This window comes from Wolbachia endosymbiont (group B) of Apotomis betuletana (assembly GCF_947250475.1).
Classification (GTDB): domain Bacteria; phylum Pseudomonadota; class Alphaproteobacteria; order Rickettsiales; family Anaplasmataceae; genus Wolbachia.
The window spans coordinates 1,556,683-1,614,353 of sequence record NZ_OX366320.1 but is presented as its reverse complement, the minus strand read 5'-3'; the positions used below and the strand labels follow the sequence as shown (position 1 = coordinate 1,614,353).

Genomic DNA, 57,671 nt, shown 5'->3' with positions numbered 1-57,671 from the left:
TCTTTCTTCCCTAATAATTTATAATGTCCATTTCTTTGTGAACAATAAATATCCATACCTACCTGAAGAATTTTTATGTTCTAGCTATAACGTTAGCAGATTTCCAACATCCATTAATCTTGTTGATGAATTTTGTTGGTATAGATCTACCGTTTCTAAGTTCATATACTACTTGCAAGATATTTGTACGTTTATTGGGTTGAAATATTACTATTCCAGATGTATAAAAACTTCTTAAAGCGTTAGCACCAACGAGAGCTTGAAATGGATTCTTTTCCAATATAGAGGTAGGTACTTTTTTGGTGTGATTTGTGATGATTATTCCAGCCATAGGATTAATCTTGGAACGTAGTTTTTCTATTGCATGCTGCAGACCATAGTTAACGGAATTATAAGGAGAATCAATCACAACTAAATCAAACTTTTCCTCTACCATATTTTTTATTTTTTCTATACCTTCTTCATTTAAGGTCAAATTCATCTTGTTCGTCACAATTAAGTTTTCTGTTGCTAAATGAGGAAGTTTGTTGAGTTGTTGTATACGTTCTCTAATGTAATCATATTCCATTTCGTTTTGTAGATAGAATATTTTTAGCGGTCTTGTAGGCTTCATGCCAAGAAATGATCTTCCTGCTGCCAGATGTACTAATAGAGAAAGAAGAAAATGACTTTTGCCAATCTTTGGAGTACCACCTATGACCAAAAGACCACCTGGTGTCAAAATTCTTGGGCCTATTATATCTTGTGGCATTGGTGATTTGTCATTTAAGTAATGGTTTACAGAAAATGCTTTTCCTTCGTTTTGTTTTTCTTGTAATATGGAACTTCTTCCATCTTTACTGTTCAACCATGTTTCAGCAGAATCTATATTACCTTTAACTAAAGTCCAAAGGTCTATTATATTTCCTTTCTTTTCTTCGATCAGGTTGTACCAATTTCCTGCATTTTCTCCTTCCATTTCAACTATTATCTTATTTCCATTTCTACTGCCAATATAGAATTTATTTTGGTAAGATTTGCCTTCAGGTAACAAATAAGATAAACAATCTTTGATATTATTAATTAATAATGATTTTATTTTTAAAGCATTTTTAGATGAAAAATCCATAAAATTCTCCTTGTTTATTCCAAATTTGTTCAACATATTTTTTAGACGTTTAAAGTCAAGATTAGCCAGCTCACAAACAGTTTCAAAAGATCGTGAGCGAATCCATTGACAAGCCTCTTTTTTAAGTTTAGGGTTTTTTCCTGCTGCATCCTGAATAGCTCTAGTAATAACAGCAGCCCACAACTTTCCTTCGTCATACTTCAAAATGGCAACCAATCATCTTGAAAACTTTTTTGTAATTCTGGAGTAATAACTGTAGTAATCCTATTTCTATCTCCGTACGTATTATTAGTTTCAACGCCTACTTTCGCTGTAAACTCTAAATCGTTGAAATCAGCTATAGAGTTGATTTTTCTAGCAGTAACTGCTTTCTCTGAAGTGTCATTTGCATGAATATTTCTGGATGATTCCAAAATACTACGCAGCATCGAACGTCCAGATTCTCCCCAGATGTCTTCTTCACCTTCTGCTTTGCCATTTTTGATACCTATAATCTGAAAAATCTTGCGTTTTGCATATGGACCTTCAGTGACAGTAAATTCAGTGTTTAAATAGATGCTGCCAGTAGTGTAGTTTTTAGTGAACCAATTTTCATAACCTCCAGGCTTTATTGCCATTTTTACCTTGACTATTGTACCTTTCGGTATTAAACTGCTCTGCAGTTTTGCATTATTAAAATCAGTTAAAAAATCTTGTAGCATACGCTCTCCTATAAGTTGATTTTAAAGTGAAAATTAGCTATTCCATTAGCTGCCAATGACCATTTATCTTATCGACAAGTTTATTTTGCACGCGTTCACCATTGCGAAGCTCAAATACTATCTGGCGTGCACTACTTTCTTCATCATGAGCAAACATCACCATACCAGTACTGTAAAATCCACGTAAAGATCCAGCACCACTTAGGCCTTGAAATGGATCTTCTTCGAGCATCTTTTTTGATAATTTTTTTGTATGATGAGTAAGTACAATACAAGCATCTGGATTGATAGCACTGCGTAGCTTTTCAAGAGTCTTTTGCAGAAAAAACAGCATAGCACTATTGTCATTTTCATTTCCATATTCACTGCTAAAGATGTTACGTAATGGATCTATGGCCAAAACATCAGGTTTAAAGCGTTCATTCACAATTTCCTTGATTTCACTTATTTCATCATGATTAAATGATAAGTGCACTTTTGGCGTAATGATTAAGTTGTTAGCAGCTACATTCAAAAGTTCATTATCAAGTTGTTGCAAACGTTCTTTCATATATTCATATTCAATTTCAGTTTGCATGTAGAAAATTTTCAAAGGTCTACTTGGTGTCATACCGAGAAATGATCTACCAGCGGCCATGTGGACAAGCCAAGAGATCAAAAAGTCACTCTTGCCGATTTTAGGTGGGCCACCCAGTACCAATAAGCCTCTTTTTGTTAAAATTCTTGGTGAGATTATATCTTCTGGTATTGGCGATTGATCATCCAAGTATTCTTTCACACTGAAAAAAGGAATTTTTTGACCAATAGTTAAAAAGTTTTGTAGCATATAATAACCTCCTATATGTTGTGCGTGATAGGTTGAATTGCAAAAGCTTTGGTTTTAATCTTTGTAAGAAGTTTTCCTAGATGCGGTTCTTCAACCATATTCAGGCATCCACTTCGATCTTTAGCAGGATATCCCCAAGAATTAATTGTCTGACAGACAAATGAACGAACCTCTGTACCATCATCTTTCTTGATTCCAACCATACTGATTACTTCGTCAACTATCCCAGGAATTTCACTTGCAGTTTTAGCTCCTTCACATTGAGGTAGCCAAGTTGAGCGATTGAAATCATCAAGGTATTGCCCAAGAGTTCCAACTGTAATGATGTCTTTATTTGGAATATGTTGAAACTGATTGAGCCAAGCCATCATCTCTTGAGCAAGTAACCCGTAAGCAGCTCTCATATCTTGTTTTCCTGATCTTTCAGAAAAAGCTTCAGGTTGCATTTTTGACCATAAAAGACATAAACGCGAGGCTACTGTAATACTATCGATAAAAACACATCGATACTTGAGAAACTCCGAAGCAAGCTCTTTGTATTTACTGGATACATGCTCATAGTGTCTTTGGCTATATGCTGAGTCAGATTTTAACGCAGGATTAGGACCACCTATGAGACATGCAATATCTCTTGCCTCATTCCAAGTACGAATACTTACAGAATCCCCTTGCCAATCTTGAACAGCAAGTAAACCTGCCTCAAAATCAAGACAAAGTGTTGGTTCATTTATGGTCTTTAAGAGACTAGTTTTACCTATACCATAAGGACCAAAGATGACCATTTTTATACCTGTTTGAACTTTTAGCCGTTCATTGCTGTTCATTATTTTCATTTTTCTCCCAATACCTAAATATATATGTACGATGACCTAGGCAATTCGTCCGCAATTTGCAAAAAAAAAATTTTGAGCAAATATAATCGAGAGCTTATAACTTCTCTAAAACTGAGAATTTATCGCGTATTCGTTCTAGTGTGCGATAGATAGTTGTCTTTGGTATTTTGGTTATTACAGAAACTTCAGTAATAGTAAATACCTTAAGTAATTGACATAAATTACTATCTTTTTCAGACAAAGTTGAAATTATATTATTTATATCAGTGCGAATTATCGCTTCGATTTCCGAGTTCCTATGATCTGGAATATCGTCGTTTATATCATCAAAAGTTATATTACGTTTTAGACATAACTGATTGCGTAACATATTGCGAGCACAATAATTAGCTAATCTAGCAACGAAAGTACTAAAACTACTTCTTTTCTCATCGTGCTGGTTAAGATATTGCCAAACCTGACAAAAAAGCTCTTGTTCTATATCTTCGAGACTTTCGTTAATAAAACAGCTTTTGGATTTAAGGCGCGAAGCTTGAAATCTCACATGTTTAACAATTGTAGAATCGATTCCTTGATAAGAATTCTTCATAAAAACTCCAAAAGTTTCATGAATAGAGATTTTTACCAAGACTTTGTATGACTAATTTGTTATAAAAAAGTAGTAATAATTTTTTTATCTAAAAGAATAAAATCTTTAAAAATTAAAATAAGATTTAAACGTTTTGATACACTACTGAAGCTACTTTTTCATAGGTAAAAAACTACCAATTTCATACCTAATTTCTGAGTTACTAATTAGTATTTCAGAAAGCAGTGATCGTTAAGTTATTGATAATATTGTCTTTTTTATGTTCTATTCCTAAAAGCCGTTTCTAAAGTTAAGTGGCTAAAATCGGCCAGTAAAGAGGGTTTGCGGATTACTGAAGTCTTATATATATTATATATATATTTAAATACAGGTAAAATATAATATATGATAATATAATAATATAAATATTGGCGTAATATAAGTTATGTAAAATAGTTATTAAGATAAGTAAAGATGAAAAAAACTCAAATGGCAGGATATGAAATTTTTTTTAATTTTTTTTCAAAATTGCGGACGAATTTGCGAGTCATCGTACATATATATTATACAGGGCATTGAACTTTAATTACACAAAGGAGTTTTTGTACGTCAATCTTAACGCTAGATCTCGGCAAGCAAACAGGCTGGGCAATTCTAACAGATGGAATAATTGAAAGTGGGAGCAAAAGCTTTCATGGTAGTCGTTTCAGCGGAGGTGGAATGTGTTTCTTAAACTTTTGCAATTGGCTCAATTCTTTGAAAGACATTTCTGCAGTGTACTTTGAGGAGGTGAGAAGACATTTAGGAACTGATGCAGCCCATTGCTACGGTGGGTTTCTTGCAGTGCTGTCTGCTTGGTGTGAAGAGAACAATATTCCCTACCAAGGTGTTAATGTTAAAACTATAAAACGCTTTATAGCTGGTAATGGCAATGCAAGTAAGAGTGAAGTTATTGAAGCTGTAAAGGAAAAAGGGGGTTTGCCTAAAGATGATAATGAATCTGATGCTTTAGCATTAATGTTCTATGTTATGGATTTCAGTAAAGATATTAATAAGATGAAAAATCCATAAAAAGTGGGTCCTTTCGGCCATAATGGCGGGTTTGGTGGTGCTGACCCCAGGCCTTTTCTAGTGTCAGAGATATTTTGAATATTAACTTTTTAATTATTAAGATATGAATTTAGCAATCCACTACTATCCTGTTGAAAACCTCGTCGAATATAAGCGTAATCCTCGTAAAAATGATGACGTAGTAAACAGAATGTGTGCTTCAATCAGGGAATTCGGCTTTCGTATACCAATAGTTGCAAAAAGCGATGGCACTGTGGTTGATGGTCATTTAAGACTTAAAGCAGCAAGAAAACTTGGTATGGAGAGTATTCCAGTGGTTTTAAGTGATAATCTAAATGAACCACAAACCAAAGCTTTTCGATTACTGGCAAATCAATCAGCTAATTGGGCAAAGTGGGATGATGAGCTTTTAAAAGTGGAAATTCAAGAATTAGAAAATCTGCAGTTTGATCTTAAAATGACAGGATTTGAATTGGAAAAAGTTCAAAACTTTCTTGATGATTTAGATAGAGAAGAAGAAGATTTTTCTGACTTGGTTGGTGATGAAAAAAGGGTAGAAATAACAAAACCAGGTGATTTATGGATTTTAGGTGATCATCGAATCTATTGTGGTGATAGCTCTGTAGTTGAATCATATAAAGCGCTTTTAGATGATAAAATGGCAGACATTACGGTTTGTGATCCTCCGTATAACGTTGATTATGGTAATAGTCAAGATAAAAAGATATTAAATGATAATCAAGGTGAAAAGTACGAACTTTTTCTCTACGATATCTGTTCCCATATTTTAGCATATACGAAAGGTGCAATTTACATTTGCATATCATCATCAGAGTTTTCAACGTTGCAAAAAGCATTTGAAGAGGCAGGAGGAAAATGGTCAACATTTATCATTTGGGCAAAGAATCACTTTACGCTAGGCAGATCAGATTATCAAAGACAATACGAAGCAATGCTCTATGGATGGAAAAGCGGCAATAAACGTGAGTGGCATGGAGGAAGAAATCAAAGTGATCTGTGGTTTTATGATAAGCCAACGCACAATACACTACATCCAACGATGAAGCCAGTAGAATTAATGGAAAGAGCAATAGTTAATAGCAGTAGACCAGGAGATATAGTACTTGATCCATTTAGTGGTTCTGGTAGCACATTGATTGCATGTGAGAGAACAGGAAGAATTTGCAGAACAATAGAGCTAGATTCAAAGTTTGTAGATGTAACGATAAAACGTTGGCAAGTATACACGGGAAGAGATGCCATTTTAGCCGGTACTGGTAAAACCTTTTCAGAGACTCAAGAAGAAAATTCGTAAAAAATAGGCAAAAAAGAGAGAAGAAAAAAAAAAGTGAAAAAAATAACACAAACAGAATGGGCAAGAGAGATAGGAGTATCAAAGCAATATGTCTGTTATTTAGTAAAGAAAGGGATAGTTGAGTTGGAGGATGGTTTGATCAATAGAGAACAAGCAAATGAAGCAGTAGCGGCAATAAGAGATCCAAGTCAGCCACTTAGGAGGAAAAATCCAGAAAACGAAAATACAAGTAACCTTTCCACGATGTTGCTAAAAACTCGAATAAAAAATGAAATGGAACGAGGTAAACTTCTTGAGGCGAAAGCTAAGGCTGAGATAGGAGAACTTGTAGCAGTAGAGGAAGTAAAGCGCGATGCATTTAATGTAGCAAGAGTTGTACGTAATAATTTGCTTAATATTCCAAATAGAGTTTCAGCACTGCTTGCATCACTGAGTGACACTGAAAAGATTCATATGGCGCTAACCGAAGAGATTACAAACTCATTACAAGAATTATCTAATATTAAGTTTTAAATAATGTCTGCTAACTTAAGTTTAGAATTAATAAAGTGTCTTATTAATCAACCAGGAGTGGATGTAAATGTTAGAGGATTAAATGGGAAAACCCCACTACATTATGCAGTAGAAATTAACGAGCTTAGTATGGTTGCTCTCTTACTAAATAGGAAAAATATTAATCCACTGATCACTGATGATAATGGTAAAAGTGCGCTGGATTGTGCAAGAGAAGAGATATTACAAGCACTAATCAATCACAAATATGGATTGGAGAAAGATAGCTTACTTCACTTAGCTGCGATGTTGAATGAAGCAAATGCTGTAAGGTTTTTACTCGACAAAGGGACTAATGTTAATGAGCAGAATGCTTTACTACATACACCGTTACACTTAGCGGCAGGAGCTGGGCATGAACAAATAGTAGAAATTTTAATTAGAGAAGGAAATGCTGAAATAGATGTCTTTGATGCACGAAATCAGACACCAATGCACTATGCAGTTAATAATAAAAAGTTGGAGATAGTAAAGTTACTGCTGAAGCTTGGAGCAGATGTAAATAGCACGCGCATGGGACAAAACTCAATGAAATTGTCGCCTGTGCATATAGCTGTAAGTAATACTAATTATGATGAAAGAGACTTATGTCTTGATATCCTCAAATCCTTAATAAAGGAGCCTAATGCTCAAGTCAATTTGCAAGACTATGAAAATAAAACACCACTACATTATGCTGAAAGACTTAAAACAATAGAAGTTTTACTAACGCGAGAAGATATAGATCCATTGGTAAAAGACGATAGCGGCAAGACACCATTTGATTACGCTAAACCTGAGATAAAGAAGGCTTTGATAAGTAATAAATACGGTTCTGAAAAGAATAGTCTACTCCATTTAGCTGCACAAAGAGGAGAAATTGAGATTGTAGAGTCTATTTTAAAAGAAGAAATTGATATTGACGTTTCAAATAATAAAAGTCTATCACCGATTTACCTTGCTGCAGAAAAAGGGCATTTACATGTAGTAAAGTTACTGCTGAAAAAAGGAGCAAATTACACACCTGTTTTGCATTTAGCAATCAAGTCAAATAATTTAGAGTTACTTAAAGCTTTGTTTAAAGAAAAGAACGTCAAATTACCAGACGAAAGGAGAGTATCTGTAATAAATTCACCAGTTTATTGTGCTCTGAATAGGTGTATAGAACATAGAGAAGTAAAAGTAAGAAAATACAATAATGTGATCTGCATTTTTACTTCAGTAAGTGCAGTAGCAATGGCAGCATATATAGGCTTAACAGCAACAACAATATATCAAATGCTTACTCTGATAATAGTAACAGCAATAGTTGCATTCACTGTAGCAATAGTTATGAGTGGTCTTACACAAAAGTACATAGAAAATGAATCTCAGAAGAAGATGTTTATGGAATTAGAAGGGCAGAAAGGCACAGAAAATGTCAGATCAGAAATTGATAGTGTTGAAGTAGAAAGCTTACACAGGAATTGTTTGAGTGGAGCATAGTGATCTACAGTGCCAGCTTTTATTCAGGATTAAAGCCAGATCCCCAGCTTAAAGTATCAGAGTGGGCGAATGAGTATCGAGTTCTAGCAGCAACTGCAGCATCAGAGCCAGGGAAGTGGAGAACGGAAAGAACTCCTTATTTAAAAGAAATCATGGATTCACTATCTCCGTCTTCAACTGCAGAAAAAGTAGTATTCATGAAAGGAGCGCAGATTGGAGGAACAGAAGCTGGTAACAATTGGATAGGCTATATTATAGATCAGACTCCTGGTCCAATGTTAGTTGTGCAGCCAACAGTTGAAATGGGAAAGCGTTGGTCAAAAGGAAGATTTGCGCCGTTAATAGAGAGTACGCCATGTTTAAAGAGTAAAGTAAAAGACCCAAGGTCAAGAGACTCAGGCAATACTGTACAAAGTAAGGAATTTCCAGGTGGAATAGTAGTAATAACTGGAGCAAACAGCAGTGTAGGACTGAGGTCTATGCCAGTAAAATATCTCTTTCTTGATGAAATAGACGCCTATCCAGGAGATTCAGGTGGTGAAGGAGATCCAGTGCTGCTCAGTATTGCTCGAACTAATACATTTGCACGGCGAAAGATTTTTTTAGTATCAACACCAACGATTCATGGAATAAGCAGAATTGAGAAAGAATTTGAAGCAACAGATAAGCAGTACTTTTTTGTACCATGTCCGTATTGTAATTACTATCAAGTTCTAAAATGGTCACAAATTAAATGGGAAAACAACGACTCAAGAACAGCACATTATGTCTGCACTGAATGTAGCGGCAAAATAGAAAATCATCAAAAGACAGAGATGCTTGAGCGTGGAGAATGGAGACCTACTAATAGAGTAAAAGGTGAGAAAAAAGGATTTCATCTTTCAAGTCTTTATAGTCCAGTAGGCTGGTATAGCTGGACTCAAGCAGTAGAAGATTTTCTTCATGCAAAAGAAAGTGAACAATTACTAAAAGTATGGATAAATACTACGCTTGGAGAAACCTGGGTAGACAAAGGAGAAGTACCAGATTGGAAGCAATTATTTAACAGGAGAGAATTTTTTCCCGTAGGCACAGTACCTAGGAGAGAAGTGGTGCTTACTGCAGGAGTAGATGTCCAAAAAGATCGTTTAGAAGTAGAAGTTGTAGCATGGGGAAAAAGCCGCGAAAGTTGGTCAATAGAATACCGAGTATTTGAAGGTGATACTGGAAGAGGAGAAGTATGGGGAAAACTCTCTGAGCTCTTAAATCATCATTTTATCGGTGAAAATGGTCTTGAATACATGATAAGTATGATGGCGGTTGATGCTGGGTATGCGACACAAGAAGTATACAATTGGGTAAGAGGTCATCAAGGCTCTGGAAGAGTAATGGCAGTGAAAGGTGTAAATAAAGCTCTAGTACCACTTAGCAGCCCAAGTAGAGTAGATATAACAGTTGGTGGTCAAAAGCTAAAAAGAGGAATAAAGCTCTGGCCAGTGGGAGTATCGATTTTAAAGTCAGAACTTTTTCAATTACTTAATGTTTTAAAGGACGGTGAAGAAGCTCCAGCAGGATACTGTCATTTTCCCGAGTATGCACCTGAATATTTTAAGCAGCTAACGGCAGAGCAATTAGTCAGCAAAGTAGTAAAAGGTTATACCAAACAAGAGTGGCAAAAGGTAAGAGAAAGAAATGAAGTATTAGACTGTAGGATTTATGCAAGAGCAGCATCGATAGCACTGGGAATAGATAGATGGCCAGAGAGTAAATGGAATAGTTTAAGTGAAAAACCAGAAAGTAAAAAATCAAAGAAAATAGTGAAAAGCAAATGGATCAGCAAGCAATAAATGTATAACGAAGATTATTTAATTCAAGTTGAACAAGCAATAAAGAAGCTTCAGAGTGGCGAAAGAGTGGTATCAATTGCATATGGTGACCATGTGGTGAGATATGCTGAAGTTCAGATAAATGATTTGCTCAGCCTCAGACAACGCATCAAAGGTGAACTAAAGATTGCTGGAATGAAGCCTAAACGAAAGATTATTTTTGCAACAAATAAAGGAGTTATATGAGGGAAAATTTTCTGAGAAAAGTTGTAAAAGAGGAATATTCTGAATTTTTAGAGCAATTAAAAACTTTCATAAAACTATGGGAGAATAGAGAGAGTTCAGTAAATGGAATAATAGATTTGTCACATTGGCAAGAAAATGTGGATTTTGAGTTAGCTAAAGAGAGTGGTATAGTTGGAGTAATTCATAAGGCAACACAAGGAACAGAGTACATAGATTCAAAATACAAAGAAAGAAGAAAAGAAGCTGAAGACTTGGGTCTATTATGGGGTTCATATCATTTCGGTGTAGGGGAAGATGGAAAGGATCAAGCAAATCACTTTTTGAATACAGTGGGTGAAACTAAAAATACAATTGTTGTGCTTGATATTGAAGAGAACGAAAGTGGAAAAAATATAGAGCCAAAACAAGCAGAAGATTTTGTTAAAAAAATTCAAGAAGAAACAGGGCGTTTACCTTTAGTGTATGGAGGTGCTAATTTTTTGAAAGATTTTGCCACACCAATTTTGACAAAATGTCCATTATGGATAGCAAGCTGGAGAAAAGAACTCACATTACCAAAAGGCTGGAATGATTGGATTTTATGGCAATATACTGACGGTAAAATAGGTCCAGAGCCAGATGAAGTAAGTGGAATTGGAAAATGTGACAGAAATAAATTTAACGGAACTTTGAAAGAATTAAGAGAATTTTGGTTAGTATGATGCTGAAAAAATTCAAACAACTATTTAGCAAGCCAAAAATCAAAAGTTCAGCCTGGGATGCAGCAGGGTCAGGAAGAAGGGTAATGTATTGGCAAGGAGAAGCAGGAAGCATAAATAATTTACTCTCTCAAAGCCTTGAGCACCTGCGTAGTCGCTCTCGAGATATGGTAAGGAAAAATCCATATGCGGCAAATATCATTGATACAATAGTAAGTAACTCTATTGGAACAGGAATAAAACCGCAATCAAAAGCAAGAGATGGAGAATTTCGAAAGAAGGTGCAAGAATTATGGCTAAGATGGACAGATGAAGCAGACAGTAGCGGGGTAAGTGATTTTTATGGATTACAAGCTCTAGTATGCAGAAGTATGATAGAGGGAGGAGAATGTTTTGTACGTTTAAGAACGAGAAAGCTGGAAGATAGATTTTCTGTGCCATTACAACTGCAAGTACTTGAGTCTGAACATCTAGATAATAAAACAAATCAAACTTTAGGAAATGGTAATGTAATAAGAAACGGGATTGAGTTTAACAAGCTTGGGCAAAGAGAAGCATATTACCTATTTAAAGAACACCCTGGTGAAGGCTCGTTTGGTGAATCAGTGAGAGTGCCAGCAAATGATGTTTTACATATTTATAGACCATTAAGACCTGGGCAAATCAGAGGGGAGCCATGGCTTTCTAATATACTGCTGAAGCTTTATGAGCTTGATCAATATGATGATGCAGAGCTGGTGAGAAAGAAAACTGCAGCAATGTTTGCAGGGTTTATTACAAGACTTGATCCTGAAGCAAATATTTTAGGAGAAAGTGAAAGTAATGAGCAAGGAGTAGCATTATCAGGTTTAGAGCCAGGAACAATGCAGCTTTTAGACCCAGGAGAAGATATAAAATTTTCAGAGCCGTCAGATGTAGGAGGAAGTTATGAAGCGTTTATGAGACAGCAACTCAGGGCAATAGCAATAGGTACAGGGATAACATATGAACAGCTAACAGGAGATTTAACAGGCGTTAATTATTCATCCATTCGAGCAGGGCTGATAGAGTTTCGCAGAAGGTGTGCAATGTTGCAGCATAACGTGATAGTGTTCCAGTTTTGTAGACCTATTTGGAATAGATGGCTAGAGTTAGCAGTACTTTGTGGAGAACTGAGTATAGATGAAAAAGTAGTAAAAGCAGCGAAAGAAGAAGTAAAATGGATACCACAGGGATTTGATTGGGTAGATCCACTGAAAGATCAGCAAGCACAGCAAATGGCAGTAAGAAATGGATTTAAGAGTCGAGCAGAAGTAGTATCAGAAATGGGTTACGATGTAGAAGAAATTGACCAAGAAATAGCAGAAGATCAAAAGCGTGCTAATTCTTTTGGACTTTGTTTCGATTCTGACGTTAATCATAAAAGGGAAGGAAGGTGATGTGGATAAATAAGCCAATAGTGGTAGAGAGAAGAAGCTTTGAACTACTATCATTATATAACAGCAAACAACCTATCTTTAAGAACTTAAAGCATTTTCATATAAACCCAAAAGGAATAGCAATAATACGTATTTATGGAGTTTTGACAAAAAAAACAGAAGCTTTTGATCATATTTTAGATATGACTTCGTATGAAAATATTCATGAAGAGATAGAGAGTGCTTTAGGAGATAAAAGCATAGAGACGATTCTACTTGACATAGACAGTCCAGGAGGGGAAGTAAACGGTGTATTTGACCTGGCTGATTTTATTTACGAATCAAGAGCAAAAAAAAGGATTATTGCGATGGCCAATGATGATGCATACTCTGCTGCATATGCTATAGCCTCTAGCGCTGAGAAGGTATTTGTGAGCAGAACTTCTGGTGTTGGCAGTATTGGAGTAATAGCAAGCCACATAGATCAAAGTGGGTTTGATGAAAGGCAAGGTATTAAGTACACCACAATCTTTGCTGGTAGTCGAAAGAATGATTTAAACCCGCATGAGCCAATGACGTCTGAAAGTCTGGGAAGCTTACAAAAAGAAGTAGACCGACTATATGAAATGTTTGTGCAGCTGATAGCAAGGAACAGAGGTCTTTCAATTGAAAAGATTCGATCAACAGAAGCAGGGCTGTATTTTGGCGAGAAAGCAGTAGAAATAGGTCTTGCAGATGGAGTTACAACATTTTTTGAATTTATCAACAATCATAAAAGTAGGAGTGTTAGTATGACAACTATTGAGGAGAACTGTCGTAGAGAAATTTTAGAGATAATAAGATTATGTAATGTATCAAAGATGCCAGAAAAGATAGGAGAATTTATTGAGCAAAGCGTAAGTGTTGAGCAAGCAAGGGAGGTTTTGATGGAATTACTTGCAGAAAGAACGAAGAAGACAGAGATACTGAGTGCAGTACCACAGAATTCGCAGGAAGATTTGATGACACAGGTAGCAAGAAGTCGTAGGAGTTAAAGTATTTTTATAACCGCCGTATATAGCATTGATAAAAGCGGCGGTAAGCAGTTAAGGAGAGAAATTTATGAGTTGTATAAGCGAACAAAATAATCTGGGTGACTTATTAAAGTATGAGGCATCAAGTCTATATTCAAGAGATCAGATAACAGTAGCAAAAGGGCAGAACCTAAAGCTTGGTACAGTAGTGGCTCTCGATAAAGATAGCATGGTTAAGATAATAAATCCAACTGCCACAGATGGTACACAAACAGCGATAGGTGCAGTAGTAAGTGATGTAAATGCGACAGAAAATGCTAAAGCAGTAATTATTACTCGTTGTGCAATACTAGCAGATCATGCGGTTGTGTGGCCAGCAAATATCACTGAAGAGCAGAAAGCTGCAGCAATAAAGCAACTTGAAGCACGAGGGATCATTGTCCGCAAGGGAATTTAACTAAAATTAATAGGAAAAAAAGGAGAGAAAAAATGCAAAATCCATTTACAAATACAGCATTTAGCATGACGGCACTAACAAATGCGATAAATATATTGCCGATAAATTATGGACGAGTTGAAAATCTAAATTTGTTTCCAAGTAGGTCAGTAAGATTTAGACATATTACCATAGAAGAACACAACGGAGTATTAAGTTTATTACCAACGCAAGTACCAGGGGCGCCAGCAACAGTAGGAAAAAGAGGAAAAAGAAAGGTAAGAACATTTACGATTCCGCACATTCCGCATGATGATGTAGTGCTGCCAGAAGAAGTACAAGGAATAAGGGCATTTGGATCAGAGAGTGAACTTAAAGCGCTTGCAGATGTAATAACTGATCATTTGCAGCTAATGAGAAACAAACATGCAATAACATTAGAGCATTTGCGAATGGGAGCGCTGAAGGGAATTATTCTTGATGCTGATGGGTCAGAATTATTAAATCTGTACAACGAATTTGAAATAACACCAAAAGTAGTAAATTTTGCCCTTGGAACAGCAACAACTGACGTAAAACGTAAGTGTCTGGAAGTATTGCGGCATATAGAAGATAACCTAAGTGGTGAATATATGACTGGAATTCATGCCTTGGTAAGCCCTGAGTTTTTTGATGCATTAACTTCTCATGCTAAAGTAAAAGAAGCATATGAAAGATGGCAAGAAGGAGCAGCACTTCGAAATGATATGAGGTCAGGATTTACGTTCTGTGGCATAACATTTGAGGAATATAGAGGGCAAGCAACTGACCCTGAAGGAACGGTTAGAAGATTTATTGACAAAGATACAGGGCACTGTTTTCCACTAGGAACAGCAAGCACATTTACAACATACTTTGCACCAGCAGACTTTAATGAGACAGTAAACACTCTTGGACAGCCACTATATGCAAAACAAGAGCCAAGGAGGTTTGATAGAGGAACAGATTTACATACGCAGTCAAATCCTCTGCCAATGTGCCATAGACCAGGGGTATTAGTCAAGGTTGTTGCAACATAACAACACAGGTAGAGCAATTATAAAGCAGTGTGAGGCAGAAGAATGCTTTACCTGTGTGCCCCTTCTTAGCATGTAAATGTTAGTATATAGCGGAGAAATGTGCAAGAAAATATTAAGCGATTATTGAAAGATTGTTTTGCCCATTTAGGAGAAGTAGCTTTATATAAATCAAAGGATAAGTCATATATGGTACAAGTATTAAAGCAACAGCCAGATAAATTATACGAGATTGGTGAAGGACAATTTGTGGGGGAGATGTTGATTTTGGAGGTGAGTGTCTTTGATATATTAAAGCCAATGGTAGGAGATATCTTCGTTATTGGTAACTGTAAGTATAAGGTGCACTCACCGCCACTTAGAGACAAGTCTGGAATAACGTGGAAAATCAAAGCATCTGGAGTGTAAAATGTCTATTCATATAGAAGTTAATAGTATAGAAAGTGTAAACGCTAAAAGAAAAAAAATAGAATTAGCAATAGTGAGAGCATTAAACAGAACGGCACTATGGTTAAAAGCGCAAGCAGCTAAGGAAATCAGTGAGGAAAAGAAGGTAAAATTAAGTTTAATAAGAAAGAGATTAAGAATTTTTAAGGCGAAAACTAGCAGATTAGACGTGTTAATTAGAGCAAATCTCTATGACATTAGAGCATCGACAATTGGCAAAATACAAAAAACAAGAAGAGGATCGAAAGTAGGAAAGCATGAGTTTATAGGAGGATTTGCAGCAGTTATGCCAAAAGGAAATAGCGGTATTTTTAAACGTGAAGGAAGAGCAGCATTGCCAATAAAGGAAGTAAAACTACCACTGGAACCAGAGGCTTCAAGGATAATAGGGAATCTTGTTAATTATGAAGTTGAAAAGGTATTTGAAAAATATTTTATACATTACATGAGTTAAATTATATGCATGACAAAGTTCTGGAAAGATTTACATAAAGCAATTTGCAGCACACTGAAGGAAGAAATACTGGCTATACAGACATGTGAAATTTATCCAGCAATAAGGAAAGAATTAGTAGCGCCAGCGGTGTTTGTAGAACTAACAAGTTTAGAACCAGGTAAAGATGAATTAGCATTGAAAGCCAGGTTTGAGGCGAGGATTGTAGTTGATGGCACAGTAGAGGATTCCTCGGTAGTTGTTAGAACATTAGCTAGCGAAGTTGCAAAAGTAGTAAATAAAAATACTTGGAACGTAAAAAATGTTTCACCAGGAGAATTTATCTCTGCAGAAGTTGACGAATTTAGACCTGAATTAGATGCATATCTTGTGTGGATGGTAGAATGGGTGCATACAATACACGTAGGGCGATCTATTTGGAAAGAAGGAAAATTTATGCCACACAAAATAGAAATCGGTGAAATAAATGTTAGAGAATAATTTTGCGATTGCAGAATTACAGAGGAAATTAGCCAATATTGTCCGTATAGGAGTTGTAAAAGAAATAGATTGTGAAAAAGCAAAAGTAAGAGTGAAAATAGGAGAATTTTTAACAGATTATTTACCATGGATAACAAGCAAAGCAGGAAAAGATAGAAATTGGTCTCCACCAGATATCGATGAACAAGTAATGGTATTTTCTCCTCTTGGTGAACTATCATTAGGAGTGGTATTAGGAGGAATATATCAGGAAAAATACTCTGCACCAGAGGATAAAAAAGAAATAAATAGTGTGAAGTTTCAGGATGGAACAAGATTGTTATATGATAAAGAGAAGCATCATTTAGAGATTGAAGTAGTAGACAAAATAACACTGAAAGCTGGGGAATCGAGCATAGAGATGACGAAGAGCGAAATAAAACTGAAAGCAGATAGAATAAACCTTAATTAAATGAATAAATCGGTTGTACGAGTAGGAGATTATTGTGTAGAAGTAACACCGCATTTTTGCATTAGTGGGAGTAACAATGTTTCTGTAAATGGTAAGCCAATGTGCAGACAAGGAGACAAATTTAGTGAAGGAAGAGCATTAACTGAAGGATCAAAAACAGTGTTTGCAAATGGGTTTGGAGCGGGAAGAGTAGGAGATATAGTTTCATGTGGGTTTAAAGTAATAAAAGGCAGTGAAAACGTGTTTGCAGGCTAAAAATGGAAGGGATGGACTCCAAAACAGGAAAAGAATTAGAAGGAATAGAACATCTGAAACAATCAATAATTGATATACTGACCACTCCTATTAACAGTAGGATAATGAGAAGGGATTATGGGTCTAGACTATTTGAATTAGTGGATAAACCAATCAGTAGAGATTTAACACTTGAGATATATGCAGCAACAGCAGAAGCTTTAGGGAAATGGGAAAAAAGATTTAAATTAGAAAAAGTAAAAATAACAGAGGTGAAAGAAGGAAAAGTAACGCTTGACCTAGAAGGATTATACGTACCAAGTGGGAAAAACATTCGCTTTATAGTATAAAGATGCAGCAGACTAACATTATTGAGCGACTGAACTTCGAAGAAATTCTGTCTCGGATGAAGGAAGAGTTAGTGAAGTGTGATGCAAGTTTTACAGCATTAGTAGAAAGTGACCCAGCGATGAAGGTATTAGAAGTAGCAGCATGGAGGGAATTGTTACTAAGACAAAGAATAAATGAATCAGTAAAGAGCAATTTACTAAAATTTGCAATGGGAGAAGATCTTGATAATTTAGCTGAGTTTTATGGAGTGGAGAGGCAAAAAGAAGAAGATGATGAACGATTTAGAAAAAGAATTAAAGCAAAGATAGTAGGCTCAAGCACGTGTGGAAGCAAGGAGTATTATAGGTATCATGCACTGTCAGCAGATAGTAGAGTAAAAGATGCATTAGTAGAATCACCTATACCAGGAAAAGTACAAATTTCAATCTTATCAACACAATTATCCACAACTGGCATAGTATCAGAAGAACTACTTAAAATTGTAAAAAAGCAGGTTACTAGAGATGATATAAGGGTTTTAACCGATACATTAACAGTGATAGGTTGCAATATTACGGAAATAGATATTCACAGCAGAATGAGCATAAGTCCTGTGATATCGAAGGAGGAAATCAAGAAGCAGTTTATTAAGAAGTTTGAATTAGCAAAAAGATTAGGATGGAATGTTACAAGATCTTGGATAATAGCAAACCTATTTGTAGAGGGTGTAGAAAACGTAGAATTAATCGAGCCAAGAGAGGATGTTGTGGTTCTGGGGAATGAGTGTGCAGTGCTTGGCTACGTCAAGTTAGATAGGATTTAAAACGTATTTTTTTTGTTTTGTGCCAGTGAGGGGATTGCGTGCAATAAGTGGTTTACTGGATCCAATGTTAGGGAGACGAAAGTATTGATTTTCTTCCAGAAGTTGTAACTTGTTTTTTAAAGTATGGATAGTATGGTCAAATATTATGGAAAGTGTTTTCGATATTAAGAACATCTTTATTTTTGATCAGTTCTGAAATGATCTCTTGCTTACTCATAAGCTACCTAAATAAAGGAAATTAAAGCAACTTGAAAGAAAAGACAAATGAAAAGTTTATTACCGCCAAACGCAACAAAGCAAGAAAAAGCGCTGGTTAATGCAATAGATTATAAGGTTGATCCGAGCTGTATCAGAGGATTTAAGTTTAGTCTTAAAGAAGAAACATTGCCGTGGTTAGTTGAAGAATATGGATTGGGGGAAATTCTACGTTGGATAAGGGATAAAAGAAAAGCCGTAGTAGAAGGAGTAAAATTTCAAAGACTGAGAGGAACTCCAGCATCACTAAAAATAGCACTAAAATGGGCAAATATAGAAGATATTAAAATTATCGAAGAACCACCTGGTAAACATTTTTTTGAGTTGCAAGTAGGGATAAAAGAGGTACCAAATGACTTCTTCGTAGATGCAGTAGTAGAGCTGGCAAAACTATTACTGCCTGTAAGATCCAGATTGATGAGGATTTTTAACGATTATTATAATGCGCAGAGATTTATATTGGATGAGAGTTTATTTGGAGATCTTCTTTCTGATTATTCAGGGGTAAAAATAGAAAAAGATGGACCAGTGTTATCATTTGGAAGAGTAAATTTTTTCAGGTCTAGTGGTCCAGTTATTAGGATTATAGAAAACTATCTACGCGATCATTATGAACGAGCTTTAAGCAATGATATATATCGCCTAGATGTAGCAATCCTTGGAGAAACCGAGCCTCACACAAAGAATTATAACGGTATTTATGAAAGAAATCATTTGTGGTACAACTTAAAAGCACTATATCCATTACCACAGAGTTTATTACCATCGATTAAATTTGCAAAAGCGCAGATAGTATTATCAGATCAACTATGTTTTTTAAAATTTTTTGAATTTAGTTTCATTACAACTTTTGTTTGTAATTTTGTTTTTTATTCGAGTAAAAAGTGCATTTTTGACAATAAAAACCCTAACTTAATCATAGAAAAATTTTGTATCAAACAACAGTTACTGCTTAGATCTTATGGTTAACGAATATGTGGATAAATACTTTAAATGTGTGTAGACGTATTTATCCACATATTCGTTAACCTATTTTCTATGCAGATTTTTTTAATTCACATTGACTGCTTCTTTAAGCCTCGCATTGGCAATTACTATGATTTTACGCATTAGAGCTGTCATAGCCACCATCTTCTTTTTACCTTTACCAACAAGCCTTGAATAGAAGGCACCAAGCGCAGACTTAGACCTTGAAGCAGACATCGCAGCTGTAAAAAGCTTTTCACGAACGTTGCTTCTGCCACCACTTATTCTGCGATAACCAATAGTTTTACCACTTTCTTTCGGATGAGGTGCAACTCCAGCAAGACTTGCAATTTCTCCCCTACTTACATAACCAAGTTCTGGCATTAGACACAGAAAATCTTGAGATAATTTTGCACCTATTCCTGGAACTGTTTTAAGGATTTTTTGGCGCTTTTGTAACTCTGGATTCTCATCAATAATTTTTTGTATGGTATTGTTGAGCTCATCTATCTGGCTATTAAAGAATTCAATAGTTTTCTGACAGCTTTCTTTTATATGGTCGTTTTCAGGTGCTGCAAGCCTAGATTTCTCTTGAGCTCTCATTTTTGTAATGTCATCACGACGTTGACAAAGTGCAACTAAGGTTGTTTGTTCTTTTGACATAGGTGCAAATAGAGATAGAGTACTATAGCGTTCAAACCCATACTGAGCAAGGGCTCTTGCATCTGATTGATCAGACTTTGCTAAAGTTCCATGAGATAGAACAAAGCTTTTTACTTTGCGAGTATTAGCTCGATGTACAGCAATATCTTTATCAACAAGAAAATGTGCTAAGCCAAGCTCATATTTTCCAGTGTTTTCCAGAGTTACTAAAGAATTAGGTAAGATATTTGAAAAATCTTGAAACAATTGTTGCCAGCCAGCAGTATCATTGTCGAATTCGACAGCGTTCTTCTGTTTGTGAACTGCAACAACATTTTTAAATTTTCCGATATCAATGCCAATAAAATTTTGATAAGATGTAATCATAATAACCTCGATTAGTTTTAATTAATTTAAGATTGTAAACGGGTGCATACATATGTCCCATGCAACTATTCAAACGTATCGAGAGATGGGCTAGTGTACCTTGATCCGAACGGTTATAATACCAACAGTTGGTCGGTCGCACACGCCCGTGATAACTCTATTCCTATAGTGAGTAGGGTTATCTTCCCTCTTATCTCCTTTATATCATATTTTTAACTTACAACAGTTGGGATTTAGGAGACATAAATACGTGCTTTCCAGTTAGTAGCGTAGAAGAAAGAGGAAATAAATTTGTATTGGGAAGCGATAAACTTTCAGGGCAATATTGGAATTTAAAACACAAGCCAATTTTAGAAAGATTTAGCGTTACTCACAACTATAAAGCAAAAAATTATACAGATCAGAAGGTCAGAAAATATGTTTTAGCAGAACACAACGTTTACTATAAAAATGACTCAGATTCAGAGCAAAAAGACTCAATACACGAATTAGAAAATTACATTTTAGTGTTTTACCCAGGAGTACTGAAGTGGCACGAACATCGACATTTGCACAGAAGTTGGAAAAATAGTCAAGCAATATGTGTAATAAGTTAAATACTTATATTTAGATCCTCATGTATTATGTTAATAATAGGTTAAAACGTATGAAATAAAAAGAAAAGGACTTGCTTTCTTATGCTAAAAAGGACATGAATTAAATAGCAGCAGGTAAACATAAGAAATTTATCTGGCGCTAGAAAAGCTAATTTTGTGAGGTAAGTATGAAGTTTAGCGAAGAAAAGAGAGAATCTTTTAGTAAGTTTTTTAAAGAAGTATCAAGTAACGGGTTTAAAAACATTAATAAAAGAAATGAAGAAGGAGAGACGATATTGCACCAAGCAGTAGAAATCTCTGATTACAAAACAGCGAGGTTATTAATAAAAAAAGGGGCAGAGGTAAATGCAAGAGATAAAAATGGTTATACACCACTACACTGTGCAGTATTTGCGAAAAGCTTAGAAAATGTAAAAGTGCTGCTAAGGGAAGGAGCAGAAGTAAATGCCACTCAATATGTCACTGGATGTACGCCACTACACTCTGCATGCAAAATAGGAGGAGCAGGAGTTGAAATAATAAAAGAGCTAGTAAAAGCAGGAGCTGAGGTTAATCAACTGAATAAATATGGTGCAACACCAATGTATTACATTTGGGAAAGTGAAAAGTATCGTCTATGTGATAGCAAAGAGAGTGAAAGGGCGAGTAAATTTCTGAGAGAAAAAGGAGGAATAACAAAAAGTAGAGAACTGACGTGCTATGGAATAGAGAGGATAGTGGAAGAAATAGCAGATATGTTGGATAGGAGCTATTTACCTGAGTTCAAAATAATAGAGATAGAAGAAATAAGGAAGAAAGATAAGTCACTAATAAAGGAAGAGTGTAAAAATTTAGCAAGCAAGATAATGAGCCAAGTGAATGAAATGATAGATGAGGTGGTGAGAAGGAAGGCTTAGGGGTTTAAATTTAAAGAAAAGGTGAGGTAAATTATGAGTAAAAAAGAGAAAGAGAAGTCAGCAAAAGAATTATTAGAGAACTCATGTAAAAATATTTATGAAAGAGACGAAAAAGGAAGAACAGCTCTACATTATGCAGTAGACGCAAAAACAGTGAGGTTATTAGTTGAAAAAGGAGTGAATGTGAATGCAACAGATATAGGAGGATATACAGCACTGCATCTAGCGGTAACGGAGAAACGTCTAGAAATCGTGAGGGAATTGATAAAATCAGGAGCAGACGTAAATGCTGAGGAATATGGAAGTAAATGCACTCCATTGCACCTTGCATGTATGGTGGGGAAAGTGGAAATAGTAGAAGAGTTAGTGGAAGCAGGAGCAGAAATAGAGCAAGCGGATAAATTTGGAATGACAGCAATGGATTATAGTAAAGAAGTAACCGAGGTATTAAAGAAAGAAACAGACAGAATTGAAAAGTTATTTATGAAAGGCTAAAAATATGGAGGAAGAAATAGAAAAGAAAGTAATGAATTTAGAGAGAAAACCTTTGGGTGAGCTGAGAAAAACGTGGAAGAAGGTATTTGGGGAAGAGGCGCCTAGATACTCAAAGAAATATCTGATACCAAGATTAGCTTATAGAATGCAGGAAAAAGCGTATGGAGAAATGTCAAGAAAGGGGACAAAAAGACTAGAGTATCTGGCAGATCGGCTAGAGAAGGGAAAAAGAATAAGTAGCGATAAACTGCCAGTAGAGGGAACAGAGCTAATATTAGAGAGAGGGGAAGAGACTCACGCAGTAATGGTAACAGATAAGGGTTTAATCTACAGAGAAGAATTTTTCACATCATTATCAGCAGTAGCCGGAAAAATAATGGGAATGAGTTACAATGGGCCGCTCCTATTTGGTTTGCGTGATCAAAAGGGAAGGGAAAATGTGTAAAGGGATAAGATGTGGAATATATACGAGAAAGTCAAATGAAGACGGTCTAGAGCAGAAGTTTAACAGTTTAGATGCGCAACGAGTAGCATGTGAGAAGTACATAAAGAGCAAAGAAGGCTGGGTAGCATTGGCCAAAAGGTACGACGATGGAGGTTTCTCAGGAAAGAATTTAGAAAGACCAGCAATAAAGGAATTATTTGAAGATGTAAAAAAAGGAGAAGTAGATTGTGTAGTAGTATATACGCTGGATAGGCTCTCAAGAGAAACAAAAGACAGCATCGAAGTAACGTCATTTTTTAGAAGGCATAGAGTAAATTTTGTAGCAGTAACGCAGATATTTGACAATAATACGGCCAATGGGAAAGTTTGTACAAACAGTGTTATCAGGAGCAGCACAACTAGAAAGAGAAATGATAGTGGAGAGAGTAAAAAATAAAATAGCAACATCAAAGGAGCAGGGATTATGGATGGGTGGAACTTTGCCATTTGGGTATGATGTGAAAGATAAAGAATTAATAATAAATGAGAAAGAAGCAAAGACAGTGAAGCATATGTTTGAAAGATATTTGGAGCCGAAGTCAATGGCAGAGTTGGCAAGGGAGTTAAATAGCCAAGGTTACAGAACAAAATCAGATATCTTTAAAAAGGCCACGGTGAGAAGAATAATAACAAATCCAATATATATGGGAAAAATTAGGCATTATGAGAAAGAGTATGAGGGAAAGCATGAAGCAATAATAGAAGAGGAAAAGTGGCAAAAAGCGCAGGAATTGATAAGGAATCAACCATATAGGAAAGCAAAATATGAGGAAGCACTGCTTAGGGGAATAATTAAGTGCAAGAGCTGTGATGTAAATATGACACTGACGTATGCAAAAAAAGAGAATAAAAGATATCGATATTACGTATGCAACAATCACTTAAGAGGAAAAGGTTGTGAATCAGTGAATCGAACAATAGTAGCTGGAGAAGTGGAAAAAGAAGTAATGAGGAAGACAGAGCAGCTATATGAAAATTGGAAAGAAAAGACCGAAGAAGAGTGGAAAAATTTAAGTTTTGGAAAGCAGAAAGAAGTAGTGAAAAAGTTAATAAAAGGAGTAATGGTAAAAGGAGATGGAATAGAGGTGGGTTCGGAGGATAAGGTCGAATTTATAGCAATAAAGAAGAAAGGAAAGAAATGCGTGGTAATAGAGCCAGAAGGGAAAACAAATAATGCGTTACTAAAAGCAGTGGTAAGAGCCCACCTATGGAAACGGCAACTGGAGGAAGGAAAATACGAAAGTGTGAAAGAGCTGAGTGCCAAAATTAATATAGGTACAAGACGTATACAGCAAATTTTGAGGTTGAACTATTTAGCACCAAAGATTAAAGAAGACATAGTAAATGGGAGACAGCCAAGAGATTTGAAATTAGTTGATTTGAGAGAAATACCGATGCTGTGGAGTGAGCAAAGGGAGAAATTTTACGGCTCAGCGTCGTAACGTTTATAAAAACAACAATATGAAAAAACATCGAAAAAAGTATGTGCCAGAAAATTAAAAAAGGTTATTGCAAAAGGAGCTACTACAAAGGGCCACACAAAAAGATGTTGAAATTGATATAGAAGAGCAAATAAATGTTACAAGATCAATTATGTAAAAATATCAATACAGGTGATGAAGATTTTAGCATATTAGGTGCAACAATGGTAGAAAATGATCCAATTTTAGCTGCATATTTTAATAGTAGACCTGGAGTGTAAAAGGCAGCTCAGAGCCAATTGTATGTTCCATATCCTCATTTTGTAACCAGCTTCAAAACAATATAAAAGAGTATTCTTAGAAGACATTGGTACAACTTCCTTAATCTATAAATTATAGTAGTTTATATTTAAATAATAATCTTTAACTTTTATGGAAAATTAATCTACCTAGCCCTAGAATCAGAAGTTCTTCTTAACTCTTCACGTCCTACCCATGAATCTTTGTTCTTGTTAGACTCGCTTATTACTTCAGGACGCATTAATCCACCAGATCTTTCAAAATATCCCTGTTCAATAGCATCGTAGACCCAGTAGTTACCAAGCTCGCAATCATTACCTAACTCTTCTTCGCGACCTTTGAATTTTTCTAATATTTCTTCTCTATTACTCACTTCTACTATAATTTTGCTTTTATTCTGTATGTCAGGATACAGCCTAACGTCTACATTTCCCAAACTAGTATAGAAAGTTAATACTATACTGCTACCTTCTGTAAGATCTGTGTAATTCCTTATGCCATCTTCAGTTTTTATTTCTACTTCACTTTTACCGATCTTTACTATATTTCTTCCACACTTTACATCTCCATCTGTTAGACCTAAATCCCTTGTTCCATCTGTAATCTGCGCAACATCTATTATACTGTCTTCTGAATATTCTAAGTAAAAAGTAGCGTTATCCATTTTTGCACAATTTAACTTGCCGTTGGTCGCATTTTTTGCGATTTTCAGAAATTTATGAGTACGATCAACACACTGTTCATGAGCTTTTATCATATTAGCTTTGTGCTCTTTAAACTCCAGTTCTATTTCATCAATAACGTTTAAACTATTCCAGTTACTTAACCTTGCTCCTTTTGATATTAATGTACATACTATATTGCTAGCAACTTCATGGTTTTTTTCTAGTTGGTCAATTCTTTCTAGTATGTAATCTGTGAAACACTGACCTCCATCTTTAGTAAGATTCAATCCCACTCCAGACATGATAGCCTTATCGACAACTTTCTGTAATTCAGCTATGTTTGCAGCTTTTGGTATTTCACTTACAAACTGATTTAGTTGCCGTAGTTGATCTGTTAAACAAATGTCCAATAAACATTGATGTGGTACATAAGTTTCCTCTGTCTCTTGCTCAGTTACCATTAATTGTGATTGAGTTGCCGAGAGTAAATTTATCACTTCAGTATACATATAATCTTTAAGTATTTCTAAATTATTTTCTTCATCCCTAATACTCAAAATCATCTTTAAATCTTCATTGTTTTTATTTTTATCTAAGAACTTTTTCAGGTCCTCAACACCTTGAACGTTATATTTGGAAGAACCATTCTCAAGTTTAGATGTACCTTCAATTAGCTTGTTTAATTCTTCATACAATTTCTTTTGCTCTAAATTAAAGAAGCACTCTGCAACATCCAAAGTACCTTTATCAATTGCAATTTGTAGAGGAGTTTTTCCATTATTGTCCTTTATATTCAAATCAGCTCCATAGCTTACAAGAGAATCCACATATTTCTTTTCAACAGGATAAGTAGCAGCATAGTAATGTAGAGGTGTTTTTCCCTTATAATCTTGTATATTTGGTTCAGCTCCTGCTTTTAAGAGACAATCCACTAAAGTACAACTATCAAATGAATTTAGGATTGTTGGAAGTATATGTAACAATGTTAACTCTGACGCCCCTACTTTAAGATCGAGAACAGTTTTTAGATCTGGATTACTCTTAGTTTTCTGTAAAAATTGTTGGAGTGTTGAAGTATCACGACTATTGATAATATGAAATAACTTTTGAATTAACTTCTCCTGATTCTTTGTTAATTCTGATCTATGCGCTTTAATAACCCATTCTTTTTCTAATAAGCTCCAATTACTTGTATTATCCATTAAGTTCATATTAATCCAAAATAAACTTTGTTTAATGAGTTCGTAGTAGTCATCTTTACTACTTGTTGGTAATTGAGTTATTTCTAATTCCTGGTCATCTGTGCTTGGCCATCTTTGCCCAGTGCTTGGTTTCCATTTCGGTTCCTGCTCATTTGTTTGATCACTTTGCCGATTGGTAAGTTTTATAATATGTTCTACAAATTCTTTAGTCTCAACCATAGCTACCCCCTAATTTCTAAATATAGGATGTATTATGTATAATATATAATATTGGTCAAGCTAATTTCAACGTAATATTTTTACTGCTCATATTTTTGTTAAGTTTTTATGGTGAGTACTACTACTAGGTTAAAAGTTGTTTATGACTCCAAGTTTTAGCCAGTTTTACTATAGATCAACAAATTTGAGAAGCACTAGCGATATTTAATATATAGGAATATGATGCTTTAAAGGAGTGCAAAAACTGCTGAAGCTTATACAGTAACCTGCGGAGCCACTTCAGCAGAATAAACAAACACATGCCAGTATTAGTAGAGAATTATTTATAAGTCAACTAACTTTTTAAAAAATATTTTAGTGAAGATACCATGCTAGCTAGTGTTATAAAGAATTGAATTATTGACTCTTCCTAAGATTGCAAAAAAGGTCGTATATTTGTGAGAACAAGCCGCGTAAAAATAAGGTTATAAAAATAGAAGATTTAAATTATTTCAATAAGCTTAGGCAAAACAGTTCGTATGTAGATATGGATGAAATGGGCTAATGTAGCTAGTTTTAGCGTATAGTTAAATTGTTATATTAAAAAGTTCGTATGGTACATATGGAAGACCAACGCATTCCAAGAAAACTTGTTCTCACGGATGTTGTTTTTTGGTGCTAAAAGTGTCTAAATCACCTAAGTTTTCAATATAATATACTGCTAAATTAATATTTATTCATTTAAGATAACTTAAGAGAAGTGGGTAGGAAATTTCAATAATCCTATAGCAAATCAGCAAATTGTAATACTTTCAATTTCTATAGTTTCAAAATAATTTAGATCAATAGTGCAGATCATACAAAAAATCGATGGGTATTGCGTTTTGAGACATTTACGTCTATAATTGGTAGCATTGTCTTAAATTGAATGTTAATAGATGTTTGTAAATAAAAAGTTAAATCTAAATGAGTGGAAGAATTGGGCTATCGGTCTTGTAGGTGGTACTATGCCTTCAGTTGATCAAACTATCTCAAGTTGGTTTTGGAATTTAATTAGTGATCTACCACGTGATTACTTTGTCCAAACATTTGATCAAGTTAATTATCTTGATAAACGAGTTTGGGAAGGAATGTTCAGGTTGAGGATAGATGATATAAAGAAACAGCTAGAGTTAGAAGTGTCAGAGAGTGTGCTTAAAACTAATCTTGTAAAGTTGCAGGGGTTAATCGGTAAATATAGTTTGTCTCCTGTAGTTTATGAAGATGGACTCGAAGAATTAGAGAGTTTTGCATCTAACTTAGCTGATTCGGATAATTATCTAAGAACATTAGTACAGGTAAAGAGTGAATTTAGAGAGGAATTAAAATCACAATCTGCGCTATTAAGGGAGTGTACAAGAGATAATCCTAATTTAGGAAGAAAAGAAATTGCATATTATAAATCTCTATTAGGTGATAGAGGCTTAAAAAACGTAAGATCTAAAGAGGTTGTTAGTGAATTGCCTATTCTAGATAAAGCTGCTGCAAGCGAGAAGCGAGATAGCAATTCTAAGTTAAGGAATATTAGCAAATTACTTATTGGTAGCCCTGGACAAGCATTAGTTATGTTTTTAGCTGCTCAATCAGCTTTTGTTAATGCTGCTAATGTGCGACTTAGTAATTCTTCTGAATTTGATAGAGGAAATGATACTTTGTCTTTTGAGAATAATCTTTTTACTCTATCTCAGCGTACAGGAGATATAAATGCAAGTCTTTTTATGCAAAGTAACCCCAGCGTTAGGATGAAAGAGCTAAAGAGCGCTGATAAGCTAGCAGTCGTTTTAGCTCACGCAGAGAAGAGTAAAAATCAAGATGATGAACGTTATAAGCGTTCTCCTGAGTCCGACAGTGCAGATGGATTTATTTCGTCTGATTCTGATGAGCTTGAAAAACAAGTGGCAGAGTTAAGAAATCGGATTGAGAGTCTAGAGGAATATAATAATCTTTCCGGTGCTAATCTCACAAGTCAAATATCCTCTCTCCAAGCAGAGAATATAAGATTGCAAACTCTTGTCGATAATCTCAAAAAAGATAATGAACAGGCAGAGGATGCGAAGAAAAAGGCTGAGCAGTGTTATCTGAGTCAGATTAATAAATTATCTAATGATGTGAAAGATTTGAATAAACAACTTACACAGAATTATCTAACCTTCCTGCCTGATAGCTGTGTCAAGGATATAGAAGGTAGAAGATTTGGCATTGCAGAAAAGAAACTAAGACAAATTAACGATGACACTAAAATTGCGTACATAGTAGATAGGGTCTATAAGAATAATGCAAAAGGAAGATTCTCTCTGTTGTTTGAGTTTGGTAAGAGTCTCAAATCTATCCCTTTGACCTTCTCAGTTTACAAATTTTTAGATCATGAGATGAGAGTAAGTAATAGTTCTGATGTTTTTGAATCAATTAAGTTGGCTGAAGCTCTGATATCGGAGATTATTTATCAATTGAACACTCCTTTAGATATTAGGGATAAAGCGCACGATCTTGTGACCATCTTGAAAGGTCAAGTGAAGGACATGGCGGTAGAAGTGTTAAGCAATGCTATAAAGAATAAAACTTATAATAGAGAGAATGCAAATGTTGTTGCAATTTCTGATCAAGTTTATCAACTAGACCGATGGTTGTTTTTAAATACAATGAAAGGTGTTATTGATAAGGTGTATAATAAAGCAGATGCAAAAAAAATCTTGGAATGTATAAAAAAGACTAACACAATGATTCCACATGTCATTTTATGTTATACGGCTCTCTTTGATAAAATGCAAAGTGAAGGTCCTCCCAAGGATAACTCCATGTTGATATTAGCTTATCATGTTAAGGAAATAATGGAAATGGATGATTACCCTGATTTCGATTTTGAAGTAAAATATTACTCTAGGTCCTTAAAATACAGATTACCAAAGTCGATAAAAAATGCAGCATTTTCACCAACAATATGTATTAAAAATCTTGCTCGTAACGAATATCTATATGCTGCTGGTATTGATGCTCCTAACTCACATTATTTTAAGTATGATAAAGATAGACGTTATGTATTTACGTGGGTGCCAGGTGGATTAGTTACACAAGGTATATGGAAAATTGGACGCTATGGAGATAGTTTTTATATCAAAAATGTCCGACATTCAGAATACCTATACACTGCTAATGATTATTTTCAGTACGATGAGGAGAGATATCGTGTATTTACGTGGATTCCTCAAGATCCTATGTTTAGCGAAGGTGGGTGGGAAATCGAACCTGATGGGCCTGACGTTCGTATCAAAAGTGTTACATATTCAGGATATTTGTTTGCTGACTATGATAGAAAATATGATCAAGATAGACGTTATGTATTTACGTGGATGTCACGTGGAACAGTGGGAAATAGTTTATGGTCAATTGAAGATTGCAGTGATTTATTACGTAAAAGGCGTAGCGTAGAAGCAATAGAAGAACAGAATAATATGGATAATATCACAACTTATGAAAAGGAAGATATGGAAAAAAATGCACAGCCATATTCTTATCTCAGCTATATTTCTTTAGGGGAAACAAAAGAAAGTAATTCTTCTTTTATTTCGAGGTAATTTTAGCCTACTTATTTCCCTAGATTTTTTGAGAGATTTTATATGCCAAATTTTTATAAGTTAAACTTTACCAAGCAAGCCCTTCCTTCTTATGAAGGGGTACAGCTCTATCAAGATAATTCTCGAAGTGGTGGCCCTTTACAATTGTATGCTCTTCACAAGGAAGGATTAGATAGCTATCGTTATGACAACGGTACTTGGATACAAGGATTTCCCATGAAAGATCTTCATGCTCAACAAATCTATTTTGCTGACGTGTTAGGGAATAGAGAGTTGATGTTGATCGCAAAAACTCAAGAAGGAATTAGCTTCTATCAGCATAAGAACAATAAATTTAGTCTCTTTGATAAAACTGAGAATTTTAAAAGCAATATTTTTAGTAGCATTTATGGCTGGAATGAACCTGGCAGTGTTATAAAATTTGGCCACTTTTATCACGATCCAAATTTGCTGGGAATATTTACTTATCGCAGAGGCCATGGAACAAAGCTTTACGTAGTTATGAAGAATTTACTTAAGAAGCATAAGTATCCTATTTACAAACTTGACAGAGATCTTAGCATTCTTGGTAACTCCTCTCAAGTTAAGTTTGCATTGTCTGACTTAAAACACAATGACCAAGAAAACATTATTGTTCATGGTAATAATGGTCTGAATATATACTCTTTTAATCAAACTAACCGGTTAGAACATGTGATGCAAGTACCAAGTAGTGCTAAATCTGATAATTCTAAAGAGGAGTTATTCTTTCCTAACTTAACTGGCCAGGATTATCGTGATATTGTTGTATTAAACTCCAGCGGATTGTTCGTTTATCAACATAATAATACCATCAATAATTATGGGCTGATTGATTATCAGCCTTCGTTCTCAAAGTTAAAGGGCTGGGGGCAAGAATATGTAAATTCCATTCAATTTAAAGACATAGATTTAGATGGTAGAGAGGATATGCTTTTTACTGGCCCAGGTGGAATAAACTTACTTTCATTTAATAATCGTACTAATCAATTGCAGTCCTTGTTAGATAATTCTGAGCTTACTATTTCTCAGCGTCATAGCAGTATAGTGAAAGTTTTACCTTCTAATCCTCCGATTACAAAACACCCGATAGTGCTTACAAAGTATAAGAATCAATTGCATTCAGCAGATATTGTCGAAGTTGAAGATTCACTATCATTAGAAGAGGAATTTGAGATACATAATGCTTCATCTCAGGTAGCAACATCAAAGGTAGTACCACAAGTATCCAAGGTTAATCTTGAAGAAGAAAATCCTCCTCTTTTACTTAGGGATCAATTAGATTACTCTTCGATTATCGATGCGGTTAATAAAAATACAGGAAAGCTAAATTTTAAACTGCCATTAATTGATTTATCAAATCTTTCATCTGATCTCAAGTTAGATGTGTTTTATGATGGCAATAGTCAAATATCTGGTAATTTGGGGCTTGGTTGGTCCTTACCACAAAATTTTATAATGGTGGATCACCAAGCGAGTATTTTTCCTGAAGATGAAAAGTATTATATTATTCTGCAAGATTTGCCTCAGCAGTTAATATTTGATTGTAAAAATTCAACTGAAAAAGTCTATTCTTTTAAATTATTAAATGGGCAACCTGATGTGCAGGTGCATTATCATAAAGATGGAGAGAGATGGGAAATAGATAGCAAGGGTGTTAAGCAGATTTATGGTGGTGCTCAAAATGGTGCTGTTGGTTGGGGGTTGCAGTGGAAAAATTGGCGAGGTGTGGGGAGTAGCTCAAAAGGACAAGAGCAACTTGCCAATGTTTGGTACTTATCTGAAATAAAGGATAAAGATAATAATGTTCTGCGTTATACGTATGACGCAATTAATGTTGAAGTAGCGAGTGGTAAGAACTTTACCAGAGGAATTTACTTAAAAACCATTAGTGATGATCATGGCAATAATATCACCTTCAATTACTCTGATAAGGACAAAAGTGAGTATGATTTACATCCTTTAGTCGATCAACAAGGCAATATCAATACACAAACGGTGCAAACTCGTTATCTTAGTGGCTATAAGGTTAGTGCTCCAAGCTATCAACAAGACATCAGTTTTGTTTATAAAGTAGAAGATAGAGAGCGTTTATTATCTGAAATTAAGCAAGAAGGTGATTCCACTAATCAGCCGATTCTACAATTTTCTTACAGTAAATCACATATGTTGGAGAAAGTTGTTTTACCAACTGGTGCAAGTGTTCAATTTGACTACCAATTGCTGGAAAAAGACTTCTCAATTTCAGTTAATGAGAGGATTGGGCAAAGGTATGATGTAGGGAAAGACTACAGAGTAGATTATGTCTATGATTGCGTACTTGTGAGTTATCTCGATAGACAAGAGCGAGTAGTACTTAGAATGTTTAATCAAGAGGTGACAGAGGAGTTGTACTCTTCTCTAGCATGGAAAGATTCATCAAAATTGCCTCTGTTAGGAAGGGGTGGAGCAAAATCTTATGGGGTTGTCCTTGTAAATGGTTTTCTTGCTGTTGTTTTATACTATAACAATGCTCAAGAGCTACACTTACTACGTCAAGAAGAAGGTAAATGGGCATCCAAATGTTACACCTTTAATGAAAAAGCAATAATCAATCCTGGCAAAGATTTCATGGTTGTGAAAGATAATGACTCTGCTATAGAAGTAATTAGCTGGAATAAAAATTCAAAAGAGTGGAGAAAGGATAAACCTTTTGCTGAGTCAGGAAAAAACAAAGAGCACTTATTGCTTAAAGTGTTTGGTGGAGGGTTTATCTTTTATGACGATGATCTTTTGTCAATAGGATATAAAGATCGTGAAGATAGGTGGCAGTATAATGTAATTACATCAATACCTGGAGTGATCAATGATATAAGCGAAACACTAGATAAATTTGATTTAGATAGCAAGCGACGCGATGATTTTTTCGCATTCTTCAAAAACAACGCACTGCAAGTTAGCAATAACTTGTTGTTTCTAAATAGATGGAAAGTGGAAGGAATGAAGATTTATTCTGTAATAGATTTGTTAGTTCTAGATAGTAGTTACAAATCAGCTAAACACGAGCGAAAAAAGGTTCTTCAAGATGATTTAAATCATATTTTAGATTGGCGGGAAAATGGTAAGGGAAGTTCCTTCAAACTTGCTTACGAGATTGTTGGCAGCAAATTCAAAGTCATCGCTAAGGACGTTCATGGTGCTATTCTTAATGAAATATATAGGCAAACTGATAATGACAATCGGAGAAATGATAAAAAAGACGAAGTCTTAAAGAGTATCAGTCAATCTCTAGAAAATCCAGCAAACAAGCCTTTTCTGTTAGAACCTTACAAGTATCTCGTAGCCCTAAATTCACAAGTGGTAATATGTAACAACAAGAAGTTTACTTTTACTGGTGATAACTGGAAGGAAGATACGATATCTGAAGCAGAGTTGAAACAGGAGAAGTTTTCTGTTCAGCTTGGTGAGAAGTTTGTTTTACGAAAGGAAGGTTTAAATTCTTCCATCAAGCTGTATAGTCAGTCAAATGATAAAGAGAAGCTGGTTCTGGATCTAGAAGTAAAGCAATTAAGTCAAACTTTGGTAAGATATCCAATTTACTTAGCTTATCAGCAAAGTGGTGCACAGGTGACTGTGGTTAAGTTTGCAAATAGTGGTAGTATTGATGGGAATTATAAATTATCTTGGGAAGAAAAACTAAGTCCATTCAGTAGTTATCAAACATTAGTAACCAGCATTGATCATATTAATAGGCCTGGTAAGACTCTGGTTTTTCGCCAGCAGCTTGGACGTTTATTTCCTAATCCTGTTATTACAAAGGTTACAGTGAGTTTTGACGAAGGTAATAAGCGTATTACTGGATATGAATATAGTGGAGCAAAAGCCTTGGGTAGTATTGTATACTATGAGAATATTTCTATAGTCCCAGGCAATGATAATAGATCTTTTGGTTGGATCGAAGAAACTAAACATTTGGGCAATCAATCAGAAAGAATTTTTAATTCACAGGGAAGGTTGATAAAAACCCTAGAATTTGAAGATAGGCAAGCTAATGATACCATGGTAGATAAAGAAAATTTATACTTAAACACTACCTTATTGGATAAGACGGAAAGGTTAGAGGTAGCACAATTTTTTCCTTATGAAGTAGAAGATGAAGAAGTTGGTTACTATGGCTTTGAAGGTTATGAGATAAATAGAATTGGTAAAAAGAATTCCACACTTGAAAAGAAATGGATATTTGATGAAAAGGATGTAGTAAGAGAGGGATTTTCATTTACTGGAAGGAACTATTTGAGCTTATCAGGGAAATCCTTGGTAGGGAAGTTTCAGCCAAACAATCAAAATCAGGAATACATAGCATCATGCTGGGTAAGGCCACACAGCGAAATGTTTAAACTTGGTGATATTGTTCCTTATCTAAAAGCAGTTGTTTCTGTTGAAAACAAAAATGAGACGGTTTTACCACTTGGTGAGGTTAAGTTGCAACTTGGTAATTGGTTTTATTTAGAGGTGATTGTAGACTTATTCTATGCAAAAGAGATTTTAAAAAATTTAAATGAACTGCAGACAAATAAAACTCTAGTAGAAAAAGAGGATGTTAAATTAACAACATCTATCGTTGTAGCTCCTGGTACAAACACTACCATTGATGTAGATCACGTTCGTTTCTCTCCGCTCAAGAGTAACTTTAAAGCTAATGTATATGATCCTAAGACCAAACAGGTGAAAGAAGTGGTGAGTGCTAGTGGATTGGTTGAGAGACGGATTTATGATAAATATCAAAAACAAGTAGGAAGTATCAGTGGATATGGTGAGCTTGAGGAGCTTAGTACTTATACTAAATCCTCAAGTATCGGTAAAATAACAGAGCTAAAGAGTAGCGTTATAATTCAGCCTAGAAGTGGTTTTTATGAAGATTTTGCTCCCGAATCGTTCAACAAGCTTTGGAAAATAGATGGTGTTGATGCTTGGCAAATTTCTCCTGGTCAGTTAGACCATTTGACTAATAGTTTACATACCTTGCAGTTAAGTTCAAATGATATAAATCATAATTCATGTGGAATGAGGTTTTATTTCTCATTACAGTCAGAGGGTAGTGTGATCAATTTTAATAATCTGAAAGTAACCCGTACAGGAAATAAGGCGGAGATTACATTCTCAAGGAAAGGTCAATCTATACCACTTAATGGTGAACTACTAATAGTTGCTGAAGGTAAGCGGATATTTGTATGGGTAGATGGAGGTCTATACTTTGATGGGTTTTTAGATGTTTCTCTGTTCAATTTAGAAATTAGTGGTAGAGCAAAAATAAGTGACTTGATTGTCTTTAGTCAGCCGAGTATTGAGGTAACTTATTTTAATGAGTTAGATGAAAAATTACAGAAGATTGTATTAGAGAATGAAAATGTCTCAATAGTAACACAGTATCTGTATGATGAACTTGGTAGACAATCCGTTACTACGCAACCAGCGCGTATAGAGAGATCTAATGCTTTAACTTACTATCCTAATTTTGTTACAAACAGGAACCCTTATTCATTAGATTCAGTATGGAAAACTGGCAAATTGGAAGGTGATGCTGCAAGGATTGTAGGAGAATATGGTTATAGTCAGGTTAAATATTGCGATAATCCACTAAATGAGGAGTGTGCAGTAGGTTTACCCGGGAGAGAGTTCTCTGTGTCAGGTCCTTATGCGAAACGTTTTTCTTCTTCATTAGACAATTTGTTTATCAGCAATCTCTTTCCTGCCAGCAAAAATTATAGTTACCGTGTAGAGCATAAACCTGGAAATGTGGAAGATATTTCTGTTTTTGACAGCAAGGATAACAGAGTAGCTTGGTATATCTCCACTCCAAAAAGTAAAAGTTTATTAAGCACTTATGAGTATGATGAAAATGGCAAGCTAGTGAAGAGTTTACCACCTATTTATCACGAAAAAGCGGGTACTTTTTACAAACTGAATTCACAACTTAACTCTACGTCTAGGGAGGAAAAGACTTTGCAAGATTCTTTAGGCGTGAATATAAGTTATGACCAAAGGGGAAACATCATTACTAAAATAACGCCAGATTCGGGGAAAGTAGAGAATATATACGATAAGGATGGATTGCTAAGATTTGTTTTACATTATTCTAATGAGAAGATTAATAATACTGTATATTTTGATTATGACGAACTAGGAAGACTGCGAAGTACGGGTGAAGTAATTTCTTCAACGCCTAAGGAAGAGCTGCTGAGTTTAGAGCTTTCTGGTAATAATACAAGAGCATATCAGGAATTTTACTATAGCGATGCTGAACGTCAGCCCGTTCTTCGTGGAAAGGTAGCTAGAGCTATTACTTTTAACACTGGTGAACCTCTGATTGAAGAATCGATAGTAAATATAGATGAAGAAACCATAAGTAAGCGAATTGTTATTCCAACTAAAGATGGAGAAAAGCCTGTATTGATTGGAGTAAATAAAAGATATGGAGCAGGGAAATTAAGGGAGATAGAATATCCAATTGATATTCAGGATAGACCTTTTAGGATTAACTATCAGTATGATAAGCTTGGTAGAGTTGAAGGTATTGGTGTGAGGGGAAAAGAAGACCTGTTTGCAAGTTTTACCTATAATTCTTATGGGCAGATCAGTAGTGAGGTGCACTTACCAGATTTAGAAAAGAACTTTACGCGTCAATATAGATACAATTCTGCAGGATTTTTAACTAACTTGGAAGACAAGTTTTTAGCTGAGAGAGTTTATTATACTGGAGGGAGTTATGGTGGTTATGGATATGGTGATGGAACTGTTACACGCACTGAATTTGAAGCAACCTGGCATGGGAATTGTGATGATAGTAGACTTGGGTTAAATGAAAAGTCATTTGTCAGCAAATACATTACTCCTGAACAATCTGCAGCTTGTTTTCATGAGTTAAAGAAAGCAGGGTATTTAAATGATCATGGGCATCAGGCAAAAGTTTATTATTCTGACTTGGAGCCTAAACTACCGATTATCTGCAATTATGGGATAGCGGGTCGATATATTCAAAACACCTTGGGAAAAAAGGGTTTTCCAGCACAGTATGGGCACAGCTATGATTATGGCAATCATCAGGAATTGACTAAGGCCAAGTATTTTGTAGGTAGAGAGGCGCCCATGCCACTGCAGCCTGATAGTTTTGCTAAAGAAATTTCTGGAGTGAACAGTACGGCTTCACTTGATATTTGGGAGAGATTGAAGAACTTTGGGTACCTGATTCAGGATAGTGAAAAAGTTGAGATATCTTTGAGTCATGGTAAGAGAGGAAAATCTTTTATTCAGGAAAAATTACCTGATGATCTTAGAAAGATTAATGCTAGTTATGGATGGTATGGATTACCTTTAGAAAGTTTGTTGATTGAATCTTTTTCTCAAAAGCGGGATTTATCGTCATTGAAAGTAAGTTTGCGAGATGCATTTGTAAGATGGGGTAGTATTGAGGAAGCAAATGCAAATAAGGTCGTAAAAATGTTAGAAGAGAAAGGATACTTAAAGAATCCTTTTGCAAAAGAGTTTAATGAAGTACTAGAGAGATATCATCCATCTATGCACGAAATAGTTCGTGTATTGTCAGAACATTTTGCTAAACAGCTAGGTGAAGCAGAATTTGATGTTGAGTCGTATAGTATAGATGCAAATGGTAACCACAGGCATTTTTATACTGGATTTGATCGTTATAAGATTAGCTACCGTAATAATACCAACCAAGTTAGCAATGTGAGCTTTAACTCTTTTGCTTTATCTACAGAAGAACAAAAATTCTTAATGAAACATGATAGTCGAGGAAATGTTATTCAGGCTTTGCACAAAGGCATTGAGCAAATTGATTATCATCCGGTATCAAATCGTGCTACTAAAATTAAATTAACTGACGGTAGAACATTAGAATTTTACTATGATGCACATGGTGAACGTGTACTAAAGAGAGTTTACGATAAAGCAGGGGAAGCAACAAAAGAAGTATATTATGTAAGAGATGAGTTTGGTCGAGCATTAGTAGACAGGGAAGTTACATATATTGCCGGAGGTTTGCAACCAGATGTGTTAGTGACAGCATATATTTATGGTCCAAGGGGACTACTTGGGTTTATCAGACATAATGAATTTTACAGTGTAATAACCGACCACGAAGGATCAATAAGGTTAGTGGTAAAAGGTGATGAGGTGGTGGTAGCGTATGATTACTTACCATATGGTAATTTAATGCGTGAATATGGAAACAACCCTGAAGGTAAAATTTCATATCGGTATACCGGTCAAGAATGGGATGAAGAAATAGGTTTGTACAATTACCACGCACGTTTTTATGACCCAAGCATTGGGCGTTTTTATCAGATTGATCCAAAGGGGCAGTACTTTAGTCCATATAAATATTCTGGTAACTCACCAGTATCGATGATAGATCCAGATGGGGAGTTTGCCTTTTTGGCTCTTCTACCATTTATTATAGCTGGAGCTATAGCAGGAGCGTATTTAGGTGGAGCTGCAGCAAATAACCGATGGAATCCTGGAGACTGGGACTTTAAAAGTAAAGAGACTTGGTTGGGGGGAGTGGGTGGAGCAGTTGCTGGAGGATTCTTGCCGGTAGGTTTTAGTGCATCTGTGGGTGCGCTTACCTCTGGTTTTGCTGCTGTGGGATTATCTGCAACTTCTCTTACTACGATAGGAGGTTTCTCTGTAAGTGCATCGAGCTTAGCAGCCATCGGCGCAACTACTGGCTTAGGTATTGGTGGTACTTATTTAAGCATGGGCAGTGCTAATCATGAATGGAATCCTGGTAAGTGGGATTTTGAATCGCCTGAAACGTGGAATGCAGGGTTTCATGGATTTGCCTTAGGGTCTAGTATTGTTGCTGGAGGCGATGGCGCTAGAATAGCTTACCAAAAACTAGGTTCTAGTTTGAGTAGAGGTGCTTTCATTGGAGGTGGTGTGGGTATGGGCGCAGGATCACTTGTGGTAGGTGGTATTCAAAATGAATGGGATTTTTCAAAGCCTGGAATGTATTATGCTGGGTTTCAAGTAGTTGATGATGCTTTTAATTTGCCGGTGTTTGCACGCAGTGCTTTTAAATCTGCGGGCAGGAGTTTTAAGGATATAGGAAAAGGAATGGGCCGTAATCGTGGTTCTTATAATCTGCTTGATGAAACACATAAGATGTCTGGTTATGGGGGTGCATCTTATACTGCCGGAAAAATGGCTTTAAAGGCATTGGGAGTATCTGTGCCAGCTTTTGTACTCACTGAACTGAGTGAGGGACTGGATATGAGTAATCCCAGCACTTATTTTTCCATAGTTCGTCAAATGGCTATGGTCAATCAACATTGGCTGATTGGTAAAAATTTTTATCGGAAAAGGAATATTGGAAAAGAGTTGAAGATGAATCAACAGTTAGAATTCTTTTCTCGTAAAGTTGCAGAGGATGCTATTGAGCAGTATCTTAATGAATTAAAATATGCACGAGAAACCGGTGATAATAGGGCGAATGTTGAGTGGTATATAAGTAAACTGAAAGAAATACCAGGACCCAGTAAAGCTAAGGATTTGGATATTACCATTGCACAAGATGCTACTGAGTTGTATCTTGCTCGATTGAACAAACGACTGGAATACAGTAATATTGTTGATGTTGATGTGTCCCTTCTTGATGATTTTGTTGATTTATGTATCAAAAACAAAAAATTGAGTACAGTATTAAAAAGTAGTAGTACCAGTGATTCTGATAATTCCATCAAACTGGATGTCGTTAAGGTATATCTCAAGAGTTTTCGGAATATACTAGGAATCATTGATCCTAGCTATATTGATAGTTTGAGCAAAGTGGTTGCTGAATCAATTAGTGTTGAACTTGTAAATGAATTGTATAACAATAGATTGCTAGGGTCAAAAAGAACTCGTGACAATATTAATCATTTCAACAAAGTAGTTCTTGACTCAATAAATGTTGAAGTTTTAGCTTTGTTATACTGTGCTAGACTCATGATGCTACATCCAACTGGTAGTGCTAATGATATTATTAGGTTGCGTTTCGATGGATTGGCCAAAGCACAAGATATTCATATCCTTCTCGATGCTGATAATATCAACATAGCAGTTGATGAAATGATTTCTGTGGAAGGGATACAAAGAACCGAGGGTACTGGCCAGATTGGAATTAGTAACAGAGCAATGGCAATATTAATGAATGATAAGTATGCATCGGTTGCTTTTTCAGGAAAGGGGACTGGGTTTATTGCATTTTATGATCATGATAATTTCAAAGTTTTGACACAGGGGAGGTACTACTTACAAAGAGATAATCAGTTTATTGCTGAAGAAAGGGTGGTTTTATCTTCTATACCTGAGAATAATGAGTTTTTAATTAATAAAATTGGTGAATTCCAAGCAATACTAAAAAAGCATAATGTGAAAGAATTGAACAAGATGATTCGAGATGATACAGATAAAATGTTAGGGGATTTAAATGATGTTGAAGAGAGAGCTGTAATGCTTGAATTGAGGAAAGATCTGGCTAACAATGTGTGGCTCGGTGAAAAAGTTGTGATGGAAAGAATAGTAGAAATTTATAAAAGATTTCTAAGTCCCAATGTAAGTAAGTTTTCTGACTCTATATTAGAAAAGAAAAGTGAGATATCAGAGCATAAAAAGAGGCTTGAATCCATCACTAAAACCGAAAAAGCAGCTGATCTTGAATGGAAAGAAAAATATTTCAGTTTAAAAGAAAAAATCGCTAAGTTGGAGAAATCGAATACAAAAAAGAAGAAAGGGAAGGAGGATCCTTCTTTATATAAATATATTGAAAAGTTAGAAGAGTTAGAAGCAAGTGCTCCTGAAAGTTACAAAATATTGATTGAGGTCGAAAAATTAACGAAAGAACTCAATGAATTGAGGAGGAAAGTGAGTAAAGAGAAAAATGAAGATAAAAAGAAAGCTTTGCAAAAGGAACTTGGAGATCTGGATCAAAAAAGAAAAGATCTGGAGGCTCTTATACCTGAAGAGGAGCTTTGGAAAAGGAAAATTCAAGCTTTGGAAAAGGAAGTTACTAAATTTGAGACAAATCTGTCAGTAGAGAAAAAGAATGTAGAACAAAAAGTTAAAAAGTCACTCGAAAAAAGTAAGCTTTTGAAAAAAATCCGAGAGCTTGATAAAGAGCTGACTCATTGGAGTCACGATAATTGTGCTGAGCCTCACGCTACTACATTATTTGCTAGGTCTAGAGAAGCTTTTTTGGATAAGCCATTCGGAGGGACAATGAAATTTCTGGCTACCTACAAAAATCTAGATTTAGAAGGAGGCTTAGAAAGTTTTCCTAGGTGTGATAATTGTATCATATCAACTGAATCGATCCCGTCAGTTATAACAGATCATAGCTGGTTAGTGGTGATGGAGAATCTTCGGGCTCAGCTGGATATTTACACTACAAAGCTGAATCATCCGAAAAATATACCGCATCTTTTTGTACCTATGACAAATAGTTCATTGAAAGCAAAAAATTCTAGTTCAATCAGAGGAAAAAGATCGGTATTTGTTGGACAGGGTGAAGTAGAGACTATACCAAATCCTCGAACTAGGTCTAGTAAACTAACTTCTATTTCAAATCAACTAAGTAAGGAAAGTATTATTGATATAAACAAAAAAGTTACAAATAGTGCTACTCGAACGTCTTCATGGATAAATGATTTATTTGGTTGGATAAGAAGCTCTGTGAGTGGGTTATTAAGTTCTGAGCCTGCATTACCTAGGAAAACATCAAGCACTCCAACTCCAATCTCACAAGTTGATGCACCAGTGGATGTAAATGGTACAATAATGTTGCTTGACGTGCTTGTAAGAAAGTTTACGGGTAAAAAATATATATCTGAAGTAGATCAATCTATACCTTTATTAGAAGCAAGAGGTTATGCACTCAACATTACAAAGGGATTTGAGAAAGTAGTAGAGCAAGCTGGATTAAAAAGTGGTGTATCAATGCATCGGTTAAATATTGATTATATGGGAATGCAAAAAGAGATTACTAGAAAAGTCATGAGTGGTAAATTTAATGAGATTTCAGGGATTTTAAGTTCGTATTTAGAGAAAGCATGTCCTAGTAGAGAAGCAGGATGTCTTGGTAAGTTAAGTTCGAAGAAGTTTGACAAGTTTATGGTAGAGTTTAATAGCAGGCTAAATGTTGTACTAAATCGATCAATACAACGGATATTACACAACGGAGATGGTAGATTAGAAGTTGATGGTGCAAAGCAAATGAATTTAGAGCCTCAAAGTTATTTAAGTAATGCTTCCGTTCAAGACCATTCAAAGGACAAAGTATCAACTTGTCTTTCTGAGATAGGAGTAACCAAGCTTGGAGGTAATCTCAATAGGTAGGTTATAATATAAGAGGTAATATGCCAAGTAGTGGGAAATTTAAAGTGAAGGTAGCCAAAATAATTAGGGAAACAACCAGTAGCAAGTTTGATAGTCTTAATGCTAAAATGGATGAAGTAGACATTAAATGCTAAGTGATTAATGTATTTTCCATATTGAACTTACAGCACGTAGCTTTGATATAGAAGTTTGGGTAACGTTATGATAGTAATTTATATAATTCTATGTGCAATCTTCATAGCTATTTTAGACAGTTCACTAGATTCTTAATTAGGGGATATGTCTAACTTAGGAAAGATTTTCATCAATGTTGAAGTGAATAAGTAGGGATATTATGTTTTTTCTTTGAGTTGTGAAATTTCAGAATGAGAGAGACCAGTAATTTGAGCTATAACATCTATAGAAACACCGGCCTTGAGCGAGTTTTTTGCTACTTCAATTTTACCTTCAATTTTACCTTTTTGATGGCCGATTTGGATGCCTTCATGTTTAGCATCATCAAGTTTTTGTTCCAAGATAGCAGCTTCTTTCTGTAAATCCATTACCCTTTCTTCATAAGCTAATAGGTCCTTCTCATTCCAATGGAACTTATCTAATTCATCATATGCTAGCTTTATTATTGGTGATTTTTCTGCTATTTTTCTTAAATCTTCATCAGTTGTTTCTTCTGCATATTTAAAGAAAAATAGCCAACGATCTACTACATTTTCTAGCTGCTCTTCTCTACTTTTGGGAAACTTTGGTAACTCAATGAAGATAAATTGAAAATCTTTTAAGTCATGCTCATTAGTTTTTTCATCTCTTATGGTATGGCTAGATATATAATCAAGCTTATCAGGAAATAAATTACAATTAGAAATAGCAATAAAGAAAACCTTCTTTAAATCAATGTACTTACCACCTTTATCAGCCTGCCTTGAGTAAGCCTTAGCAGCATATAATTGAGCCCGTTTTTCGAAGCCTTTATCACGAGCGAGTTGCATCTCAATCACGTATCTGGCCCCAGTGGAATCTCTGCACAGAACATCAACAATACTCTGCTTATCAGAGGCAATTTCAGGGTCCATAATGGTGCTAAGGAATTCAACTTCTTGTATAGTATTTATTTCAGTAAACCCCAAAATATCATTCAAAAAGTGAATAAGGATATTCTTATTTTTTTCAGTACCGAATATTTTCTTAAATGTTAAATCAAGCTTAGGATCTAAAAATTTTGAAAGAGCCATAGGGAATCGACTTAAAAAGCATTAATAATTATACACAATTGTGAAGAAATATTCAACGTTTTTGTGCTAAAGTCTATTAAAGTTAGCTAAATTTCAAGAGTTGGCAAAAAACTACCTTCATAGATGACCATAGAATGCTACTGCGCACCTTAGCTGTTTATTTTATCATCTTTTACAACTCCCTCCATAAACCCCAGCAAATGAATTCATGAGCTATAAAGAGCTTTAAAAACACTTATTTTGGGTGTGAGAGATTAACCTCCTAATAAAAATACAAGCCCAAAAGCTCAATTACGATTTACCTAATATCGTGAGGACAGGTTCATTAATCTCCCACACCTTTACATGATAAAGATCTTGAAACTTAGTGTCAACATTTCAGTAGCAAATTTATGTTAAATCTATATCCTGTCAATATGGACAAAAAGAAGGTTATAATATATACAGATGGATGGAAATCCGGGGCCTGGTGGATGGGCAGCCGTGGTGATGTATGAAAATAAAAGTATCTTTATCAAAAAACGCATCTCTGGAGGTGAAGAAAACACAACGAATAACAAAATGGAGTTAAAGGCTGTGATTAACGGGCTAAAGATGTTGAAAGTTTCTTGCAAAGTTGTTTTACACACTGATAGTCAGTATATTAAACAAGGTATAACAGAGTGGATCAACAAGTGGAAAACAAATGGTTGGAAGACAGCTGATAAAAAGCCAGTAAAGAACAAGGAATTATGGAAGGAATTGAATGAAATTGTCTTGCAGCATGATATTAACTGGAAGTGGGTTAAGGCTCACAGTGGTAATACCTATAATAAAGAAGCAGATAGACTTGCTAGAAAGAAATCTAAAAAGCTAAAATATAGAGATTGTGAGATCAAGAAATCACAAAAAAATAGAGGGAGCTCTAAGTTTTATAGATTGGAGGGAGTGTTATGGCAATAATTCTTTTAGACACAAAAACTATAAATCGTATAGCAGCGGGAGAGGTAATAGAAAGGCCAGCGAGTGTAGTAAAGGAATTAGTAGAAAATGCAATAGATGCTGGAAGTTCAGAGATAGAGATCAAAATAGAAAGTGGTGGGCGTAATCTTATAACTGTAACAGACGATGGAAATGGAATAGAAAAGGAAGATTTGGAACTTGCGTTTATGCGCCACGCTACTTCAAAATTAAGCGATAGTGAGTTAATAGAAATCAAACATCTTGGCTTTAGAGGAGAAGCTTTGCCTTCAATTGCAGCAGTAAGTAGAATGAAATTATCGTCTAAGGCAAGTGGAGCAAAGGAAGCATGGTCTATAAGATATGAGGGAGGAGAAAAAATAAGAGAGATTACCCCTTGTTCTTTGTTGCAAGGTACATATATTGAAGTTCGTGACTTATTTTTTGCTACACCAAATAGACTAAAGTTTCTAAAAACCGAAAGGGCAGAAACACAAAGTATTGTTGATATTGTGAATAACTTAGCGATGATTAATTATAGTATTGGGTTTACTCTCACTTCTGGTAATAAAAAGCTCTTAAAATATGTTAAGCAAACTTCGCTGTTCAACAGATTATGTGAAATAGAAGAAGAATTTCAAAGCAATTCACTGGAAGTTAAAGAGGAAGAAGAAGGCATCAAACTTAAGGGACACATCTGTAAACCTAATGTCAATCGTGGCAACTCAACTCAAATTTATACGTTTGTTAATGGAAGGCCAATAAAAGAGAATCTACTTGTTGGTGTAATTAGATATGCGTATCACGATTTTATTCCAAACAATAGGTATCCTTTTGCAGTGTTGCATTTAGAAGTACCATATGACCAAGTAGATGTAAATGTGCATCCAAATAAATCGGAAGTAAGATTTCAGAATAAAAGGCTAATATATGAAATAGTGAGAAGAGGGATAATAAAAACACTATCAACGAGATTTGCAGCGGGTGATCAAGGTATTGAAGAGGAGCTAATTTTTAATGATAGTAAAAGCCAAGAGCAGGTTGATAGTCAAGAGAAAAAAGATCAAAAAGAATTTTATGAAAAGAGGCCAAGTCTTTTAGAAAATCATTTAATGAAAGAATTCAATGCACCAGATGAAAGAAGGCAAAGCTTACCAGAAACGTTTAAATATGGAGAATCTCCAACCCAAAAGGGAACGATGGTTCTAGAAAAGAAGCAAATTGATTTGATAGAGGATCACCCTCTAGGATATGCACGCTGTCAGGTCTACAATACTTACATTATTGCTGAGGCTGGAGATAGGCTGATTATAGTAGATCAACATGCAGCCTATGAGAGATTGATATACGAGTGCTTAACAAGCATAAAAAGACAAAAACTTCTCATTCCTGAAATAGTTGAAATTAAAAACCAAGCTGGAATGGAGATGGTTAAAACTTATAAAGATAAGCTTTTTGAAATGGGTTTTGGTATTGAAATAGAATCAGAAGATAAAGTAAGGGTAAAAGAAATACCTGCAATCTTGGGAACAATAGATATAAAAGAGATGCTAGTTGATATAGTAGATAAGTTAATGGAAATAGAAGATACGCTACCAATAGAGGATAAGGTGAACAAAATATCATCCATAATCGCTTGCCACGGAGCAGGAAGAAAAATGAAATTGGAAGAGATGAATGAGATACTAAGACAAATTGAGAAAACTCCATATTCTGATCACGGAAGACCAACGTATATAGAAATGAAACTAAGTGATATAGAAAAATTGTTTGAAAGGAGATGAGTTCAGTTTGTCAAAAAGGTTGCCAATTAAGTATACGTAACAGCTCTTCTGGTTATGGAGTATAAAATGTGAAAAAAGAGAATAAATGCTCTAATTTTTTAGATTACAAAGTAATAGGACAGGAAGTAAGAAATCGTAGATTAGCAAAGGGCTATACTCAAAAAGATTTAGCAAAAAAAATCGATACAACATATCAGGTAATACTGCAATATGAAAAAGGAACACGCAGAATTTCAATTAAGAAGTTATATGAATTAGCAGAAGCATTATCAACAACTGCTAGAGATCTAGCTTGCGGACAAGAAGTATCAAATGAGGAAAAGTACGAGGGAGAAGAGGTATTAAATCTAGTAAGAAGACATAAAGAGATTAAGGATCAAGAATTACGTGAAACGTTTTATTTATTAACCAAATTCATCCGTATTAGTGAGGAAGAAAGTGGAAAGGCAGTAAAAGTAGAGGTGGCAAAGGGTTTAGTTAAGGAAGGAGTTTCTGCTCATGTTATCTCTCGAACAACCAATTTATCTATTGATGAATATGATAATGATGAGAAAAAAATTTCTATTCCGTATAAAGTAGGTCAAAGAATAAAAGAATGGAGGTTGAGAAGAGGATACACTCAGGAAGATTTAGCAAGTAAAGTGGGTATAATAAATCAAAGAATATATGAATATGAACAAGGACGAGCTGCTGTTTCACTTGAAATGTTAGATGAAATAGCAAAGGTACTATCAATTAGTATTACAGACCTACTTCCAGAAACAACAGAAAATGAGAATAGTGAAGCAGAGCTATCAAAGTTAATAGAAGAATACAAAAAGATTAAAAGCCAAGAACTACGTAATGTACTAATAAAATCTCTGTTTGAAAGTATACAAGTTTGCAAAGAGAAAGTGGAGAGAGTAGAAAGGATGAAAATTGCAAAGAATTTAGTTAAGGAAGGAATTTCTATCAATATTATTTTAAAAACAGTAGGCATCTCTTTAGACGAAATTCAACAAATTTAAAATAAAAAATCAGTATCTATTAATATCTTTACTTTTTGATGAAAAAATAAGTAAAAAAGATTGAAAAATTGATTTGACTTCACTCAAAAGCTATGGCCTTATGCCAAGACTGCTAAAAAATGGCAGTAAATATATAAAAACATTTTGTTATTAGTGAAGGGTAATTTTTATGAATAATAAGAAAGATCGTAGAGAAGAAATAGAATTCAGAGCATTAGAAAGCAACGGTAAAGCTCTACTTGATCGTGAAGTAATAGAAACGTTTCTAAGTGCAGTGCATGACAGGGAAGAAGCTCGAATTATTGCTAGAAAGCTAATAGATAGTTTTGGAATAGGAGGAGTTTTAGGCCAGGAAATAGATGACTTGAAAACTATAGAAGGGATAACTGACTCTACAGTAGCAGTAATTTTATGCCTAAAGGAAGCTGCAAAGAGAGTACCAAGAGAAGAGTTAAAGAAAGGACCTGTAATGGATAACTTGGAAACCATAGTAAAATATTTAAGGGTGAGTATTGGTTATTCGGAGGAGGAAAAGATGAAAATAATATATTTTGATCAAAAGTGCCATTTAAAGGGGGAAGAAGTGTTCACTGGTACAGTGGATAAGGTACCTTTTTACATAAGAGAAGTAACAAGAAAGGCATTAATAAGGAAAGCGACGTCAATAATAATATCGCATAACCACCCAGAAGGAAGGTTAAAGCCATCTGATGAGGATGAAGCTGTAACTAAAGACTTGGCTAAAGCTTGTCAGACTATAGGGATTAGGTTACTGGATCACATTATCATTACAAGTGTTGGATATTTTAGTTTTAAAGAGCAAGGACTGTTATAAAGCAGATGTTTGAAGTAGATGAAGAGTCTTACTTTTCATGAGTTATTTAGCTACTTGAATGAAGAAAGTATTTGCAAATACATTAATTCTTGTTTATAATTAATGAGAAAGTATATATTAAATTAATTATAAAGTAATAAAGTCGGTTATAGACTTAGTAAAATATATTTAATAGCGGAGGCTAATATGAGTAATAAAATAATTGTACCTTTTGATGATCAAGAAGGAGGTACTTACGAGTTAAACATTGATCTTGATAGATTATCAAAAGGTGAGGTGTTAAATGCGATTATAGGAATTGGTCGTACTAAGGAGCAATCCACCTTTGTAAGCAAAATTAATAAGGCTAAAAAGCCTGAGGAAATAGCACCTTTCCCTGGTAGAGAAGTTCGCGAAAACAAAATCAACTGTGGGAAAGGATTTGACTATGTTTATGGCACAAAACCTGCAAGTGATCAAGAAGATAAAAATCCATTTACCTCTGCCTTGCAAAAAATAAAGCCAAGTATAAGCGAAAGTGAAAAGTTGAGCTGGTTTAAGAGTGGAGTGGTAAAAGCAAAAACCCCAAAAGAGATGAACAAAGTTATAGATGAAGTAATAGGTGATGGAACAAGGCTAAATGCATGTAATGATGGGGAATGGAGTTTCTCAGAGTATGTAGTATTAGGTACACATTTTCATAAATTTGATAAGGTTGATCGTAAAAAGGTAATACGTAAATTAATGTTAAGCGGTGCAGAGTTTCATGATACTCTACTACAGAATAAACTGATAGGTGAAATCTATGATGAGCTACAACCAGAAGTTCAGCCACAGATAGATAAGCAACTAGAAGAACTAGAAAAAGCTGGCGAAAGTGCTGTTCAAGAAGGATCCTTAATAGATCTCGAGATAGACAATACAACATCATATATAGAATTTTCTGATAATAGCAAGGTAGAGGTAGCCAAAATACTGGAAGCAAACAGAAAGTTAGGAAGTAATATTTTAAAAATTGGTAATGATGCAGTTGAGGTTAAAAGCGAGAAGGGAGGTATAAGAAACTATATCGATATGTCAGATGAAAGCTCTATTATATTACAATTTCCTACAAGCATTGGTCAGCTAAATATTATATTGTACCACGATGTAAAAAAATATGATCAAGTACAAGTCAGAGTAGAAAACAAGGAAATGTGGGCTGAGTTACAAAAAAGAGGCGAAGAAATAGGAAAAAACTGCCTTTTTGGGGGAGTGAAACTTCAAGAAGCAGTAGAGAAAGGTAATTTCACTAGATGTGGCATATGGAATGAAAAGTATGCTATAAAAGAGATTAGCAATGATGAAGTATTGTCTTCATGGGTAAATAGGGTATGTGGAGGTAGTAAAGAAACCTTTAGGGAACTTTAATTCATTTATTTTAAGGTTCCAGAGTTTAGTGTGCCGTAGAGACACAAGGAATGTTCAAGTAAGAGCAAACTAAGTGCAAAAGCTACGCAATAGATGGGGGTGGGCCCCTCGGAGCCGGCTTACAAGAGCAGGCTTCAAACAACCATAAGCTGCTTTGGTAAAAAGCTAAGGTAGTGAGCGTTATGGAAAAGGCGCAAATATGCGTCATGTGTAAAATAGAGAGATGAATGAAAATGAACCACTGATAAAGTGTCGAAAGGAATTGGATGATGTCAAAACCAGGGGTTAGACTTAACCTGGGATAAATCTATCGGGAGCTTGTTTACTGGATAGATGGCGTCCGGCATAGAGGTGGCATGAATCTATTTTGGGCTATTGCGTGGAACTGCGGGAACCTGTCGTTTCGATGATAAGGGAGAAATCCAAGGAGCTGATCTCTGAGGATGAGAGTACCGATGCGGAAAACAGGGGCGGATCAGCTCGTAGTAGTGAAGAAGTTTCTGTAATGGAAATGGAGCGAAGGAGCTGAGTTATTTAGTTTTAGTTATTTATCAACCGAAAGGGAGGAGTTAATGAATAAAACAAAGTCTTTTGATATACCAAAGCAACTTATTTGGAGAGCTTATAAACAAGTATCGAAAAATAGAGGTGCTGCTGGTGTAGATGGGGTTTCGATAACAAAGTTTGAGGAAAATCTAAAAGATAATCTATACAAACTATGGAATCGTATGACATCCGGAAGTTATTTTCCAGAGCCTGTAAAAGCTGTAGCAATACCGAAAGATATGGGAGGAGGACAAAGAATTTTATGTGTTCCTTCAGTATCAGATAGGATAGCGCAAACAGCAGCAACAATGTATCTCGAACCGTTAGTGGAGCCAAAATTCCATGAGGATTCATATGGTTATAGATCGAATAAATCAGCATTGGATGCGGTAGATACAGCGCGTAAGAGATGCTGGAAGTACGATTGGGTGGTAGACCTTGATATATCAGGGTTCTTCGACAATCTGGATCACGACTTAGCACTTCAGGCTATCAAGAAACACACAGACTGCAAATGGGTCATACTATATGTTGAAAGGTGGATGAAATCCCCTATACAACTTGCAGATGGCAGTAAAGTAGTTAGGGATAAAGGAGTTCCGCAAGGAGGTTCAGTTAGCCCAATCATCTCTAATATATTCATGCATCATGTGTTTGATATATGGATGAAAAAGAACTATCCGACGGTACCATTTGAGAGATATGTGGACGATGCGATAGTGCACTGCAGAACAGAGAAACAGACAAGATTTGTGAAAGTAATGATCGAAGAAAGATTGGCTGAGTATAGGTTGAAATTACATCCTAAAAAGACACAGATAGTGTACTGTAAGGATGACAATAGGAGAGATGAATTTCCTAAACAAAGTTTTGATTTTCTGGGTTACACATTCAGACCCAGGTTAGCAAGAAATAAAATAGGGAAGCATTTTGTTTCATTTCTCCCAGCAATTAGCAACAAGGCCAAGAAAAAGATTACTACAACCATAAGATCATGGAAAATGCTACGAAATACGCATATAACATTAGAGGAGATATCAGGAAAAGTAAATCCAATAGTCAGAGGCTGGTATCAGTACTATGGCAAATTTTACAGAACTGAGGTCTACAAATCTCTAAAGAATGTAGAGCGGCATCTAGAAAAGTGGGTCAAAAGGAAATATAAGAGACTCAGGAGTCACGGAAGACTAGCAAGACAATTTCTAGGAAAGGTGAGAGATAGGTCTCCAAATATTTTCTATCATTGGACACTAGGTTTAGGGTCAAAAAGGCTAAATAATGGGAGCTGTATAAGCTGAGAGGTTTATGTACAGTTCTGCGAGAGACTGGTAGGGGAAGTTCCACTGGTCTACTCTCCCTGGAGCCTTTGAGCTATAGTAGAAAATATTATATATATGGTTTTTTGCGTGGAAAAAAGTCTAGATTATGAAGTAGGACAAAAAGTAAAAAGTTGGAGGTTAGAGCGAGGTTATACTCAGAAGGGTTTAGCTGAGAAAATTGGTGTAAAGTACTGGGTAATACTGCAATATGAGAAAGGGAACCGTAAAATTCCAATTAAGAAGTTATATGCTATAGCAGAAGCATTATCAGTAAATGTTAAAGGTCTAGTTTGTGGAGAGACGCTACCAAATGAAAAAAGATATTTTGAAGATAAAGAAATATTAAATTTAGTAAAGGGGTATAAGGATAAAGAATTAAGCGAGGTATTTTATTTATTAACCAAATTTATTCGTTTGAGTGAGGAAAGAAGCAGAAAAGCGGTAAAAATGGAAGTAGCAAGGGGTTTGATGAAAGTAGGAGTTTCTGCTCATGTTATCTCTCGAACAACTAACTTATCTATTGGTGAGTATGAGGAGAACAAAATTCCCATTCCATACAAAGTAGGGCAAAGGATAAAAGAGTGGAGATTGATACGAGGATATACTCAAAAAGATTTAGCGAATAAAGTTGGCATAACAAATCAAGGAATATACGAATATGAACAAGGGCGAGCTGCTGTCTCACTTGAAATGTTAGATGAAATAGCAAAGGTATTATCAATCAGTATCATAGATCTACTTCCCGAATCAGATGAGGATAGTGAAGCGGAAGAAAAGCTATCAAACTTGATAGAAGAATACAAAAAGATTGAGAGTCGGGAATTACGCGATATGCTAATCAAGTCTTTATTTAAAAGTATACATGTTTGTAGAGAAAAGGTCAGAGAGGAAAAGAAGATTGAAGTTGCAAGGAATTTAGTGAAAGAAGGAATTTCTGTTGATATTATCTTGCAAACGACAGGCTTATCAAATTATATGATTGAGAAATTTTTGTGATTTCATAAAAACTTAGCCAATGGTGGATTTTTTTGTGATAGAATATATGTTTGCTTCTGTAGGAAAAACAGCTTTTAGAGGATTTATCTATGATAATTCAGAGCATATTGGCTCAGCAAGCTACGAGCTGGGGAAAAAAATAGAAGGTTGTAGGATAGTACAAGGGTATACTCAGGCAAAATTAGCAAGCAAAATTGGTTTAACACATAAGGAAATACATAACTTTGAACTAGGGTGCAAGGCTATTACAATCAAAGAATCGTATATAATAGCAGGAGCATTGTCAGTTAATGTTATAGATCTACTTCCAGGACCAACAGTACTAAGAGAAAACAGTTGGTATGAAGATGAGGATAAAGAAATAGTCTATCTAACAAAAATACATAGAGAAATTAAGGATCAGGAATTACGAAAGAAACTGTATCCATTAGTAAGGTTTGTATATATTAGCGAAAAAATTAGTCAAGAAGAAGCGAAAATAGAAGTAGCAAAGAATCTAGTGAAAGAAGGAGTTTCAGTTGATATTATTTCCCAAGTGACTCGCTTATCTACTTATGAGTATGATGATATAGAGAAAGAAATTTGTACTGATTCTATACTCTACAAAGTGGGGAAAAGGATAAAAGAGCAGAGATTAATACGGGAATACACTCAGGAGGACTTGGCAAATAAAATAGGTTCAACACCTAAAGAAATACACGACTATGAACGAGGATATACAGACATTCCAATTGAAATATTATATAAGATAGCAAAGACATTATCAGTTAACATTAAAGCTCTTGGACTAACAGAATATGAAAATGAGCCAGTTTTGAGGTTTGTAGGTAAATGCGAAAAAATTGAGGATCAAGAATTACTGGATACGGTAGCCAGATCTTTATCTGAAGGAATGCAAACTGGTAAAGAAAAGGTTAAAAAAGCAGAGAAAATCAAGATTGCAAAAGATCTAGTTAAGGAAGGTGTTGCTATTGATATTATTGTGCGAGCAAGTGGCCTAACTGCTGATGAGTGTGAAAATTGAATTGTGTTAAACAATATATTAAGATGTAAGTAAAGATAGTTATATATTTAATATTTCTATACAGAATTTTTCTATCACTTTCTGATTGTCCTCTATCATTGCCTTTGCCTCCTGTTGAAGAAATTTGATATTTTTTGATGTAATGTTATCCATGTCAGCCGACGCTAGCTTCAATTGCGATTGTATTCTTACGTATCTATTGCCTATTACTTGATTCATCTGATAATTTACGCAGTCCAATCCAGAGGCAAACATCACATTTAACAAAGGTTTTATCCAGCCTATTTTTCCAAATCTCTTTGAATTGGCATACTCTATGCTTCTGTCTGTTCTTCCAGTACCTATCGATAACAGTAGAATATCATCATTTGGAAATAACCTCTTACCACTTGCATATGCACAAGCCGCTGGATTATTGGCAAACACCCCACCATCCACTAATACTCTGTTTATCTGGTTAATTTTTAGATGTTTTGGTATGAAATAAGTAGGTGCAGCCGTTGCAGCTCTGAGTGCATCTTTCAGCTTAATATTACCTTCTTTCCAGCTTTTGAAGAAAAATGGGCAGTTATTGTGAATATCGTAACTCGTAATCAACACATCACTTAAAGTGTTTTTAAGGATATCATCGCCAAAATATTTATCCAGTACAAATTCAATATTTTTATGTGGGTATTGTGTGCAATTAAGCCAAGAAAATATTGATCTTCTCAAAAATGAAGATTTAAAAATATATGACCCGTATTTTTGGTAAAGCTCGACTAAATCATTGGCTGAATATTGAGGGTTTCCTTGTTTATCTTTTTTACATAATCCTGCTATAACAATTCCACCGGTTGAGGTTCCTGCCACTAAATCAAAGATTTCAGCTATCGGTTTCCTTGCCCTCTTTTCTATTTCTGCTAGTATAATGGCTGGTATGATGCCTCTTATGCCTCCGCCGTCAACTGAAAGGATGTATTTTGCCATGGTTAGGTATTTATTGATTTTATTAACTTGTTCGCTTTTATCGGGATGTGTTTCCTGCCCAAAAGCCACAGTCTGCTTCACGCCTGGAGAAAATTGCACCAACCTAATAATTGATTCCGTAGACTATGCTAAAAAATCTGTGTTGGTTCAGGCATACCAATTTACCTCAAAGCCTATTGCTGAATCCTTGGTTCAAGCTAAAAAGCGTGGAGTTGATATTAAGGTTATTCTAGATGAATCACAAACTAGTTCAAAACATAGTGTAATTAACGAATTATTTGAGCACAAAATCCCGATATGGATTGACTTTAAACCAGCGATTGCTCATAGTAAAATAATGATTATTGATGATAACAAAATAATAACTGGCTCTTTTAATTTCACCTATGCAGCTGAATCAAGAAATGCTGAGAATCTACTGATTATAACAGGGGATCCTCAATTAGTTGAGCAATACATCGAAAACTGGAAGGATCGTCAATCTCAATCTGATCCTTATACACCAAAAGTAGAAGAATAATTACTTTAAATCAGCTTTAAGTTCATCCAATTCCTCAGAAAGATTTTTTACCCTTTCCTCAAGTACTAACACTTTTTCCATTAAACCATATTCAATGAGTTTATCGTGAAATTGTACCCTTGAGTCTAGCTTGGATAACCACCATATCAATGCTACGGTTTGGATTAATATGGTAATAATTACCGTAATTGGGATTTTTTGCTTTTTCATGTGAAAATATTAACTTGTTATGGATAGTTTTAGAAATTTATGTATAGATTATAGAAAACTTACAGCTTTAGTGATTACTTTTTGTTGATTCGTATTGATCCTCTGCTTTAGCAAGTAGCTTTATGATTTCTCTATATGTTTTGCCTTTGTTTTTATCATATCGCAATTCCACTACAGCCATATCTCTTGGTCTTCTTCCATCTCGATCTGTAGCTATAGGATTTGATCCTTTATCTAATAAGAATTTGACAATTTCTAAATGTCCATTATCTGCAGCATAATGTAGTGCTGTTCGCTTAAATTTATTGGCAGTATTTATATCAACATCCTTTTCTACTAAAAATTTTATAATTTCTAAACATCCTTTTTCTGCAGCATAATGCAATGCTTTTTCGCCAATATTTACATTATTTTGTATCAAGAGCTCGATATTTTCTAGGTCACAAGTTTCAGATGCAATCTCTAATTTAGTAATGCTATCTTTATATCTCTTTTCAGATAAGGAAATACATACGATTACAATACATACTGCTAGTGCTATTAATAAAATTAGTCTATTTTTATATATGATCGAATTTATGTTCATGTATTATATATTTATTTGGAATTAAATGACCATTTGCTTAAGTTTCACTTAAACAGCTTTGCTCACTGTTGCCTCTACTATAGTTTGATATCCTCTATTATTCAGAATATGTTCTGCCTTGCTAATTATCCATTCACCTTCAATTTCCTGACAAAATCCTGAAAGGCTGATCTTAGCTTCTGCAAATAATTCTGGATTACCAGGAACAGTTACATTTAAATTTGATGTACTACGTTTTAGTTGTTTTAACTTAGCTGCTGCTGCACTAATTGCTGATTCTGCGGTAGAGTAAAGCGTTTGCAGGGTATAACTTGGACCCTCATTTCCCACTTTCTCTTCTATAGTTTCTCCCTTTTCATAACTGTGCCATTTTGCAATAACAGATCCATATTTGTTACGCACATTAAAATTTACCTCCCAATTTATAATATCTTTAGGTGTTAATACTGTTGTACCTAACATCTTTCCAGTCGCTGATCTTGCTTCTCCCTTTGGAATAAAAATTATATATCCTCCTGCTGGTTTTACTAGTGCATCATATTTTTTGCCTAATCCTTCCAAAAAACTCATGTCGCTTTCATCTGCTTGAATGGTATGTGGTATAAATGTATTTTCAAATCTTTCAGCGACTTTACCTTCATACCCATGTTCTTGTGCTATTTCTTTAATCAAATCTTCCAAGGTAATGTCTTTCCATTCCTTTGATTTTCTTTCCTTTAATGATCCTCTTAAACTTGCAGCGTCACATTTTATTCTTAAAGTTTGTGGTGGACTTTGTATTGTAATTTGATTTGCCTTATATACCCCCATAGGTAATAAACCTGTTTCTTTATATCCTAGAAAAACCTGTAAATTACCCTTAAGTTCTAAAGCGCTAGAGTTATAACTAATATATATCTCAGCTTCGTCACTTGTAGTACCGGATCCATCAGTAACACGTAATAATATTAAACTCTTTTTTAAAACCTCTGTTACTGGGTTATTTTTTGCTACTATATCAAAGTCTGGCGTCATTCATCTAAAATATTTATGACAGATTCTTTCGATATTTTCTGAATTTTAGGAAGCTTAATTCTTAATCCAGCGGGCAAAAAGCTTGCGTATTCTGCAAGGCCTGGATTTTCAAGCAATACTTCCTCCACTGCTCCACTACTGTATCCATAATGTTTCCAGCAAATGTAATCCAACATTTCGTTTTCTTTCGTGTAATAATAAATCACTTACTGTAACTTTTTAACTTCAAAATAAACTCAACTTTTCTCGGTTTTCCATCAGGAAAAAATAATATCTGCTTTTCTTCTACATTAGTAATGACAAAATTTCCAAATACACTTCCTGAATTATCAACTAGAACGTGTGGTTCTTGAGTGTTACGTATATTTTTTAGCTGTTCTAAGCCATTACTCTGATAACGTGAATAAATCACTCCTGTTAAATCAATACATTCAATTCCTGAACCAATGTTTTGTAGCGACGTTTTTTCAATACATTCAATTGTATACCACC

Annotated in this window: 48 protein-coding genes and 3 pseudogenes (2 of these 51 only partly in view); 36 read left to right on the top strand and 15 right to left on the bottom strand. The window is 35.0% G+C overall.

Annotated elements, in window-relative coordinates; all coding sequences use genetic code 11:
* The 6 genes from OOK82_RS07510 to OOK82_RS07485 all read right to left on the bottom strand — a co-directional run.
* On the bottom strand, positions 1 to 56 hold the beginning of the coding sequence (locus OOK82_RS07510; RefSeq protein ID WP_264704645.1) for an AAA family ATPase. It extends 1,993 nt beyond the left edge of the window; the window shows 56 of its 2,049 coding nt (coding positions 1–56); it begins with the start codon at positions 54 to 56; its stop codon lies off the left edge, out of view.
* Positions 57 to 73: 17 nt separating this feature from the next.
* Positions 74 to 1,312 (bottom strand): AAA family ATPase, encoded by a 1,239-nt coding sequence (locus OOK82_RS07505; protein ID WP_264704644.1) that lies wholly within the window; start codon positions 1,310 to 1,312, stop codon positions 74 to 76.
* Positions 1,309 to 1,809: a hypothetical protein gene (locus OOK82_RS07500; protein WP_182364992.1), complete on the bottom strand. Its 501-nt coding sequence runs from the start codon at positions 1,807 to 1,809 to the stop codon at positions 1,309 to 1,311. The genes OOK82_RS07505 and OOK82_RS07500 overlap by 4 nt, the downstream gene beginning before the upstream one ends.
* 37 nt (positions 1,810 to 1,846) lie before the next feature.
* The gene (locus OOK82_RS07495; RefSeq protein ID WP_213863538.1) at positions 1,847 to 2,635 is read right to left on the bottom strand and encodes an AAA family ATPase; all 789 of its coding nucleotides are present in this window, start codon (positions 2,633 to 2,635) and stop codon (positions 1,847 to 1,849) included.
* 11 nt (positions 2,636 to 2,646) lie between these two features.
* Positions 2,647 to 3,468, bottom strand: a complete 822-nt coding sequence (locus tag OOK82_RS07490; protein WP_213863537.1) for an ATP-binding protein — start codon at positions 3,466 to 3,468, stop codon at positions 2,647 to 2,649.
* 94 nt (positions 3,469 to 3,562) lie between these two features.
* On the bottom strand, positions 3,563 to 4,096 hold the full coding sequence (locus OOK82_RS07485; RefSeq protein WP_264704643.1) for a sigma-70 family RNA polymerase sigma factor: 534 nt from the start codon (positions 4,094 to 4,096) through the stop codon (positions 3,563 to 3,565).
* A gap of 525 nt (positions 4,097 to 4,621) precedes the next feature.
* On the opposite strand from OOK82_RS07485, the gene OOK82_RS07480 reads away from it, so the two are divergent.
* From OOK82_RS07480 to OOK82_RS07390, 19 genes are all read left to right on the top strand, one after another.
* Positions 4,622 to 5,107 carry a crossover junction endodeoxyribonuclease RuvC gene (locus tag OOK82_RS07480; protein ID WP_458694685.1) on the top strand — a complete coding sequence of 162 codons (486 nt, stop codon included), beginning with the start codon at positions 4,622 to 4,624 and terminating at the stop codon, positions 5,105 to 5,107.
* A 103-nt stretch (positions 5,108 to 5,210) separates the two neighbouring features.
* Positions 5,211 to 6,422 (top strand): DNA modification methylase, encoded by a 1,212-nt coding sequence (locus OOK82_RS07475; RefSeq protein WP_264704356.1) that lies wholly within the window; start codon positions 5,211 to 5,213, stop codon positions 6,420 to 6,422.
* 33 nt (positions 6,423 to 6,455) lie between these two features.
* Positions 6,456 to 6,935, top strand: coding sequence for a hypothetical protein (locus OOK82_RS07470; protein ID WP_264378236.1), 480 nt, complete (start codon positions 6,456 to 6,458; stop codon positions 6,933 to 6,935).
* Positions 6,936 to 6,938: 3 nt separating this feature from the next.
* The gene (locus OOK82_RS07465) at positions 6,939 to 8,438 is read left to right on the top strand and encodes an ankyrin repeat domain-containing protein (protein ID WP_264704357.1); all 1,500 of its coding nucleotides are present in this window, start codon (positions 6,939 to 6,941) and stop codon (positions 8,436 to 8,438) included.
* Complete coding sequence (locus OOK82_RS07460) at positions 8,438 to 10,264, top strand: phage terminase large subunit family protein (protein WP_264704358.1); 1,827 nt, start codon at positions 8,438 to 8,440, stop codon at positions 10,262 to 10,264. Before OOK82_RS07465 ends, OOK82_RS07460 begins: the two co-directional genes overlap by 1 nt.
* The gene (locus tag OOK82_RS07455) at positions 10,265 to 10,489 is read left to right on the top strand and encodes a gpW family head-tail joining protein (RefSeq protein ID WP_114517459.1); all 225 of its coding nucleotides are present in this window, start codon (positions 10,265 to 10,267) and stop codon (positions 10,487 to 10,489) included.
* Positions 10,486 to 11,190 carry a glycoside hydrolase family 25 protein gene (locus tag OOK82_RS07450; RefSeq protein ID WP_264376381.1) on the top strand — a complete coding sequence of 235 codons (705 nt, stop codon included), beginning with the start codon at positions 10,486 to 10,488 and terminating at the stop codon, positions 11,188 to 11,190. Before OOK82_RS07455 ends, OOK82_RS07450 begins: the two co-directional genes overlap by 4 nt.
* Complete coding sequence (locus tag OOK82_RS07445) at positions 11,187 to 12,605, top strand: phage portal protein (RefSeq protein WP_264704359.1); 1,419 nt, start codon at positions 11,187 to 11,189, stop codon at positions 12,603 to 12,605. The genes OOK82_RS07450 and OOK82_RS07445 overlap by 4 nt, the downstream gene beginning before the upstream one ends.
* A complete protein-coding gene (locus tag OOK82_RS07440; RefSeq protein WP_264704655.1) occupies positions 12,605 to 13,618 on the top strand; it encodes a S49 family peptidase in 1,014 nt (337 codons plus the stop codon). The genes OOK82_RS07445 and OOK82_RS07440 overlap by 1 nt, the downstream gene beginning before the upstream one ends.
* Before the next feature lie 67 nt (positions 13,619 to 13,685).
* Positions 13,686 to 14,054 carry a head decoration protein gene (locus tag OOK82_RS07435; RefSeq protein ID WP_047759659.1) on the top strand — a complete coding sequence of 123 codons (369 nt, stop codon included), beginning with the start codon at positions 13,686 to 13,688 and terminating at the stop codon, positions 14,052 to 14,054.
* A gap of 32 nt (positions 14,055 to 14,086) precedes the next feature.
* Positions 14,087 to 15,091: a major capsid protein gene (locus OOK82_RS07430; protein WP_264704360.1), complete on the top strand. Its 1,005-nt coding sequence runs from the start codon at positions 14,087 to 14,089 to the stop codon at positions 15,089 to 15,091.
* A 99-nt stretch (positions 15,092 to 15,190) separates the two neighbouring features.
* Positions 15,191 to 15,496 carry a head-tail joining protein gene (locus tag OOK82_RS07425; protein WP_264704361.1) on the top strand — a complete coding sequence of 102 codons (306 nt, stop codon included), beginning with the start codon at positions 15,191 to 15,193 and terminating at the stop codon, positions 15,494 to 15,496.
* Position 15,497: 1 nt separating this feature from the next.
* The gene (locus tag OOK82_RS07420) at positions 15,498 to 15,989 is read left to right on the top strand and encodes a phage tail protein (protein ID WP_264704362.1); all 492 of its coding nucleotides are present in this window, start codon (positions 15,498 to 15,500) and stop codon (positions 15,987 to 15,989) included.
* A 9-nt stretch (positions 15,990 to 15,998) separates the two neighbouring features.
* Positions 15,999 to 16,469: a hypothetical protein gene (locus OOK82_RS07415; protein ID WP_264704363.1), complete on the top strand. Its 471-nt coding sequence runs from the start codon at positions 15,999 to 16,001 to the stop codon at positions 16,467 to 16,469.
* Positions 16,456 to 16,920: a phage baseplate assembly protein V gene (locus OOK82_RS07410; protein ID WP_264685225.1), complete on the top strand. Its 465-nt coding sequence runs from the start codon at positions 16,456 to 16,458 to the stop codon at positions 16,918 to 16,920. Before OOK82_RS07415 ends, OOK82_RS07410 begins: the two co-directional genes overlap by 14 nt.
* Entirely contained in the window at positions 16,921 to 17,175 is a 255-nt protein-coding gene (locus OOK82_RS07405) for a PAAR domain-containing protein (protein WP_264704364.1), read from the top strand.
* Positions 17,176 to 17,177: 2 nt separating this feature from the next.
* The gene (locus OOK82_RS07400) at positions 17,178 to 17,504 is read left to right on the top strand and encodes a GPW/gp25 family protein (RefSeq protein WP_264704365.1); all 327 of its coding nucleotides are present in this window, start codon (positions 17,178 to 17,180) and stop codon (positions 17,502 to 17,504) included.
* 2 nt (positions 17,505 to 17,506) lie between these two features.
* Complete coding sequence (locus OOK82_RS07395) at positions 17,507 to 18,307, top strand: baseplate assembly protein (RefSeq protein ID WP_264704366.1); 801 nt, start codon at positions 17,507 to 17,509, stop codon at positions 18,305 to 18,307.
* 264 nt (positions 18,308 to 18,571) lie between these two features.
* Complete coding sequence (locus OOK82_RS07390) at positions 18,572 to 19,531, top strand: phage tail protein (RefSeq protein ID WP_264704367.1); 960 nt, start codon at positions 18,572 to 18,574, stop codon at positions 19,529 to 19,531.
* A gap of 81 nt (positions 19,532 to 19,612) precedes the next feature.
* Here the strand turns inward: OOK82_RS07390 and OOK82_RS07385 are convergent, their stop codons facing one another.
* Positions 19,613 to 20,557, bottom strand: coding sequence for an IS110 family RNA-guided transposase (locus tag OOK82_RS07385; RefSeq protein ID WP_264336326.1), 945 nt, complete (start codon positions 20,555 to 20,557; stop codon positions 19,613 to 19,615).
* Positions 20,558 to 20,778: 221 nt separating this feature from the next.
* Between OOK82_RS07385 and OOK82_RS07380 the strand changes: the two are divergent.
* The 6 genes and pseudogenes from OOK82_RS07380 to OOK82_RS07355 all read left to right on the top strand — a co-directional run.
* Positions 20,779 to 21,153: pseudogene (locus OOK82_RS07380) on the top strand (phage tail protein); the annotation flags it as partial.
* A gap of 167 nt (positions 21,154 to 21,320) precedes the next feature.
* On the top strand, positions 21,321 to 22,049 hold the full coding sequence (locus OOK82_RS07375) for an ankyrin repeat domain-containing protein (protein ID WP_264704368.1): 729 nt from the start codon (positions 21,321 to 21,323) through the stop codon (positions 22,047 to 22,049).
* Positions 22,050 to 22,082: 33 nt separating this feature from the next.
* A complete protein-coding gene (locus OOK82_RS07370; RefSeq protein WP_264704369.1) occupies positions 22,083 to 22,544 on the top strand; it encodes an ankyrin repeat domain-containing protein in 462 nt (153 codons plus the stop codon).
* A gap of 4 nt (positions 22,545 to 22,548) precedes the next feature.
* Complete coding sequence (locus OOK82_RS07365) at positions 22,549 to 22,989, top strand: DUF2924 domain-containing protein (protein WP_264704370.1); 441 nt, start codon at positions 22,549 to 22,551, stop codon at positions 22,987 to 22,989.
* Positions 22,982 to 24,470, top strand: a pseudogene (locus OOK82_RS07360) (recombinase family protein). Before OOK82_RS07365 ends, OOK82_RS07360 begins: the two are co-directional and overlap by 8 nt.
* Positions 24,471 to 24,604: 134 nt before the next feature.
* Positions 24,605 to 24,730 (top strand): hypothetical protein, encoded by a 126-nt coding sequence (locus OOK82_RS07355; RefSeq protein ID WP_264687012.1) that lies wholly within the window; start codon positions 24,605 to 24,607, stop codon positions 24,728 to 24,730.
* Between the two features lie 164 nt (positions 24,731 to 24,894).
* Here the strand turns inward: OOK82_RS07355 and OOK82_RS07350 are convergent, their stop codons facing one another.
* Positions 24,895 to 26,835, bottom strand: a complete 1,941-nt coding sequence (locus tag OOK82_RS07350) for an ankyrin repeat domain-containing protein (protein WP_264704642.1) — start codon at positions 26,833 to 26,835, stop codon at positions 24,895 to 24,897.
* 917 nt (positions 26,836 to 27,752) lie between these two features.
* On the opposite strand from OOK82_RS07350, the gene OOK82_RS07345 reads away from it, so the two are divergent.
* On the top strand, positions 27,753 to 30,425 hold the full coding sequence (locus tag OOK82_RS07345; protein WP_264704641.1) for a hypothetical protein: 2,673 nt from the start codon (positions 27,753 to 27,755) through the stop codon (positions 30,423 to 30,425).
* A gap of 42 nt (positions 30,426 to 30,467) precedes the next feature.
* The gene (locus tag OOK82_RS07340) at positions 30,468 to 42,815 is read left to right on the top strand and encodes an RHS repeat-associated core domain-containing protein (RefSeq protein ID WP_264704640.1); all 12,348 of its coding nucleotides are present in this window, start codon (positions 30,468 to 30,470) and stop codon (positions 42,813 to 42,815) included.
* A 332-nt stretch (positions 42,816 to 43,147) separates the two neighbouring features.
* Here OOK82_RS07340 and OOK82_RS07335 read toward each other — a convergent pair whose 3' ends face one another.
* Positions 43,148 to 44,041, bottom strand: a complete 894-nt coding sequence (locus OOK82_RS07335; RefSeq protein ID WP_264686103.1) for an Rpn family recombination-promoting nuclease/putative transposase — start codon at positions 44,039 to 44,041, stop codon at positions 43,148 to 43,150.
* Positions 44,042 to 44,457: 416 nt separating this feature from the next.
* Here OOK82_RS07335 and rnhA point away from each other — a divergent pair.
* The 8 genes and pseudogenes from rnhA to wmk (OOK82_RS07295) all read left to right on the top strand — a co-directional run.
* Positions 44,458 to 44,881, top strand: a pseudogene (gene rnhA / locus OOK82_RS07330) (ribonuclease HI); the annotation flags it as partial.
* Between the two features lie 92 nt (positions 44,882 to 44,973).
* Positions 44,974 to 46,764, top strand: a complete 1,791-nt coding sequence (mutL, locus tag OOK82_RS07325) for a DNA mismatch repair endonuclease MutL (RefSeq protein ID WP_264377091.1) — start codon at positions 44,974 to 44,976, stop codon at positions 46,762 to 46,764.
* Between the two features lie 68 nt (positions 46,765 to 46,832).
* Positions 46,833 to 47,771: a WO male-killing family protein Wmk gene (gene wmk, locus OOK82_RS07320; protein WP_264377092.1), complete on the top strand. Its 939-nt coding sequence runs from the start codon at positions 46,833 to 46,835 to the stop codon at positions 47,769 to 47,771.
* Between the two features lie 169 nt (positions 47,772 to 47,940).
* The gene (locus OOK82_RS07315; protein ID WP_264377377.1) at positions 47,941 to 48,606 is read left to right on the top strand and encodes a JAB domain-containing protein; all 666 of its coding nucleotides are present in this window, start codon (positions 47,941 to 47,943) and stop codon (positions 48,604 to 48,606) included.
* Positions 48,607 to 48,792: 186 nt separating this feature from the next.
* Entirely contained in the window at positions 48,793 to 49,995 is a 1,203-nt protein-coding gene (locus OOK82_RS07310; protein ID WP_264377094.1) for a hypothetical protein, read from the top strand.
* A 572-nt stretch (positions 49,996 to 50,567) separates the two neighbouring features.
* Positions 50,568 to 51,839, top strand: a complete 1,272-nt coding sequence (ltrA, locus tag OOK82_RS07305; RefSeq protein WP_264377358.1) for a group II intron reverse transcriptase/maturase — start codon at positions 50,568 to 50,570, stop codon at positions 51,837 to 51,839.
* Positions 51,840 to 51,935: 96 nt separating this feature from the next.
* Positions 51,936 to 52,856, top strand: a complete 921-nt coding sequence (gene wmk / locus OOK82_RS07300) for a WO male-killing family protein Wmk (RefSeq protein WP_264686027.1) — start codon at positions 51,936 to 51,938, stop codon at positions 52,854 to 52,856.
* Between the two features lie 46 nt (positions 52,857 to 52,902).
* Positions 52,903 to 53,880: a WO male-killing family protein Wmk gene (gene wmk, locus OOK82_RS07295; RefSeq protein ID WP_264686056.1), complete on the top strand. Its 978-nt coding sequence runs from the start codon at positions 52,903 to 52,905 to the stop codon at positions 53,878 to 53,880.
* A gap of 39 nt (positions 53,881 to 53,919) precedes the next feature.
* Here the strand turns inward: wmk (OOK82_RS07295) and OOK82_RS07290 are convergent, their stop codons facing one another.
* Positions 53,920 to 54,849, bottom strand: coding sequence for a patatin-like phospholipase family protein (locus tag OOK82_RS07290; protein WP_264377097.1), 930 nt, complete (start codon positions 54,847 to 54,849; stop codon positions 53,920 to 53,922).
* Between OOK82_RS07290 and OOK82_RS07285 the strand changes: the two genes are divergently transcribed.
* Complete coding sequence (locus OOK82_RS07285) at positions 54,848 to 55,369, top strand: phospholipase D family nuclease (RefSeq protein ID WP_264377098.1); 522 nt, start codon at positions 54,848 to 54,850, stop codon at positions 55,367 to 55,369. The genes OOK82_RS07290 and OOK82_RS07285 overlap by 2 nt on opposite strands.
* On the opposite strand, the gene OOK82_RS07280 is transcribed toward OOK82_RS07285, so the two are convergent.
* The 5 genes from OOK82_RS07280 to OOK82_RS07260 all read right to left on the bottom strand — a co-directional run.
* Entirely contained in the window at positions 55,370 to 55,579 is a 210-nt protein-coding gene (locus tag OOK82_RS07280) for a hypothetical protein (protein WP_262986488.1), read from the bottom strand.
* Between the two features lie 67 nt (positions 55,580 to 55,646).
* Positions 55,647 to 56,165, bottom strand: coding sequence for an ankyrin repeat domain-containing protein (locus OOK82_RS07275; protein WP_262986489.1), 519 nt, complete (start codon positions 56,163 to 56,165; stop codon positions 55,647 to 55,649).
* Positions 56,166 to 56,213: 48 nt separating this feature from the next.
* On the bottom strand, positions 56,214 to 57,179 hold the full coding sequence (locus tag OOK82_RS07270) for a phage late control D family protein (RefSeq protein ID WP_264377099.1): 966 nt from the start codon (positions 57,177 to 57,179) through the stop codon (positions 56,214 to 56,216).
* Positions 57,176 to 57,385, bottom strand: coding sequence for a tail protein X (locus tag OOK82_RS07265; RefSeq protein ID WP_343327296.1), 210 nt, complete (start codon positions 57,383 to 57,385; stop codon positions 57,176 to 57,178). Before OOK82_RS07265 ends, OOK82_RS07270 begins: the two co-directional genes overlap by 4 nt.
* Positions 57,382 to 57,671 carry the 3' portion of a phage tail protein gene (locus OOK82_RS07260; protein ID WP_262986492.1) on the bottom strand. Its footprint extends 58 nt past the window's final position, so the window shows 290 of its 348 coding nt (coding positions 59–348); its start codon lies off the right edge, out of view; its stop codon occupies positions 57,382 to 57,384. The genes OOK82_RS07265 and OOK82_RS07260 overlap by 4 nt, the downstream gene beginning before the upstream one ends.

Coding starts and splice junctions, on each gene's coding strand:
- OOK82_RS07495 (WP_213863538.1), bottom strand. CDS start 2,635: ATGCTACAAAACTTTTTAACTATTGGTCAAAAAATTCCTTTTTTCAGT.
- OOK82_RS07350 (WP_264704642.1), bottom strand. CDS start 26,835: ATGGTTGAGACTAAAGAATTTGTAGAACATATTATAAAACTTACCAAT.
- OOK82_RS07455 (WP_114517459.1), top strand. CDS start 10,265: ATGTATAACGAAGATTATTTAATTCAAGTTGAACAAGCAATAAAGAAG.
- OOK82_RS07450 (WP_264376381.1), top strand. CDS start 10,486: ATGAGGGAAAATTTTCTGAGAAAAGTTGTAAAAGAGGAATATTCTGAA.
- OOK82_RS07390 (WP_264704367.1), top strand. CDS start 18,572: ATGAAAAGTTTATTACCGCCAAACGCAACAAAGCAAGAAAAAGCGCTG.
- OOK82_RS07310 (WP_264377094.1), top strand. CDS start 48,793: ATGAGTAATAAAATAATTGTACCTTTTGATGATCAAGAAGGAGGTACT.
- OOK82_RS07375 (WP_264704368.1), top strand. CDS start 21,321: ATGAAGTTTAGCGAAGAAAAGAGAGAATCTTTTAGTAAGTTTTTTAAA.
- mutL (WP_264377091.1), top strand. CDS start 44,974: ATGGCAATAATTCTTTTAGACACAAAAACTATAAATCGTATAGCAGCG.
- OOK82_RS07370 (WP_264704369.1), top strand. CDS start 22,083: ATGAGTAAAAAAGAGAAAGAGAAGTCAGCAAAAGAATTATTAGAGAAC.
- wmk (WP_264686027.1), top strand. CDS start 51,936: ATGGTTTTTTGCGTGGAAAAAAGTCTAGATTATGAAGTAGGACAAAAA.
- OOK82_RS07430 (WP_264704360.1), top strand. CDS start 14,087: ATGCAAAATCCATTTACAAATACAGCATTTAGCATGACGGCACTAACA.
- OOK82_RS07335 (WP_264686103.1), bottom strand. CDS start 44,041: ATGGCTCTTTCAAAATTTTTAGATCCTAAGCTTGATTTAACATTTAAG.
- OOK82_RS07385 (WP_264336326.1), bottom strand. CDS start 20,557: ATGATTACATCTTATCAAAATTTTATTGGCATTGATATCGGAAAATTT.
- OOK82_RS07415 (WP_264704363.1), top strand. CDS start 15,999: ATGACAAAGTTCTGGAAAGATTTACATAAAGCAATTTGCAGCACACTG.
- OOK82_RS07435 (WP_047759659.1), top strand. CDS start 13,686: ATGAGTTGTATAAGCGAACAAAATAATCTGGGTGACTTATTAAAGTAT.
- OOK82_RS07465 (WP_264704357.1), top strand. CDS start 6,939: ATGTCTGCTAACTTAAGTTTAGAATTAATAAAGTGTCTTATTAATCAA.
- OOK82_RS07405 (WP_264704364.1), top strand. CDS start 16,921: ATGAATAAATCGGTTGTACGAGTAGGAGATTATTGTGTAGAAGTAACA.
- OOK82_RS07420 (WP_264704362.1), top strand. CDS start 15,498: ATGTCTATTCATATAGAAGTTAATAGTATAGAAAGTGTAAACGCTAAA.
- OOK82_RS07285 (WP_264377098.1), top strand. CDS start 54,848: ATGGTTAGGTATTTATTGATTTTATTAACTTGTTCGCTTTTATCGGGA.
- OOK82_RS07280 (WP_262986488.1), bottom strand. CDS start 55,579: ATGAAAAAGCAAAAAATCCCAATTACGGTAATTATTACCATATTAATC.
- OOK82_RS07445 (WP_264704359.1), top strand. CDS start 11,187: ATGATGCTGAAAAAATTCAAACAACTATTTAGCAAGCCAAAAATCAAA.
- OOK82_RS07395 (WP_264704366.1), top strand. CDS start 17,507: ATGCAGCAGACTAACATTATTGAGCGACTGAACTTCGAAGAAATTCTG.
- OOK82_RS07275 (WP_262986489.1), bottom strand. CDS start 56,165: ATGAACATAAATTCGATCATATATAAAAATAGACTAATTTTATTAATA.
- OOK82_RS07490 (WP_213863537.1), bottom strand. CDS start 3,468: ATGAAAATAATGAACAGCAATGAACGGCTAAAAGTTCAAACAGGTATA.
- OOK82_RS07345 (WP_264704641.1), top strand. CDS start 27,753: ATGTTTGTAAATAAAAAGTTAAATCTAAATGAGTGGAAGAATTGGGCT.
- OOK82_RS07355 (WP_264687012.1), top strand. CDS start 24,605: ATGTTACAAGATCAATTATGTAAAAATATCAATACAGGTGATGAAGAT.
- OOK82_RS07290 (WP_264377097.1), bottom strand. CDS start 54,849: ATGGCAAAATACATCCTTTCAGTTGACGGCGGAGGCATAAGAGGCATC.
- OOK82_RS07365 (WP_264704370.1), top strand. CDS start 22,549: ATGGAGGAAGAAATAGAAAAGAAAGTAATGAATTTAGAGAGAAAACCT.
- ltrA (WP_264377358.1), top strand. CDS start 50,568: ATGAATAAAACAAAGTCTTTTGATATACCAAAGCAACTTATTTGGAGA.
- OOK82_RS07270 (WP_264377099.1), bottom strand. CDS start 57,179: ATGACGCCAGACTTTGATATAGTAGCAAAAAATAACCCAGTAACAGAG.
- OOK82_RS07475 (WP_264704356.1), top strand. CDS start 5,211: ATGAATTTAGCAATCCACTACTATCCTGTTGAAAACCTCGTCGAATAT.
- OOK82_RS07400 (WP_264704365.1), top strand. CDS start 17,178: ATGGAAGGGATGGACTCCAAAACAGGAAAAGAATTAGAAGGAATAGAA.
- OOK82_RS07500 (WP_182364992.1), bottom strand. CDS start 1,809: ATGCTACAAGATTTTTTAACTGATTTTAATAATGCAAAACTGCAGAGC.
- OOK82_RS07440 (WP_264704655.1), top strand. CDS start 12,605: ATGTGGATAAATAAGCCAATAGTGGTAGAGAGAAGAAGCTTTGAACTA.
- OOK82_RS07410 (WP_264685225.1), top strand. CDS start 16,456: ATGTTAGAGAATAATTTTGCGATTGCAGAATTACAGAGGAAATTAGCC.
- OOK82_RS07340 (WP_264704640.1), top strand. CDS start 30,468: ATGCCAAATTTTTATAAGTTAAACTTTACCAAGCAAGCCCTTCCTTCT.
- wmk (WP_264686056.1), top strand. CDS start 52,903: ATGTTTGCTTCTGTAGGAAAAACAGCTTTTAGAGGATTTATCTATGAT.
- OOK82_RS07315 (WP_264377377.1), top strand. CDS start 47,941: ATGAATAATAAGAAAGATCGTAGAGAAGAAATAGAATTCAGAGCATTA.